Consider the following 57,475-nt stretch of genomic DNA (forward strand, 5'->3'; position numbering starts at 1 on the left):
GAGCACCGGGAAGGGCAGCATGCCTGCGCTCGGGTACCTGTACGCCAGTCGAGTCGTGAGTTCGCGGAAACCTCTCTGTAGCGTCAAGAACAGTCAGGAGGCGAAACGAAACAGACAGAAAGGGGCTGACGTGAAACCGCTGCCCCGAAGCGAGAGCCCGCTGGTCGTACGGACGGACTTCTCCAGCGAGAAACGCTGGAACCTCCTCCAGCAGGTGCTGGAGCCGGACGAGCGGCACTCGTTCACGTCCTACGTGGAGTTCGTCGACGACCCCGCGTACCGGGACGCCGCACCGGAGCGCTTCCTGGAGCTGGTGCCGGAGGGCGACCCGGGCGCCGGCTTCCTGTTCATCGCGGACCGGATCGCCCTGCTGGACGACGAGTTCCCGCTCGTCGCCCTGGGGCTGAGCCGCTGCAAGGAACGCGGCATGACCTTCCGCACCTGCGCCTACGAGGTCGACGCGATCAGCGGGAACCTCTCCATCTGCCACATGGGCTTCGACGAGTTCGCCGAGGCCGTCGACCCGGACGGCGTCTTCCGCGGCTTCTGACCGGACGCGGCGGGGGTGGGCCGCCGACGGTCACCGGTGGACCCGGTCCCGGGTGTCCGTACGCGCGGACCGCCAGCGTCCGGCCGCGCGTCCGTGAACACGGCCCGCCGAGCGGCCCCGAACGGCAGGCGCGGCCCCTGTGCGTTCTCGGAGTCCCGTGGACCGTGGCGGTGACCGTGTGGTGGCCGGCGCCGCGGCGCGGCGCGCCCGGGAGTCCGGCCCGGGCCGGTACGGCGTTCCACGGGGCGCGGCCCCGGTGCGCGCGGGCGGTACGGGGCCGCCGGACCGGGCCCGGAGCGGGGCGCCCGGCGGCCGTACGGGCGGGGATCTCGCCCGACCGGAGGATTCGCGCTTGCGGGCCGTTCCCCGGCCGCAAGGACCTCTCACCTGCGGTTTCTCCCGATCATCACCTTCTGTGACGAATTGCGTGCGGATATGCACCGATTTAACGTGAATCGTGCACGGCAGTGATCGGTCCGCCACGGATCGTGACCTCATTCATGCGTCTTTTCCGAGCCCGGTCCGCCGCCGGGCCGCACCCTCCCAGGAGGTTTCTCCACGATGGTCAAGTCCAAGCTCAGCAAGCTCACCCTCTGCGCCGTCGGTGGCGCCGTCGCACTCGCCACCGCCGCGGGCCCGGCTCTCGCCGAACCGACTCCGGCCGAGGAGCTCAGCCGGCCGAACGTCGAGGCCCCCATGAAGATGGCGGAGGAGGCTGCTCCCAGCACCCTCACGGCCGCCAGCTCCTACAAGGGTCGCGTCATCGCCCGGAGCGGCCTGAACGTCCGCAGCAAGCCGAACACCTACAGCAAGGTCATCGGCTCGCTGCCGTACGGCAAGGTCATCCACATCGACTGCAAGGTCAACAGCCAGAACATCGACGGCAACCCGCGGTGGTACAAGCTGGACCGCAAGCACCACCACCACGACGGCTGGGTCTCGGCCCGCTACGTGGTGAACATCGGTGCGGCCCCGCACTTCTGCCACCACCGCTGACGCCTCCCCGGCGCGAACGCCCCGCCCCCGGCGCCACCACGGCGCCGGGGGCGGGCGTCCGTCGTCCGGACCCCGTCGCCCGGGCGGCGGCGGGCGGCGGGCGCTGCCGGCCACCGACAGGTCAACAAGGGGCGCCCAGGGGATTGACGAGCTTGCTGACGAGTAGTCTCATAAGAGGCGATGCCGGTGTGACCGTCAGTAACCCCTGTCTGTGAGGTGGCCGTGCGATGACGACCGCGACCGACGCCGGAAGGTCCGGAGAGCCCGGAGGGCTCCGGGACGCCCTCGGCCCGCTCAAGGACCGCGAGAAGACGGCCGAGCGGCTGCTCGCCGCGTCCGCCCGGCACTCCTTCGACCCCGACAAGGAGCTGGACTGGGACGCGCCCTTCGAGGAGGGCAAGTGGTTCTGGCCGCCGGAGCTGGTCTCCCTGTACGACACCCCGCTGTGGCGGCGGATGTCCGAGGAGCAGCGCATGGACCTGGCCCGCCACGAGGCGGCCTCGCTCGCCTCGCTGGGCATCTGGTTCGAGGTCATCCTGATGCAGCTGCTGGTGCGGCACATCTACGACAAGCCGCTGACCAGCTCGCACGTGCGCTACGCCCTCACCGAGATCGAGGACGAGTGCCGCCACTCCAAGATGTTCGCCCGCTTCATACAGAAGGCGGGCGTCCGGGCGTACCCGGTCAGGCCGCTCCACCACAACCTCGGGCGGCTGCTCAAGACCGTCTCCACCACCCCCGGTTCGTTCACCGCGACGCTGCTGGGCGAGGAGATCCTCGACTGGATGCAGCGGCTGACCTTCCCCGACGAGCGGATCCAGCCGCTGGTGCGCGGGGTGACCCGCATCCATGTCGTCGAGGAGGCGCGGCACGTGCGCTACGCCCGGGAGGAGCTGCGCCGCCAGATGGTGGACTGCCCGCGCTGGGAGGCGGAGCTGACCCGGATCAGCTCCGGCGAGGCGGCCCGGGTGATGTCGGTCTCCTTCGTCAACCCGCGGGTCTACACGGACGTCGGGCTCGACCGGCGCGAGGCCCTCGCCCAGGTGCGGGCCAGCGGGCACCGCCGCGAGGTGATGCAGGCGGGCGCGAAACGGCTGACGGACTTCCTGGACGAGATCGGCGTGCTGCGCGGGGTCGGCCGGCGGCTGTGGCGGAGTTCGGGGCTGTTGGCGTAACGGGCGCCGCGCGGGCCCGGGGACGCGCCGGGCGGCGGCGGTACGCTGCCCGTATGACCGCCCCGGCATACCGCAGGCTCAGCGTGGAGGAACGGCGCGGGCAGCTCATCGACACCGCGCTCGCCCTCTTCGCGCACCGTCCGCCCGAGGAGGTCTCCCTGGACGAGGTGGCCACCGCCGCGGGCGTCTCCCGGCCGCTGGTCTACCGCTACTTCCCCGGCGGCAAGCCGCAGCTCTACGAGGAGGCGCTGGGCAGCGCGGCCGACGAACTGCGGGAGTGCTTCGCCGAGCCGCAGACCGGCCCGCTCACCCACCGGCTGTCGCGTGCGCTGGACCGCTACCTGGCCTTCGTCGACGGGCACGACGCGGGGTTCGCCGCGCTGCTGAGGGGCGGCAGCGCCGCCGAGACCGCCCGGACGGACGCGATCGTGGACGGGGTGCGGCGGGCCGCGGCCGAGCAGATCCTGCTGCACATGCGGGTGCCCGAACCGGGTCCGCGGCTGCGGCTGATGGTGCGCACCTGGCTGGCCGGAGTGGAGGCCGCCTCGCTGATCTGGCTGGACGAGGGCAAGCAGCCGCCGCTGGACGAGCTGCGCGACTGGCTGGTGGACCACTTCGTCACCCTGCTGGCCGCCACCGCCGCCCACGACCCGCAGACGGCCGAGATCACCCGCGCCGCGCTGGCGGCGGAACGGGCCGACGGGGCGGTGGGGCGGCTGGCGCGGCGCGTCGTGCCGGTGGTCGAGGACTCCCTGCACCTGCTGTGAGACTGGGGCGGTGAGAAGCGAGGAGACGCTGTTCGTCGGCGGGCCGATGGACGGGCGGACACTGCCGGTACTGCTGGGACCCACCGGACGGCCGCCCAAGCACTACGAGATCCCCGTGCCGGACCCGGCCGGCGGCGCCCCGACCGTGTACGTCTACCGGCTGGAGGCGGTCACCGGGAGCGGGCGGCTGGCGGCGCTGCCGCGCGGCTGGCGGTACGTGTACGAGCCGGAGGGGCGGCCCCGGGGCGGACCGAGGTGGCCGTGGCGGAAGCCCGGAGGGCGGAACGGCGGGCGGAGCGGGCCGGAGGGCGCCTGACCGGGTGACGCTTCCGGCACCCGGTCAGCAGACGGCGGATGACGCGCTTTTTGCGAAGAGTTCCGGCAGGAACGGCGCATTCGGGGTCAGGACCGTGCCGTTCGGCCTACCCTGCGGCCCGTGAGCACAGGGATGCCGCGCCCCCACACCGGCGCACCCCGGCGGCTCGGCCCCTACCGGCTGTACGGGGTGCTGGGCCAGGGCGGGCTGGGCCCGGTCTACCTCGGCCGGGGCGGCGCACGGCGCGGCGGGCGCGGGCGGACCGCCGCCGTACGGGCGCTCTCGCCCGTCCTGCTGCGCGACCGGCAGGTCCGGGCCCGGCTGCGGAACGTCCTGGGGACCGTCCGGTCCCGGGTGACCGGCCCGTACGTGGCGCCGCCGCTGGACTGCGAGCTGGACGGCGAACGGCCGTGGGTGGCGACCGAGTTCGTGCCCGGCCCGGCCCTGGGCCGGCTGCTCGACCTGCACGGCCCGCCGCCGGAGGCGGTCGTACGGGCGCTCGGCGCGGCCCTGGCGCACGGGCTGGCCGAGCTGCACGCCGCCGGGGTCGTCCACGGCGCGTTGCGGCCGGGTGCGGTGCTGGTCGCCGCGGACCGGCCCCGGCTGGCGGACTGCGCGCTCCTGCTGGACTCCGCCGCCGCCGACGACGGGGACGCGCTGCGGCCCGCCGACGACGTCGCCGGGCTCGGCGCGCTCCTCGCGCGGCTCGCGGGCGGGCCGCAGGCGCTCACGGGGGCGCGGCCGGAGGACGGGCGGACGGCCGCCGCGACGGCGGGCATCCCCGCGGGGCTGCTGCCGGTGCTGCTCGCCTGCCTGCACCGGCGGCCCGGGGCGCGCCCGCCGGCGAACGAGCTGGCGTCCTGGCTGGACCCGGGGGCCACCGCCCGGCGCCCGGCGGAGGAGTGGCTGCCGCACACCTGGCTGCACACGATCGACTCCTGCGCGGAGCACGCCCGCGAACTGGGCGGACGGCGGCTGTTCGGCCGCTGAGCCCGGCCCCCGCCGGGACGGAAGAACGTGCTCGTCAGCGACCGGGCAGTCGGCGTACGGCAGGGGACGTGACAACAGCCGGGTGAAGTCACCGCAGACCGTCCCGGCATCGGCGCCGTGCGGCCCGTTCTGGTCACCCGCGAAAAGGGCACTGACGTTCCGGACCGCGCGAACCGGCGGCTCACAGACCCACGACTCCTGATCGCCGGAGCGGCCGGGAGCCACCACCCGGGGCCGTACCTGTGGCGACGCTTTCGGAAGTTGTAAGCGAACCTTAAATGAGAGCGCTCTCAGTCAAAAGTCTTGACCTTTGCGGGGCTCGTTAACCACAGTGGCGCATACCGGCCCCGTCCCCACCCCACGCGGACAGCGGCCGGTCACCGGGGGCTGCTTTGTCGTGCCCCTGCCATGCCAGTCCACACCTGCCACGTCCCTCAGGAGCTCCCCACCGTGGTATCCCGCAGAAGGTTCCTCGGCCTGTCCGCAGCGGCCGTCTCCGCCCCCGTCATCGGCTACGCCGCCACCTCCCGCGGCTTCGCGTCCGGCGGCGCGAGTCCCTCGGCCGCGGCGACCCCGACCGTGCGGTTCGTCAACTCCACCGGCCAGTCCGACACGTTCGCCTACGTCCACGCCAACATGCCCGGCGGCGGACAGGGCTTCCTCAACCCCTCCACCGGGCGGCTGGACCCCATCCCGAACCCGTCCGACACCATGCACGACCTGAGCGACTTCATCGCCGCGCGCCGGATCCCGTTCGGCCAGGAGATCCCGCTCAACGACCACCTCACCGGCGGGCGGATCTACTTCTCGCTCGGCGAGAGCGTGTCCTTCTTCGCCAACCCCAACGCGGGCGGCGAGGCGGGCGCCGTGGTCCAGCCGTCCGCCGCCAACCCCGGTGACGCCTCGTACAACATCTCCTGGGACTACTGCGAGTTCACCTACATCCCCGAGGGGATCTGGGGGAACATCACCTGCGTGGACGGCGTCGGCCTGCCCATCGCCCTGACCCTGACCCCCGGCAGCGGCGAGGAGCAGCACGTCGGCGGCATCCCGGAGGGCGGCACCGCCGCCATGGCCGAGCGGCTGAAGCAGGCCGGCGGCGACTGGGGCAAGTGCGCCCTGTACGACGGGGACCGGCTGGTGCGGGTCTCCAGCCCGGCCAAGCTCCCCGGCCTGGGCACCGAGGTGTTCGCCGGCCACTACGGCGAGTACGTCGACCAGGTGTGGCACAAGTACCGCGCCGACGGCGGCGAGGACCTGCGGATCGCCCTCGGCGACGTCTGGCCGGACACCACGGTCACCGGCCGCACCCAGGGCGACAAGCTGGTCTTCGAGGGGATCACGGACGGCTCCCCGAACACCTTCGACAAGCCGGGCACCGGCGCCGCCCCCGCCGAGGCCGACATCTTCGGCTGCGACGGCACCCTGCACGGCATCAACGCCACCCAGCAGGGCCGTATCGCCGCGGTGCTGGGCGCCGCGTTCTGCCGGACCACCCTGCTGAGCAACCCCTCCCAGCCCGACGCGACCTCCGCGGACTTCTACCGGAACGACCCGGTGTACGAGTACGCGCGGCTGGTGCACGAGATGGCGGCCGACGGGCGCGCCTACGCCTTCCCGTACGACGACGTCACCCCCACCCGGGAGAGCGACAAGGCGGGCGCGGTGCACACCGGAGGGGGCGGCGACTGGTCGCTGACCGTGACGGTCAAGCGGCCCGCCTGACCGCCGCGCGGACCGCCGGGCCCGAGGCGCCCCCCGGACGGCGGTCCGCGACGAGCGGGCGGCGGCCCCGCGTGCCACGATCACCGAGTAGCCACGGACGGTGTGGTGTCGTGACTCGTGCGCTGCGGAGGTGATCCGGTGTCACACCTGCGGGGCCGCCCGGCCCGAGCGGCGGCGGTCGCGGTCCTGACGGCCGCGGCCGCCGCCGTCCTGTTCCCGGCGACGGACGCGCGCGGCGAGTCCGTCGCCGACCTGCTGCTCCGGCTGCGGGAGGCGTACCGGCAGGCCGAGACCGCCGGCACGGCCCACCGAGCGGCCGGGCGGGAGCTGGCCGAGACGCGCGCCCGGACCGTCCGGCTCCAGCGCCGGCTGGCCGACACCCGGGTGGAGCTGGACGCGGCGCGCGACACGGCCGGGCTGGTCGCCCGCCGCCAGTACCAGGGCGCCGGTGCGTTCCCGCCCGCGCTGCGGCTGCTGCTCGGCCGCGACCTGGCCGAGACGCGGGCGGTGTTCGAGCACGGGCGGCTGCTGGAGCGGATGGCCGCGCGCCAGGAGGCCGCGGCCACCCGGCTGGACGCCGCCGAGGGGGAGTTGGACCGGCAGGCGACCCTGGCCCGCCGCGCCCTGGACCGGGAGCGGGTGCTCACCGCCCGGGAGGAGCAGCGGCGACACGCCGCCGAACAGCGGCTGGCGGAGGTCCAGCGGCTGCTGGCCGGCCTCGGCGACGAGGAACTGGCCGCACTGCGGCGGGCGCAGGCGCAGGCGCGGCCGCACCCGGGCGGCGGATGAGACGGGCGCGGCCCACCCGGACACGGCGGGTGGGCCGGGACCGGCGGGGCCGCGTACGGCCCCGCCGGGATCAGACCGAGGGCTCGGCGGCCGGGGCGGACGCGGCCAGCTCCGCCAGGCAGGCCCGGGCCTTCTCCGGGTCGAAGAACCAGTTCTCCAGGTCGGACGGGTCGCTGAAGGCGTTGGCGAAGCGGTCGGCCAGCGCCTGGTACTGCCCGCACGCGCCGATCAGCTCCAGGATGTGCTCCGGCGGCGGCGCCAGCAGCGCGTTCGACCACTTGGTGACGTGCCGGGCCGCCGTCTCCCAGTAGCGGTCGAAGGTGGCCTGCATCCACTCCGCGTCGAACGGCCGGTCACCCCGCTCCAGGATCGAGTCCAGGTAGACCGCCGCGCACTTGGCTGCGGCGTTGGAGCCCTGCCCGGTGATCGGGTCGTTGGCCACCACCACGTCGGCCACGCCCAGCACCGCACCGCCCGAGGGCAGCCTGCCGACCGGCTTGCGGACGGTCGGGGCGTAGCGGCCGGCCAGGGTGGCGTTCGCGTCGGTCAGCTCCACCTTGGTGGCCCGCTCGTACTCCCAGGGGGTGAAGCGCTCCATCAGCTCCAGGGTGAGGGACAGGTGCTCGGCCGGGTCGCGCACGCCCTGGAAGACGTCCAGCGGACCGCCCGGGACGCCCTCCCAGAACAGGATGTCGCAGGCGCCGGAGAGGGTGTAACCGGGGATCATGAACAGCTCGCCGACGCCCGGCACCAGGTTGAAGCGCACCGCCAGCATGTCGGGGTGCTCCGGGCGCCGCTCCAGGCCGTGCACGTAGGAGACGGCCAGGGCGCGCTGCGGTTTGTCGTACGGGGAGCGCGCGGCGTCGCGCTCGAACATCGACACCAGCTCGCCCTTGCCCGCCGCGACCAGCACCAGGTCGTAGGTGCGGGCGAAGAAGTCCAGGTCGGAGACGGCCGCGCCGTGGATGACGAGCTGACCGCCGCGCTGGGCGAAGGTCTCCAGCCAGCCGGCCATCTTCACGCGCTGGTCGATCGACTGCGCGTAGCCGTCCAGGTGACCCACCCAGTCGATGACGCGCGAACTCTCCGGACCGACGACCGAGACGCCCAGGCCCTCGGTGCGCGGGCTCTGGTTCTCCCAGAAGTTGATCTCCAGGTCGCGTTCGTGCTGGAGCGCCTGGTCGAACATGCACTGGGTGGACATGATCCGGCCGCCGCGGATCTCGTCCGCCGTGCGGTTGGACATCACGGTGACCTCGTAGCCGTGCGACTGGAGGCCGAGCGCGAGCTGGAGGCCGGACTGGCCGGCTCCGACGATGAGTATCTTCCGCATGGCGGATCTCCCCTGGGTGCTGGATACCTGGGTGCGTGCTGGTCTGCTGCGGGGGGGGGTGGCGGTCCGGGGCCGGCGGTGCCGCCGCGCGCGGCGGGCGGTCACCGGGCGGGTGTCAGGCGGGCGTGAGGTCCAGCGCCTGGGCGACGAGCGCCAGCAGCGCGTCCACGACCGTGTCCCGTTTGCGCGCGTCCATCACCAGGACGGGGATGCCGTCCGGGACGGACAGCGCCTCGCGCACGTCCTCGGGCTCGTAGTAGGCCGTCCCCTCGAAGTGGTTGACGGCCACGACGTAGGGCAGGTCGCAGCTCTCGAAGTAGTCGAGCGCCGGGAAGCAGTCCTCCAGACGGCGGGTGTCGGCCATCACGACCGCCCCGATCGCGCCGCGCACCAGGTCGTCCCACATGAACCAGAACCGCTTCTGGCCGGGGGTGCCGAACAGGTAGAGCACCAGATCGGCGTCGAGGGTGATGCGGCCGAAGTCCATGGCGACCGTGGTGGTGGTCTTCTCCGGGGTCGCGGCGAGGTCGTCGGTGCCCTCGCTCGCCCGGGTCATCACCGCCTCGGTGGTCAGCGGCTCGATCTCGGAGACCGAGCCGACGAAGGTGGTCTTGCCCACGCCGAAGCCGCCCGCCACCACGATCTTGGTGGCGACGGGGGCGCGACCGCGCTCCTCCTGCCAGGGCTGGAACCTTTCGGCGCCCGCTGCCGGGCCCGCCGCGGAGCTGTTCATGTCGATGCTTCTGTTCGTGTGTGCGTCGGTACGTGCTTCGGCGGGTCCGGCGGTGCGTGCTCCGGCGGGGGCCCGCGTTCTTCCGGCGTCAGAGTCTGCGGAGGCCACCCAGCACCCTCTCCAGCAGCGCGCGGTCGGGGCGGTCGCTGTCGTAGCCGGTGCCGTAGACCCGGATGCGGCCCTGGTCGGCGAGGTCGCTGAGCAGGACGCGCACCACGCCCAGCGGCATCCGCAGCCGGGCGGCGATCTCGGCGACCGAGCGCATCCGGCGGCACAGCTCGACGATGGCCAGCATCTCGGGCATCACCCGGTCCCGCAGCCCGCCCGAGACCAGCTCGCGGCGCTCCTCGGGAGCCTCGATGGCGGCGACGAGGGTCTCCACCAGCAGCACGTGGCCGAAGCGGGTGCGTCCCCCGGTCAGGGAGTACGGACGCACCCGCGCGGGTTTGCGTACGGGCAGCGGAAGGATGTGGGAGGTCACTGGTCCAGCTCCATCGACGTGCGCAGTTCGGTGCGGAGTTCGGGGGTGAGGACGTGTCCGGCCCGGCCGACGAAGAGAGCCATGTGGTACGCGACGACGCTCATGTCGCAGTCGGGTTCGGCGTGGACGCCGAGCAGCGAGCCGTCGCTGATCGCCATGACGAACAGGGAGCCCTCGTCCATCGTGATCATGGTCTGCCGGACGGCGCCGGCGTCCGTCAGCTTCGCGGCGCCCTGGGTGAGGGAGGCCAGACCGGAGATGATGGTGGCCAGGTCGGCTCCGGAGGTCCGGGGCCCGCCGCGCCTGCCGCCGTCCGCGCCCCGCACCGGGGGGCGCGGCCTGCCGCCGTCGGCGGCGGGGGCGGCGGCGTCGGTCTCCGCAGTGGCCCCGTTGGCCGCGGTGGCTCCGGTGCCCTCGGTGGCGTCCGGCCGGGCCGGGTCGGAGGACAGCAGCAGCAGACCGTCGGAGGAGACCACGGCGACGGACCGTACGCCGGGGACCTCGTCCACGAGATTGGCCAGCAGCCAGCGCAGATTGCGCGCCTGGGCGCTGAGACCGCGCGCGGTGGTGGGAGCGCTCACTTCCGTGCCTCCTCGACAGTGCCGTCCGTGTCGGCCGCGTCCGTTGTGTCCGCCGTGCCCGCCGCGCCGACCGCCTCCGGCCGGTCGCCGGTGGCGGGGTGTTCGGTCTGCCCGGTCTCCTCGGCGAGCTGGGCCCGCACGTCCCGGTGCCCTTCCCGGGCGCCCTGCTGGAACCCGCCGAGCCGCCGCCGCAGTTCCTCGGCCTTCAGTCCGCCCCGGCGGGAGCGGGTGCCGGTGTCCACCGCCACCTGGCGGGGCGTCCGCTTGGGGAGGCCCTTGTCGGTGACGACGCGTCCGGCCGGCGCGTCCGGGGCGTCCTCCGGGCCGGATTCCGGCGCTGCCCCCGGCGCGGGGGCGGGTGCCTCGTCCACCGCGCGGGCGTGTTCGGCGGGCTCCCCGGCCGCGGCCGGTCCGGCGGCCCGGCCGACGGCCTCGCGCGCCGGGTCGGCCGCGGCCGCGTCGGCCTCGGCGACGTCGACGGGCCGGGCGGTGCCGGTGGCCACCCCCGTGGAGGCGGCGGGCGCGGCGGGCTCCCCGGGGAGGGCGACCCGGGGGATCCGCACCGTCTCGTCCGGCCCGGGATCCGCCGCGGGGGCGTGCTCGGCCGGCCCGGCGGCCGGCTCGGGAGCGGTCTCCCCGGGGGCGGCCGTCACACCGCCGCCGTCGGCGTCCGGTGCCGTCGGCGCGGGCCGCACCCGGGCCGCGCGGGGCGGCAGCGCGTTGCCGTTGGCCTCGGCCTCCGAGCCCGGCAGGGCGGGCGCCTGGCCCGCGGCTGTGTTTCCGGCGGTCCCGGCACGCCCGGATCTCCCGCCCGCGGCGTGGCCCGGCATCGGACGGTCCGGCAGCAGGGCGCGCGGCAGGACGACGACCGCGGCGACCCCGCCCTGCTTCTGCTCGCGCAGTTGCACCCGTATGCCGTGCCGCGCCGCGAGGTGCGCCACCACGTACAGACCCATGCCGAGCGCGCCGTTCTCCCCCGGAACCGCGGCGGGTTTCCGGGCCGGGGCGTCCGGCCCCCGCGCGCCGCACTCGCCGAGCAGGGCGTTCAGCTCGGCCATCCGCTCGGCGGTCATGCCGATGCCCTCGTCCTGGACGGAGAGCATGACCTCGCCGTTCTCCAGCATCCAGCCCGACAGCCGCACCTCGGCGTCGGGGGCCGAGAACGCGGTGGCGTTGTCCAGGAGTTCGGCGACCAGGTGGCTGATGTCGTCGGCGGCGGGGCCGGAGACCTGGGCGTGCGGGGGCAGCGCGGCCAGTTCCACCCGCTCGTAGCGCTCGATCTCGCTCACGGCGGCGCGCAGCACGTCCAGCAGCGGCACCGGCTCCACCTGGCCGGTGGTGTGCTCGGTCCCGGTCAGCAGCAGCAGGTTCTCGTTGTTGCGCCGCATCCGGGTGGCGAGGTGGTCGAGCCTGAAGAGGACGGCGAGCCGGTCCGGCTCCTTCTCCTCGTGCTCCAGGCCCTCGATGATGGCGAGCTGCCGCTCCACCAGGCCCAGGGTGCGCAGCGCGAGCTGGGCGGAGGCGCCCGGGGCGCCGCCGGCGGGCCGGTCCGCGACGGGGGCGGCGGGCGTGCCGGCCGGGCCCGTAGTGTCCGCGGTGCCGGTCGTGCCCGCTGTTCTCGCGGTGGCCGCGGCCCCGGTGGTGGCCGCGGCCTCCGGCGCCCCGGCCGCCGGGGCGTCCTGGGTGTCACGGGGCTCCTGGCCGGCCGCCGCCTCGGCACGTACCGCGCGCTCGTGCAGCGCGGCGGCGGTGGCCCGCAGCCGGTTGACGGCGCGTACGACCTCGGCGAACTCGTCGTCCCGCCCCTTGTAGGCCACCGGCTCCTGACCCACCGGGTCGGCGGCCACCCGCTCGCTGCCGCGCCGCAGGACGGCCAGCGGCCGGGTCATCGACCGGGCGGCCTGCACACTGACGCCGAGCGCGAGCAGCAGGCAGACGCCGAGCAGGGCGACGCGCAGCTCCAGCGCGGTGAGGTCGTCGTCCCGCAGCCGCTCCAGCCGCTTGACCTCGCTGACGGCCAGCGAGGCCTCCACGCCGCGCATCCGGTCCACCCGGGCGGTCAGCGCCGCCGCCACCCGGTCGGCGTTCAGCGCCCGGTCCCCGTCGCTCAGCCGGGGCCGGTCGGTGAGCCGGGCCAGCTGGCGCTCGGCCTGGGTGACGTCGGTGCCGGTGACGGTGCTGGCGTAGGTGTCGCGGGTGGCGGCGGGCGCCGTCTGGTCGAAGTCGGCGAGAGCGGCCTGCTCGCGCAGCCGGGCCAGCTGGCCCGCCTCGGCCAGCTCCCGCTCGGCGTTCCCTCCGTTCCCGGCGTCGAGCGCGGCCACCAGCAGTCCGCGGGCGCCGGCGGCCAGTTCGACGGCGCGGCCGAGGTCGGGCAGCGCGTCGGCCGCGGCGTTCTCGGCCCGGCCGGGCAGGGCCCGGGCGGTGGCGGCGGTGACGTTGCCCAGGGCCCGGATGAGCTCGGAGTACGAGTCGTACACCGCGACGGCGCCGTCCTCTCCGGACAGGGCCTGCCGGCGGATGGCGGGAAGTTCGTCGAGCAGCCGCCGGATGTCGGCGGGCGCGTCGGCGCGCAGTTCCCTGATCCGGCTGTCCACCCGGGCGCGCTCCGCCTCGGGGAGTCCCTCGCCGCCGGCGCCGTCCGCGCCGTCCGCCTCGTCCGTGCCGTCCGGACCGGCCGCGCCGTCCTCGGCGGCGAGGCGGACGGCCTCGGTGCGCTCGTCGGCCAGCGCGTGGCTCAGCGAGACCGCCCGCCGGCCCAGTTCGGCCCGGTCGACCAGACGCTGGGAGTCCGCCAGGTCCCGGGAGGCGGTGGCCACCCCGGGCGCGCCCGCGGCGAGCACCGCGACGGCGCACAGCGTGACGGAGACGAGCAGCCTGTTGCGCACCCGCGCCCGGCGCCCGGACACGGTCACCGTGTCGGCCGGGTGAGTCACCGGAGCCGCGGAGTTCGTGGCGCTCTCGTCGTTCTGCCGGCCGCGCCGGAGTCGCTTCTTCCCCACCCGCACTCGCATTCTCGTCCCGTGTCCCGGACTCGCCCGGGACACGACAGTCCATCGTGTGCGGCACGGGACCGTGCTCCTCGGCGTTCCACCGTCCCGTCCCCCTCCGGCCGCGTCCGCCCTCGGCGGCCGGCCGTTCCGGCGCTGCCGTCGAGGGCGGGAGAGGTTTCCCGTGCCGGACCACTCGGAGGAGTGAACATCACGATGGAGTTGCGGAACAACTCCGGTCCGTACAACGGTCCGGACACACACCGGACGGGGGTTGGAAATGGGGGCGCGGTTTTGGCAGGATTCGCCGCTCAGCTCTCCAATGGCGCCGCATTCCGGCGGAAGTCCGGCGAAATCCCGGCAGGGTGCCGCCGCCGGGCACCCAGTGCCGCACTCCTCCCCGCCCCTCCGGCAGACTGGCGCGCATGCGGATCGAGATGGCGAGCGAGCCGGGCAGCCCGCGCCGCCCCAACGAGGACTACGCGTCGGTAGCCCTACCTGCGGCGGGGCGGGGCGGCACGCTGGTGGTCCTGGACGGGGTGACCCCTCCGCCGGCGGACACCGGCTGCGCGCACGGCGTGCCGTGGTACGTGGCCCGTCTCGGCGGCGCACTGCTCGAACTGTCCGGTTCACGGCGGGATATGACACTGCCGGAGTGCCTGTCGGCCGCCGTCTCACGGACCGCCGAGGCCCATGGACCGGCGTGTGACCTTTCTCACTCCCGCACTCCGCAGGCAACCGTGGTGCTGGCGCGCTGGGACGAGGAGACCGTCGAGCATCTGGTGCTCTCCGACTCCGCGCTGCTGGTCGAGGACGTGGACGGCACGGTGACCCCCGTGCTCGACGCCCGGCTGGACGTCCTGCGGCGCACCGCGCGGACGCTGCCCGCGGCGGACCGGGCCGCCTATCTGGAGGGCCTGCGCAACACCGCGGACGGCTTCTTCACCGCGGCGGCCGACCCCGCGGTGACCGCCCGCGCGGTCACCGGCAGCACCCCCCGGGACCGGGTGCGGGCCCTCGCCGCGCTGAGCGACGGCGCCACCCGCTGGGCGGAGGTCTTCCGTCTCGGCGACTGGGCCGGACTGCTGGCTCTGCTCCGCGAGGAGGGGCCGGAGGCGCTGATCGCCCGGGTCCGCGCCGCCGAGACCGGCGACCGGGACGGCACGGCCTTCCCGCGCGGGAAGGCCCATGACGACGCGACGGCGGTGCTGGTGGAGTTCTGACCTGCCGGCGCCGCCCATGGCGCCCGGGGCGCGGCCCGGGCGGAACTCCGGGCACGCACCCCGGACGGACGGCACCGCCCGCCGGGCGGACTGCTCCGGCTGCAGGAGCCTCCGGGGACGGAGAACGGCCTCGCGAACGGACCGCCCACGCCTCCGGCGGTACGCCGCTCGCCGCGGGACGGGCCGTTCCGGACCGGCAGGCGGCACCCGGCCCCGATCCGGAGCGGGGCAGGGCCGGACCGGGCAGGGCGGGGCTCGTACCGGGCCGACGGCGGTCGCCGCGGCCACCTCCCCGCCCCCGCGCCCGATGGGGGCGGGAGCGGGAGCGGGGAGCCGGGCGGGACCGGTGGGGTCAGGCCGCGACCGGGAGTTCCGCCTCCGCCGGGGTCAGCGCCAGCTCCAGCACCCGGCGCACGTCGGAGACCGGCCGCACGTCCAGCTTCCGCAGCACCTCCTCCGGCACGTCGTCCAGGTCCGGCTCGTTGCGCCTGGGGATGATCACCGTGGTGATCCCCGCCCGGTGCGCCGCCAGCAGCTTCTGCTTCACCCCGCCGACCGGCAGCACCCGGCCGGTCAGCGAGACCTCGCCGGTCATCGCCACGTCCGGGCGGACCTGACGGCCCGACAGCAGCGAGGCCAGCGCGGTCGTCATGGTGATCCCCGCGCTCGGGCCGTCCTTGGGCACCGCGCCCGCCGGGACGTGCAGATGGACGCCGCGTTCCTTCAGGTCGCCGACCGGCAGCTCCAGCTCGGCGCCGCGCGAGCGCAGGTAGGACAGGGCGATGTGCGCGGACTCCTTCATCACGTCGCCCAGCTGCCCGGTCAGGGTCAGTCCGGCCCCGCCCGTCTCCGGATCGGCCAGCGACGCCTCGACGTACAGCACGTCGCCGCCGGTGCCGGTGACCGCCAGTCCGGTGGCCACGCCCGGTACGGCGGTGCGCCGCTCGGCCGGGTCCTGGGCGGACTCCGGCACGTGGTGCGGGCGGCCGATCAGCTCGCGCAGCCCGTCCGCGGCGACGGTGTACGGCAGTTCGCCCTCGCCCAGCTCGTGCCGGGTGGCGATCCCGCGCAGCAGCCGGGCGATGTGCCGCTCCAGGTCGCGTACGCCCGCCTCGCGGGTGTACTCCCCGGCCAGCCTGCGCAGCGCGTCCTCCCCGACAGTCACCTCGCCGGCGGCCAGCCCGGCGCGGTCCAGCTGCCGGGGCAGCAGGTGGTCGCGGGCGATGACGACCTTCTCGTCCTCGGTGTAGCCGTCCAGCCGCACCAGCTCCATGCGGTCCAGCAGCGGCTGCGGAATGGCCTCCAGGACGTTGGCCGTGGCCAGGAAGACCACGTCGGACAGGTCGAGTTCGACCTCCAGGTAGTGGTCCCGGAAGGTGTGGTTCTGCGCCGGGTCCAGCACCTCCAGCAGGGCGGCGGCCGGGTCGCCCCGGAAGTCGCTGCCCACCTTGTCGATCTCGTCCAGGAGGATCACCGGGTTCATCGAGCCGGCCTCCTTCACCGCCCGGACGATCCGGCCCGGCAGCGCGCCGACGTAGGTGCGCCGGTGGCCGCGGATCTCCGCCTCGTCGCGGATGCCGCCGAGCGCCACCCGTGCGAACTTCCGGCCCATCGCCTTCGCCACCGAGCGGCCCAGCGAGGTCTTGCCGACACCGGGCGGGCCGACCAGGGCGAGCACCGCGCCGCCCGCCCGGCGTCCGCCCCCGGTCCCGCCGCCCTCCCCGGCCACCGGCGCGAGGCCGCGTCCGGCGCGGCGCCTGCGGACGGCCAGGTACTCGATGATGCGGTCCTTGACCTCGGCCAGGCCGGAGTGGTCGGCGTCCAGGACGGCGCGGGCGCCGGGGATGTCGTAGGCGTCCTCGGTCCGCTCGTTCCACGGCAGTTCCAGGACGGTGTCCAGCCAGGTGCGGATCCAGCCGCTCTCGGGGCTCTGCTCGGAGGTGCGCTCCAGCCGGTCGGCCTCCTTCAGCGCGGCCTCGCGGACCCTCTCGGGGAGGTCGGCCGCCTCCACCCGGGCCCGGTAGTCGTCGCCCTCCTCGCCGGACCCGCCGCCCAGCTCGGCCAGTTCCCTGCGGACGGCCTCCAGCTGGCGGCGGAGCAGGAACTCGCGCTGCTGCTTGTCCACGCCCTCCTGGACGTCCTTGGCGATCGCCTCGGCGACCTCCTGCTCGGCGAGGTGCTCGCGCAGCCAGCCGGTCGCCAGCCTGAGCCGCTCGACCGGGTCGGCGGTCTCCAGCAGCCGCACGCGCTGCGCGACGGTGAGGAAGGGGCTGTAGCCGGAGTTGTCGGCGAGCTGCCCGGCGTCGTCGATCTGCTGGACGCGGTCGACGACCTGCCAGGCGCCGCGCTTGCGCAGCCAGCTGGTCGCCAGGGCCTTGTACTCCCTGACCAGTTCGGCGACCGCTCCGGGGGCGGTGGTCCCGGCGGCCCCGGAACCGGGGGCACCAGGCTCACCGGCCTCGTCGATCTCCGTGCCCTCCACCCACAGCGCCGCGCCGGGGCCGGTGGTGCCGGCTCCGATGCGCACCCGGTGCACGGCGCGGATCAGGGCGCCCGGATCGCCGTCGGCCAGCCGGCCCACCTGCTCCACCAGACCGAGCACGCCGATGCCCGCGTAGCCGCCGTCGACCCGCGGCACCAGCAGTACGCGCGGCTTCGGCGTTACCCCCGTTCTCCCGTCCTCCCCGGCGGCACCGGCCTCCCCGGGGGCGGACCGGGCGGCGGACTGGGCGGCCTCCACCGCGGCCCGCACCTCGGAGTCCGACAGGTCCAGCGGCACCACCATCCCGGGCAGCACCACCTCGTTGTCGAGCGGCAGCACGGGCAGGGTGAGCTTGGTGGGCGACAGAGCCATGATCTCTCCCTAGGCAGGCAAGTTGAGCTTGAACGACTCAATGCCTGTTCAATGCCCGGACGGTGGGCGGGTGTTCCCCGACCCGTGTTCGCTGTGAGCGATAGAGCGCCCGCCGTCCGTCGCGAACACCCCGCACGGCACCACCGGTGACCGGCAGGATGGCCCCGTGCTCTCCCCCGTACGAGGCCGGAGCGCCGCACCGGGCCCGAGGGGAACCGGGCCCCGGCGGCACGGCGGACGGTTCCGGACCGCCACCGAGGACCGCTCTCCGGTGGACACCTCCGGCAGGCGTTCCGGGCGGCCCCGTGTTCCGGGCGGCCCCGGCCGAACCGGACGGGCGGTACGGACGGGAAAGGGCGGAGGGACCGGAAGGGCAGGAAGGGCCGGGCGGACCGTACGGCTGCCGGGGAGGCACCGCCCGCGGCGGGCCGCGCCGCCGCGGGCCCCGTGGACGGTCCCCGCCGTCCGGGGCGCCCCGGACGCGGTCCGCCCCGCCGTCCGACCGGCGTGGCGCACCGCTCACCATTTCTTTACGCTGCTGCAAGAAACCGAGCACCGGGACGCGAGGCGTGATGGACCACAGGAACACGACGCAGACCCACGGCGGCGCCGCCGCGGCCACCCCGGGCGCCCAGCGCCGGGTCCTGGTCGTGGAGGACGACCCGACGATCACCGAGGCGGTCGCCGCCCGGCTGCGTGCCGAGGGCTTCCAGGTCAGAACGGCGGGTGACGGCCCGGCGGCGGTGGAGACGGCCGAGGTGTGGCAGCCCGACCTGCTGGTCCTGGACGTGATGCTGCCGGGTTTCGACGGTCTGGAGGTCTGCCGCCGGGTGCAGGCCCAGCGGCCGTTGCCGGTGCTGATGCTCACCGCCCGGGACGACGAGACCGACATGCTGGTCGGTCTCGGGGTCGGCGCCGACGACTACATGACCAAGCCCTTCTCCATGCGGGAGCTGGTCGCCCGGGTCCACGTACTGCTGCGCCGCGTGGAGCGGGCCACGATCGCCGCGGCCGCGCCGCGCTCGGGCACCCTGCGGCTGGGCGAGCTGGAGATCGACCACGCCCAGCGCCGGGTGCGGGTGGGCGGCAAGGACGTGCACCTCACCCCGACCGAGTTCGACCTGCTGGTCTGCCTGGCCAACTCGCCGCGCGCGGTGCTCTCCCGCGAGCAGCTCCTGGCCGAGGTGTGGGACTGGGCGGACGCCTCGGGCACCCGCACGGTGGACAGCCACATCAAGGCGCTGCGCCGCAAGATCGGCGCGGAGCGGATACGCACGGTGCACGGCGTCGGCTACGCGCTGGAGGCACCCGCGCCCGCCTCCGACTGGGCATGAGACCCGCGGACCGCCGGAACGACCAGGGGGGCCGGCGGGGCCGGGGTGGCCGGGAACGCCTGCGGTCCCTGTGGGAGCGCTGCTGGGAGGGCCTGCGCCCGCTGGACCCCAACCGCTCGGTCAAGGCCGCCCTGGGCGCCCTGGTGATCGCCACCGTGGCCATCACCACGCTGCTGACCATCATCGCGCTCCACTCCTCCATAGAGCTGCGGGTGATCGCCCTGCTCGCGGCGATCGCCTCGCTGCTGGTCACCCAGTTCGTGGCGCACGGGCTGGCCGCGCCGCTGGACGAGATGACGGACGCCGCCCGCGCCATGGCGCGCGGGGACTACACCCGGCGGGTCCGTGTCGAGCGCCGGGACGAACTGGGCGAACTCGCCGACACCTTCAACCGCATGGCCGCCGACCTGGAGGCCGCCGACCGGCACCGCAAGGAGCTGGTCGCCAACGTCTCCCACGAACTGCGCACCCCCATCGCGGCACTGCGCGCGGTGCTGGAGAACGTGGTGGACGGGGTCTCCGACGCCGACCCGGCGACCATGGACACCGCGCTCAAGCAGACCGAGCGGCTGGGGAACCTGGTGGAGCACCTGCTGGACCTGTCCCGGCTCGACAACGGCGTGGTGCCGCTGCGCACCCGGCGCTTCAAGGTGTGGCCGTACCTGTCGGGAGTGCTCAAGGAGGCCAACATGACCAAGGGCGAGGGGCACTCCCGCACCGACGTCCACCTGCACCTGGACGTCCAGCCACCCGAACTGGCCGCGTACGCCGACACCGAGCGGCTTCACCAGGTGGTCGCCAACCTGATCGACAACGCCGTCAAGCACAGCCCGCCGTACGGCCGGGTGACCGTGCGGGCGCGCTCCGGCCAGGCCCCGCTGAGCCTCCGGCTGGAGGTGCTGGACGAGGGGCCGGGCATCCCGGAGGCGGACCGCGAGCGGGTCTTCGAGCGCTTCGGCCGCTCCGCCGCGGCCAAGAGCGGCGACGGCGGCACCGGGCTGGGCCTGGCCATCGCGCGCTGGGCGGTGGACCTGCACGGCGGGCGGATCAGGGTGGCCGAGTCGCCGCGCGGCTGCCGGATCCTCGTCACCCTTCCCGGCCGCGCGTCCGACACGGAGGCGGCGTAGGGTTTTCGGCAGGGTTGCGGAGAACCGACGGGCGAGGGAGCCGGCCGCCGCGGGCCGGCTCCTCGGCCCGCTCTTGCCGAATCCGGTCGAACCGAGTGTGTTTCCCGCTGAGGAAAACACCGAAACAGGTCCCCGGATGTGACTTAGGCGACGCCAACCGCCTGCCGACTGCACCGAACGGCTCAGGGAGCGTAGCCTTTATTTCTGCTGTCCACCCATACAGGTAAGCGGAAGAGGGCGGTTGCCGCCGTGTCGCCACAGGCCCCCAAGACTTCGAGCTCCCCCAGCCCCCGGCAGGGAGGGACCCCGACCCCCGAGAAGGACGGACAGGGAACCGGACCCGCCGGCTTCGGTCCCAACGAGTGGCTCGTCGACGAGATCTACCAGCAGTACCTCCAGGACCCGAACTCGGTCGACCGGGCCTGGTGGGACTTCTTCGCCGACTACAAGCCCGGGCAGGCCGCCGCGGGAGCGGCGGCCCCCACCGCGTCGAAGCCGACCGCCGAGCCCGGGGCGCCCCAGGCGCCCGCCCGGGCCCAGCAGCAGACTCAGCCCCAGCAGCCCCGGCAGCCGCAGGCCGCGGCCCCCGTCGGGAAGGCCGCCGAGCAGCCCGCGGCGAAGGCCCCCGCGCCGCCCGCGTCGGCGAAGGCCGAGCCGAAGAAGACCGGGCAGGCCGAGAAGGCCGAGAAGACGGAGCCGAAGAAGGCCGGACCGGCGACGGCGGAGCCGGAGGCCCGGGAGGACGGACCGGAGTACGTGCCGCTGCGCGGCCCGGCCGCCGCGGTCGCCCGGAACATGAACGCCTCGCTGGAACTGCCGACGGCCACCTCGGTGCGCGCGGTCCCGGTGAAGCTGCTCGTCGACAACCGCATCGTCATCAACAACCACCTCAAGCGCGCCCGCGGCGGCAAGGTGTCCTTCACGCACCTGATCGGCTACGCCATGGTGAAGGCGCTCAAGGCGATGCCGTCGATGAACCACTCGTACACCGAGCGGGACGGCAAGCCGACGCTGGTCAAGCCCGACCACGTCAACCTCGGCCTGGCCATCGACCTGGTCAAGCCCAACGGCGACCGCCAGCTCGTGGTGGCCGGCATCAAGAAGGCCGAGACGCTCACCTTCTTCGAGTTCTGGCAGGCCTACGAGGACATCGTCCGCCGGGCCCGCGCGGGCAAGCTGACGATGGAGGACTTCAGCGGCGTCACCGCCTCGCTGACCAACCCCGGCGGCATCGGCACCGTCCACTCGGTGCCGCGGCTCATGCCCGGCCAGGGCGTGATCCTGGGCGTGGGCGCCATGGAGTACCCGGCCGAGTTCCAGGGCACCTCCCAGGACACCCTGAACAAGCTGGGCATCTCCAAGGTCATGACGCTGACCAGCACCTACGACCACCGGGTGATCCAGGGCGCCGCCTCCGGCGAGTTCCTGCGGATCATCCACCAGCTGCTGCTCGGCGAGGAGAACTTCTACGACGACATCTTCGAGGCGCTGCGCATCCCCTACGAGCCGGTCCGCTGGCTCAAGGACATCGACGTCAGCCACGACGACGACGTCACCAAGGCCGCCCGCGTCTTCGACCTGATCCACTCCTACCGGGTGCGCGGTCACGTCATGGCCGACACCGACCCGCTGGAGTACAAGCAGCGCAAGCACCCGGACCTGGACATCACCGAGCACGGGCTCACCCTGTGGGACCTGGAGCGCGAGTTCGCGGTCGGCGGCTTCGCGGGCAAGTCGGTGATGCGGCTGCGCGAGATCCTGGGCGTGCTGCGCGACTCGTACTGCCGCACCACCGGCATCGAGTACATGCACATCCAGGACCCCAAGCAGCGCAAGTGGATCCAGGACCGCGTCGAGCGCTCGCACTCCTCGCTGGAGCGCGACGAGCAGCTGCGCATCCTGCGCCGGCTCAACGCCGCCGAGGCGTTCGAGGTCTTCCTGCAGACCAAGTACGTCGGCCAGAAGCGGTTCTCGCTGGAGGGCGGCGAGTCCGTCATCCCGCTGCTGGACGCGGTGCTGGACGCCGCGGCCGAGGCCCGGCTGGACGAGGTGGTCGTCGGCATGGCCCACCGCGGCCGCCTCAACGTGCTGGCCAACATCGTCGGCAAGTCCTACGCCCAGATCTTCCGCGAGTTCGAGGGCAACCTCGACCCGAAGTCGATGCACGGCTCCGGCGACGTGAAGTACCACCTGGGCGCCGAGGGCACCTTCACCGGCCTGGACGGTGAGCAGATCAAGGTCTCGCTCACCGCCAACCCCTCCCACCTGGAGGCCGTGGACCCGGTGGTGGAGGGCGTGGCCCGCGCCAAGCAGGACATCATCGGCAAGGGCGGCACCGACTTCACCGTCCTGCCCGTCCAGCTCCACGGCGACGCGGCCTTCGCCGGGCAGGGCGTGGTGGCCGAGACGCTGAACATGTCGCAGCTGCGCGGCTACCGCACCGGCGGCACCGTGCACGTGGTCATCAACAACCAGGTCGGTTTCACCGCGCCGCCCGAGTCGGCGCGCTCCTCGATGTACGCCACCGACGTGGCGCGGATGATCGAGGCGCCGGTCTTCCACGTCAACGGCGACGACCCGGAGGCCTGCGTCCGGGTGGCGCGGCTGGCCTTCGAGTTCCGCCAGGCGTTCAACAAGGACGTGGTGATCGACCTCGTCTGCTACCGCCGCCGCGGGCACAACGAGGCCGACAACCCGAACTTCACCCAGCCGGTGATGTACAACCTGATCGACAAGAAGCGCTCGGTGCGCAAGCTCTACACCGAGTCGCTGATCGGCCGGGGCGACATCACCCTGGAGGAGGCCGAGCAGGCGCTCCAGGACTTCCAGGGACAGCTGGAGAAGGTCTTCACCGAGGTCCGCGACGCCACCGCCGCCCCGGCGCCGGCCGAGGTGCCCGCCCCGCAGGCGGAGTTCCCGGTCGCGGTGGAGACCGGGGTCAGCGCGGAGGTCCTCAAGCGGATCGCCGAGTCCCAGGTGAACATCCCCGAGCGCATCACCGTCCACCCGCGGCTGATGCCGCAGCTCCAGCGCCGCGCGGCGATGGTGGACGAGGACCGGATCGACTGGGCGATGGGCGAGACGCTGGCCATCGGCTCGCTGCTGATGGAGGGCACCCCCGTCCGGCTGGCCGGCCAGGACTCCCGCCGCGGCACCTTCGGCCAGCGGCACGCCGTCCTGGTGGACCGGGACACCGGCGAGGACTACACCCCGCTGCTGTACCTGTCCGAGGACCAGGCCCGCTTCAACGTCTACGACTCGCTGCTGAGCGAGTTCGCGGCGATGGGCTTCGAGTACGGCTACTCGCTGGCCCGTCCCGAGGCGCTGGTGATGTGGGAGGCGCAGTTCGGCGACTTCGTCAACGGCGCCCAGACGGTGGTCGACGAGTTCATCTCCTCGGCCGAGCAGAAGTGGGGCCAGACCTCCGGCGTCACGCTGCTGCTGCCGCACGGCTACGAGGGCCAGGGCCCGGACCACTCCTCGGCCCGGATCGAGCGCTTCCTCCAGCTGTGCGCGCAGAACAGCATGACGGTCGCGATGCCGACCCTGCCGTCGAACTACTTCCACCTGCTGCGCTGGCAGGTCCACAACCCGCACCACAAGCCGCTGGTCGTCTTCACTCCGAAGTCGATGCTGCGGCTGAAGGCGGCGACCTCGAAGGCGGCGGAGTTCACCGCCGGCCGCTTCCAGCCGGTGATCGGCGACACCGCGGCCGACCCGGCCCGGGTGACCAAGGTCGTCTTCTGCTCCGGCAAGGTCTACTACGACCTCGCCGCGGAGCGCGAGAAGCGGAACGCCACCGACACCGCGATCATCCGGCTGGAGCGGCTGTACCCGCTGCCCAGCAAGGAGATCCAGGCCGAGGTCGCCCGCTACGGCAACGCCTCCACGATCGTGTGGGCCCAGGAGGAGCCGGCGAACCAGGGCGCGTGGCCGTTCATCGCGCTCAACCTGGTCGACCACCTCGACCTGTTCATCGGCTCCGGCACCCCGAGCACCGAGCGGCGGCTGCGCCGGGTCTCGCGCCCGTCGTCCTCGTCGCCGGCGGTCGGCTCGGCCAAGCGCCACCAGGCCGAGCAGCGGCAGCTCGTCGAGGAGGTCTTCGACCTCTGAGCGACGCCCGGTGCCCGGCACCGACGCCGCACGCGGCGGGGCCCGCCGTACGGATTCCGTACGGCGGGCCCCGCCGCGTCTCCCGGGTGCGGGTGCGCCCGGGGCCGGGGGTGCCGGGGCGCGGGGGCTCAGCCCAGGAAGGGCTCGTAGTCCCAGTACGGCCGTCTCCGCTGCCGGGCGGAGAGCGTGTGGGGGTGCTGCGCGCCCAGGGTGCGGGTCAGCCGGTGGAGGGCTTCCTCCTCGACCCTGCTCGCCTCCTCCCGCTCTCCCAGTGAACGCAGGTCCCAGGCGAGCGCGACCATGCAGGAGAGGGTGAGCGGGTGGTCCTCGCCCATCACCCGGCGGGCACGCCCCAGGGTGTCCCTGCCGAGCTCCGCGGCCCCGTGCAGTCGGCCGGTGAAGCTCCGTCCCCCGGTGGTGTTCAGCGCGCAGCCCAGCGTCACGGGGTGGTCGTCGCCGAGCAGGGTGCGCAGTCCGATCAGCGCCTGCTCGAACAGGTTGAGCGCTCCGGACCGGTCGCCCTCGGCCTGCATGACCAGGCCGGCGTTGGACTGCATGGCGGTGGGCACCGGATGGGCCCGGCCGACCAGCGCGCGGTAGCCGTCCTCGGCCTCGCCGATCAGGTCGTGCGCCTCGGACAGGTCCCCGTGCTCCCGCAGGTAGTTCCCGTAGTCGGTGAGCAGGGCGAGGGTGTTGTAGTGGTTCCGGCCCGAGACCCGCTCGCGCTGCTCCAGCAGGGCGGCCAGCATCGCCCCGATGTCGTGCTGATCGGTGCCAGCCCGGCGCAGGCAGAGGATGTGGTTGTGCCGGGCCCACAGCGTCTGCGGATGCTGTTCCCCCAGCACCTGCACATGCAGGCGCAGCACGTGCTCCTGGCGGGCCAGCGCCTCCTGGTAGTGGCCCATCAGCCGCAGGTCCCGGGCGCAGGCGGTGCCGGAGTGCAGGGTGGTGGTGTGCCGGGCCCGCAGGACGGCCTCGCACTGGGCCAGAGTCTCCCGGTCGGCCTCGTACGCCTCGTGGTACCGGCCGCTCAGCCGCAGCGACGCACCCAGGTGGTGCCGGTTGCGGAGCGTGGTCCACTCCTGCGGGCCGAGCAGTCGGCGGGCCATGTCCACTGCCTCCCGCTGGAGTTGCAGCGCCTCCGCGTAGCGTCCCAGGAAGCGGTGGTCGGAGGCGAGGCTGTTGGTGGTGCGCATCAGCGTCACCTCGTCCGGGTGCTCCGCCGCCCGCAGCCGCTCCAGCGCCCGCCGGTCGAGCTCGTACGCCTCCTGGAAGCGTCCGTGGGCGCGCAGGATGGTGGTCTGCCAGGTCGTCAGCTCGAACATCGGCTGTGCTTCCGGGGCCAGCAGCCGGGACCAGCGTTCGCGGATGCGCTCGGCCAGTTCGATGCCTACGAGGTACTCGCCGCTGTTGAGGCAGTACAGCAGGCAGTTGAGCACCAGGCCCTGGAGCCGGGGCTCGGTGCTCTCCAGGACCCCGGCGTGGTCCAGGTGCGGCAGCAGCTCGGCGTAGCGCGGCCACTGCCTGCTGTCCGCCGGGTCGGCCGGGTCGGCCTCGGCGAGTACCCGCCGCACCACCTCGCGGTAGGCGCCGAGGTCGTCCCCGGCGGTGAGCCGGCTGACGATGCTGTGCACCATGCCGTGCATGTGGACGGACTCCTGCTGCCGGCCCGGGGCCTCGGCGGCGGAGGCGGGAAGGCTGCGCTCGCCCCTGACGAGGATGGAGTAGTCGGCCAGGGCCTCCAGGGCCCGTGACCAGCCGGGCAGATCGGTGGCGATCCATCTCAGCCGCTCCGGCAGATGGCTCGCGGGCAGGGAGCGGACCAGCCCCAGCGGGATCCGGCCGGCCGTGAAGGAGGTGCAGAGCATGAGCAGTTCCAGCGCCCTGGGATCCCGCTGGCGCAGCCTGTTGAGCACCATCGACCAGGAGGTGAGCAGGTGCCTCGGGTACTCCCCGGGCCCGGCCGCCTGGTCCAGCGGACTCAGCTCGCCCGAGCGCACCCGGCGCAGGTACTCGGGCACCCGCATGTGCGACTCGCCGAGCCAGGCGGCGGCGTGCGCGAGCTGGATCGGCATGTCCTCGAACTCGGCGGCGACCTCGTCGGCCTCCTCGGCGGAGATGTGCGGGGCCCGGCGCAGCAGATAGCCGGTGGACTCCGCCCGGCCGAAGACCGGGACCTCCAGCATGTCCATCACCTCGCGCCAGCCGTGGCTGCGTGCGGTGACCAGGACATGACCGGAGCCGCCCCGGGGAAGCAGTCTGGCGGCGTCCTCCACGTCCTCCCAGCCGTCGAAGACCAGCAGCCAGCGGCCGTGCGGCTCACCGCGGCGCAGGGCTTCCCGCACGGCGCTGATCCGCCCGGTCGGCTCCGATCCGACGCTCAGACCGAGCTCGACGGCGAGTTCGCCGAGCCGGTCGCGCTGTGTGCCCCGTCGGCCGGAGTCGACCCACCACACCACGTCGTAGTCGGAGCTGAAGCGGTGGGCGTACTCGGCGGCGATCTGCGTCTTGCCCACCCCCGAGGTGCCCACCAGCGCGCAGGCGGCCGTCCCGCGCTCCGCGTCCATCAGCCGCTGCTGCAGCTCGGAGAGGATTTCGTCCCGTCCGGTGAAGCGGTTGTTGCGGCGGGGGACCTCCCCCCAGACGGCGGGCTGGTCGTTGGGGTAGCGGGTACCGGAGGAGCCGCCCGGGACCGGCGGGGCCGCGGCGGGGGTGAGGGAGAGCCGGGCCAGCAGTCTGCGCTCGGCCTCGTACTCGCCCACGTCCCACAGGTCGGCCGGCTCCAGGACCGCGGTCGCCGGGAGCAGAGGGCGGCTGGTGAGGTTGACGGCGGCGAAGCGGTCGGCGTTGGCCGCGACGAAGCCGCGCAGCACCTCGCTCCACTCCCCCTCCTGCCGGGGCCCGAGCTGGAAGAACCACTCGCTGAGCACCAGCAGCACCCGCCCCCGGGCGAGCAGCAGGTCGCCCAGCGCGTGCTCCAGCTTCTGCTCCCGGGGAGGGTCCCAGCGGTGCACCGTGACCCGGTGCCCGTGGGCCTCCAGCCGGTTGGCGATCCAGACGGCCCACGACCGGTGCCGGCCGGGGAAGGCCACCAGGACGTGCTCGGCTCCCTGCCCCGGTGCACCGCTCTGCGCGGGGTGCCGCTGAGCGCCCATCAGTCTCCTAACGGGGAACCACCGGCCTCGGCCGGCGGGGGAATCGCTTCCCTGGCCTGTGTTGTCTTCCGTGCCTCCGGAAAGGGGTCGGTTCGGGCCGGATCCGCGCCTGCCTCTCCCCCGCCGTCGGCGCGTCCCGCCGGCCGGCGGAACACCGAATGCTACCGAAGGTGACGGCGCCGTGACAGCATCTGGCGGCTCTGGGGCGGCACGGCGCCGTGCCGCCCCAGAGCCGCCAGATGCTGTGCCATTCCTATCGCGAACTCCCTTCCCGGCGCTGTGAGTTGACCGGATTCCAGCAGGATCGGCAGTGCCTCGGCGGTCTGGGCCCGGTAGTTCTCGCACCGGCTCCGGGCCGCCGCGCGGGCGCCCGGGGACGCGCCGGGGCGCTCGGCGAGCCGGTGCCACAGGTCCGTGAGCGCCAGATGCGCGAACGTGCCCTGGAGCACGCCCCCCAGCGGGCGGGGATCGGCGCGCCAGGGCACCCGGTGCACGGCTCCGCCACCCGGCTCGTGGAACGGGACGAGGTCCGAGAGCACCGCGAGCTTGCTGTGCTGGAGCTCGTGCACCAGCACCTCCGCCATCCGCGCCGCGGTTTCCGGCAGAACCGTGAACACCGCCCAGGGCGCCGCCCGTACGGTGGCGCTCCGCACCCCCGTGTCCGTCCGGGACAGCGGCACCAGAGCGCGGAGCTGTAACGCGGTCTCCCCGGCCCGTGCCGGGTCGGCCGAGCCCAGCAGCGCCAGCGCGGCCCGCCAGCGCGCCAGCCAGGGCCGGACCGGGCGGGACGGCGGCGGCGGACAGACGCGCAGCACCGGCAGTCCCGCCGCCGCGGCCGCGGTGCGGTCCAGGCCGAGATCGTCCAGCCGGGCACGGCCGCCGGGCAGGGGGCACAGCCCGTACCAGCCCGCCCCCCGCGCCCGGTCGTACGGCGGGGCCAGTGCCACTCCGGTGCGCCGGCCCTCGGGAGTGAGCCGGAGGCCGCGCGCCCCGGCGGCGATCCGGACCCCGGCGGCGCGCGCCCGGTACGCGCCGAGGCCGGGAAGCACCAGTACGCCCCCCGGGGCGCGCAGGGTGGTCCGGAACCCGGTCCGCGCGTGCAGAGCGGCGCAGACCGCGATCGCGCCGAGCCGGTCCGGGACCTCCTCGGCGGCCGCCTCCGCGGGGGCGCTCAGCACCTCCGCCAGCATCCCGCCGACGGCGGGATGCTCCAGGGCGCTCCGGACGGCGTCGGGCGCGTGCCGGCCCGCCTGGGCCAGCAGCCGCCAGTGGCCGGCGGCCGCCTCCCGGTCGCCGGGCGGCAGGGGAAGCCGGGACAGCCTGGTGAGCAGGGACTTGAGCAGCACCAGGCGGCGGCTGTACAGCCCGGCCCGCAGCAACTCGCGGTCCCCGGCGGTCGTCCGGGTGGCGGCCATGCGGACCAGCGCCTCGGGCGGCACGGTGAAAGCCGTCGTCGTGCTCCGCATCCGTTCCCTCCCGTCACACGAGCAGATCACGAGATGGCAGATCACGGGAAGACCGGACGCGCCCGGTGCGCGCGCCCCGCGCGGGCCGGTGCGTACGGCGGACGCCCCGGGCCGGTCACCCGCGGCCGTGCGTCTCCCTCCGGGGCGCGCACGCCCAGCTCTCCGCCAGCTCCGACGGGTGGCACAGCACATGGTCGACCGCGGCGGCCAGCAGGGAGTCGTCCAGGTCCGGCAGGCCGTGGGGGCCGATCCCGCTCAGGTCGGGCAGCGGAGGCGGGCAGGCGGCCGCCCGGACCGGTGCGGCGGATGCGACCTCGCGCTGTGGCAGCACGCTCTTCTCCTCCCTGAGCCCCCCACGGAGGCGTCCACCGTCGACGCTCATTCCTTCCCCGAGCACCTCCGTACGGAAACCCGTTCGACATCGGGGGCGGATCAGTCCGCCTCGATTTCCGCCATCCGCCCGCGTACCGCCCGGAGCTCCTCCTCGGCCTCCCCGGCGGGCACCGCCCCCCGTTCCGCCAGCCGCCGCCACTCCGCCTCGGAGGCGCGGTAGTCGGCGAGCGCGGCGCCGGGGCGGCCGAGCCGCTCGTACAGGACGCCCCGGCCGTGCAGGGCGCGGGCCGCCGTGACCGGGGCGCGCGGCTGCCCGGGGGCCTGCCGGGCCTCCCGCAGCGCGGCGTCGTAGGCGGCCTCCGCCGACGAGGAGCCGCCTCCGGGGCCGGAGTCGGGGAAGTCCCGCCGGGCCCCGCCCAGCGCGAGCCACGCCTCGGCGCGCTCGGCGGGTCCGGACGCCCTGCGGGCGGCGTGCTCCAGCAGATCGCAGCCCTCGTACAGATCGGGCAGGAAACGTTCGCGCCGGTGCCGCTCGAGCAGCGCGCGGCCCAGCATCAGGTGCAGCCGGCCCTGGAGCGGCGCGTCGTCGGGGGCTCCGGTGAGCGCCTCCCGCAGCAGCCCTTCGGCGCGGTCCGGGTCCCCCGCCCGGTCCAGCAGCATCCCGCCCCACTCCAGCAGCAGTTCGCAGCGTTCCGGGCTGTCGCGGAGGGTGTGGGACTCGGCCCTGTCGTACGCCCGGCCGGCCGCCTCCCAGTCCCCGGCGTCGCGGTGGACCGCGGCCCGGGCCAGCAGACAGCGCAGCCGCAGGTCGTCGCCGTCCGCCGCGTCCGCCGCCCGGTCCGCCCGGTCCAGGAGGGCCGACAGCTCGCCGGGGGCGTGCGCCCCGCCCAGTCGCTCGGCGGCCACCAGGTCCAGGAGGGCCGCGCAGCGGCGCCGGGGAGCGGCGCCGGTGGCCTCCAGCAGTTCACAGGCCGCGCGCAGCTCCCGGGCGGCCGCGGCGGCGGCGCGGGAGCCGCCCTCCGCACGGGCCGTCTCCAGCAGCACCCGGCCGAGCCGCAGCCGCCGGACCCGCTCGGTGCGCGGCGGCTCCCCGTCCCGCCCGGCCAGGGAGCGCAGGACCTCCTCGGCCTCCCTCAGCCAGGCCGGGTCGCGTTCCGCGAGCCACAGTTCGTGGCAGACGGCGGCGCGCTCCAGCGCGGTGTCCGTACCGCCGCCGGTCAGCAGTCCGGCCGCCCGGCGCAGCAGTTCGCGGCGGCGGGCGGGACCGGTGCCCGCACCGGCCTGCGCCGCGGCGCGCAGCACCTGGCCCAGCAGGAGCCGCGCCCGCTCCCCGCCGTCGGCGGCCACCGCGGAGTCCGCCAGGGCCAGGGCCTGGCGCAGCGACTGCCGGTCGTGCTGCGACCGCCACTGGAGCAGCAGGCGCTCCGCATCGTCGAGCAGGTCGGGTACCGGCCGCACGGGCAGGTACCGGCGGACCACCCGGGCCGGGATCTCGGCGAACAGCTCGTCCCCCGGGTCCTCCGCCTCCCCGGCCTCGTCGCCGAGGAGCCGGTCGAGGTCCGGACCGGCCTCGTACCGGGCGCGGCCGGTGAGCCGGTCCACGGCGAGCGCGGGGAAGTTCCGCACCCCCCGGCCGAAGTTCCGGGTGACGTACTCCGAGACGTGCTTGAGCAGCAGCGCCGCCACGTCCTGGTCCAGCATCCCCTGCAGGCGGTCCGCCACCCCGGGCGCGAAGTCGTAGCGCGGGCCCGGCGCCCCCTCGATGTCGGGCAGGCGCTCCAGCAGGCCGCCGAGCAGGACCTCGGCCAGCTCCGCCGGTCCGGTGTGGGGCAGCATCGTCTCCTGTACCAGCCGGATGACCGGCAGCACCAGCGGCACCGGCGTCAGGTGCACCGCCAGTTCGAAGGCGCCGGGCGAGGCGGTGGCCCGGAAGGCGCGCAACCGGGCCTCGGGGGTGCGCGGACCGGACTCCGGTGGGGGTGCGGGCCGGGCCGGGTGGTCCGGCAGCACCCAGGCCGCCGCCCCGCGCGCCGTACGCCGTCCGCTGCCGCCCAGCAGCCATGCCCAGCTGCCCAGCGCCCGCGGCGTCGGCAGCAGGACGGGCACGGGGACCGCGCCCGGGGGCGGCGCGGGCCCGTAGCCGTCGGGCAGCAGGCCGAACCCCCCGCCGCCCGGCTCGCGGACCAGCGTCCCGGGCTCGGCGGGCAGCGCGGTGTGCTGCCACAGCCTCGGCGGCAGCGGCTGGACGACGGCCAGCGGGGCGCCGGTCGCCCAGCGGTACAGCAGCCGCTGGGCGGCGCCCTCGCGCCACAGCGGGCCCACGCAGTCGCTGACCACCAGGGTCAGCCGGCGCCCGGTGGTGTCGCGGTACTGGTCCGGCGGGCGCAGTCCGGCGGGCGCCGGGTCCGGTCCGGTGCCGATGCGCGGTTCGCCGTCCGGCCCCCGGTGCAGATGGCGCACCTGTACGTCGCGGAAGGCCCCGACCCGTTCGCATGCCTGGCGCAGCCGCTCCAGGAGGGGCTCCCAGACCGAGACGGTGTCGGCGGCGTCCATCAGCAGCTGGAGCTCGCACTCCCGCCGCTCGGCGGGGCGGAAGACGGGCCGGACCACTCCCCGGCGTGCTCCCTGCTCGGCGGTGGCCGCCTCGTCCAGCAGCCGCCCGGCCGCCGCGCGCGGCAGCGGCGGCCGGTAGGTCTGCAGGGGGCGCAGGGCGCGCTGGAGGCCGAGCAGCCCGGACACCGCCCCGGCGGCCGGGGCGCGCACCGGGAAGGCGTGCGCGGCCGGGCTGTCGGGGCGGACCGGCACGTGGAGCGACACCGGGCCGCTCCGCTCCGCGCCGCGCGCCGGCCGCTCGCCGTCGCCGGGCGGGGCGGGTTCCTCTCCCGGTGCCGGTGCCGGGGGCGCGGCCGGGTCCTCCTGCTGCCGGAGGCCGTCCGCCCCGTCTGCGGCAGGGGCCGAAGTGGTCCACCGGGCCAGCCACACCGCGTCGGCGAGCTCCTCCGCCGTCGGCCGCAGACCGGCCGCGCGCAGTCGCGCGGCGAGCTCCGCCAGCCGGTCCCGGGGTGTCATGCCGTCACCCCGGACGGTCCAGCGGACGCAGCAGCGCCTCGGCGAGGCGGTCACGGGTGACGCGCTCGGCCCCGGCGGCCCGCTGGGTGAGGTACAGGGCGTTGAGCAGCTGGTCGGTGGCGATCACCTGGCCCGGTTCCCGCTGCAGGAAGCGCTCGACGATCTCGGCGCCCTCCTCCAGCGCCTCCTCGCCGAGATGGGCCGCCACCATGGCGGCGAGCTGCTTCTCGCCGGGAGGTTTGAGCTCCAGCTGGATACAGCGTCGGAGCAGGGCGGCGGGGAAGTCGCGCTCGCCGTTGGAGGTGATGAGGATGAACGGGAAGACGGTGCAGCGCACCCGGCCGCCGCGGACGACCGCGGTGGCGCCGTCGTCGGTGAGCACCCGCGTCTCCGGCTCCCGCTCGGCGACGCGTTCCAGCTCCGGGAGGGCGAACTCGCCCTCCTCCAGCACGTTGAGCAGGTCGTTGGGGAGGTCGATGTCGCTCTTGTCCAGCTCGTCGACGAGCAGCACCCGCGGCAGTCCGCCGGCGGAGGGCAGCAGGGCCGTCCCCAGCGGCCCGAGGCGGATGTAGGAGCCGATCGGCGGACGCTCGGCGGGCTGTCCGGTGACGGCCCGCTCCAGCTGGACGTCCTGGAGCCGGCCGATGGCGTCGTAGTGGTAGAGCCCGTCCTGGAGGGTCGTCCTGCTCACCACCGGCCAGCGCAGCACCCGGCCCAGCCCCAGCTCGTGGGCGACGGAGTGGGCCAGGGTGGACTTCCCGACGCCCGGATTGCCGGTGACCAGCAGCGGACGGCGCAGGTAGAGGGCGGCGTTGACCGCCTCGACCTCCTCGGGGCGCGGATGAAGGTTCTCCACCAGCCGCCGCCGGACGCCCAGCCGCCGGGCGGTGTCGGCGCCGCCCTCGCCGTCCCCGGTGAAGTCCCGCCAGGGCGGCGGATCCGGCAGCCGCCGTACGCCGTCGTGCGGAAGGCCCGTTCCCCGGTAGACGCGCCAGTCACTCACTACGGGCTCCTCGCTCTGTTGGTGTCGGGGGAACCGACGGCGGTGCCTGGAGCGGCCCGCTGGGGAGTGGTGGCCTGTGGGGCGGATCGTAGAGCAGGACTATATGGCGTGCCCAGGCCGCCGTCCGGTCATTCCCTCCGCCGTCGGCGTTGCGGTTGCGCAGTGCGCGCACGTGCCCCGGAAGGCTGCCGGCACTGCCCGCGCCGCCGAGCAGTTCCGCGGCCCGCTCGTGGAACTCGGCGCAGTCGGTGTGCCCGTCGGCGTCGTACCGGCGCCACAGCGCGACCGCGTGCCCGGCGCTGAGCGCGGCGGCCATGGCCGCCGCACCGGGCGCGGCCCCGCCCCGGGCGCAGGAGACGGGTACGGCCGCCGGCGGGGCCGCGTGCAGCCGCGCGTAGCCGGCGTGCGGGCTCTCCCGGCAGGGCGCGTCATGCCCGGGGACGGGCAGTTCGGCGTGGAGCGGGACCGCCTGGAGCGGCCCGTCGGACACCCCCTTCCACCGGGTCCGCCACTCGGGGGTGACGCCCTGGGCGTGCCGCCGGCCGTCCCGCAGGACGACGATCCGGCGGCGGCCGATCGGCAGGGAACGGGGGTCGAACGGGTCCTCCGGATCGGGCTCGCACAGCCGCCACTCGTCCACCGGCTCGTCGAACAGGTCGCGCGGCAGCACGAACTCGACCGCCGCCAGGTGCTCGTGGGCGTCCCCCGCGGCGACGGCGGCGGCCAGCACGCCGCGGATGGCCTGTCCCAGCTGCGACCGGTGCACTCCGTCGTCGTCCTGGTGGACCGGCAGGACCTCGCCGCCGGGAAGGATGTGCGCGACCCGCCAGGGGTGCTTCCCGTAGTAGTCCGGCTGGATCTCCACCAGGACGTCCGCGCGGACGGCGGACGTCTCCCCGCCGGCCAGGACGGCGGGGACCTTCTCGTCCCGCACCACGTCGTTCCACAGGACGACCCGGTGGTCCTCGATCCAGCCGTACAGCTCGCCCAGGACCCGCGGGTCGGCCCCGCCCCGCCGGACCAGCAGGGTGTAGACCTTCGCGGCGTACAGCACCACCGTCTCCAGCTCCAGATCCCCGTACAGCAGTCCGGCGCCCTCGCGCCAGCCGCGCGGCGGCCGGGTCCCGGTGGAGCGGGGGCCGCGCAGGACATGGCTGAGGACCTCGTCGGCGGCCTCCTGGACCTCGCCCGCCCCGCCGGGCACCGGCAGGGCGGCGAACAGGTCGTACAGCCGGGCGCGGGACCGGCCGGTGAACCCGGAGACGGGGGCGCGCCGGTGGTCCTGGACGGTGTGGACCCGGGGCCAGGAGAAACCGGGGGAGAGCAGGCGGCGGTGGTGGTACGCGTCGTGGGCGCGCATCAGCTCGTGGAACAGCCTGCCGCCCTCCGCCCCCTCGTCGCACAGGGTGCGCAGCGCGGTGACGGGGGTGGCCTCCGCGAAGCTCCCGTTGCCCGCGCCCTTGCAGATCCCGATGACGGCGCCCCGGTTCTCGTCGACGACCGGCGCGCCGGAACAGCCGGGCACCACCACGGCGTCCCGCATCAGGAGGGGGCCGGACCCGCCGCCGAGCGCGCTCCCGCGGCTGACGAGGTACGTCTCCCCGCCGCCGGGCGCCCGCGTCCAGCCGCAGACGAGGACGTCGGCGGGGGCGAGGTCGGTGCGGTCGCTGAGCCAGAGGCAGTCGGCCTTCTCGGCGTCCGGCACCCGCACCAGCGCCAGATCGGGGGCCGGCCAGGGGCCCGGCGGCACACCGGAGCCGTCCGGCCCGGGCAGGCAGCGCACGAGTTCACCGGTGAGGAGCTCGCCGTCCGGCATCGTGACGCCGACGCCGCTCTCCCCCCACCGCACCGCACCCGCTCCCCTGCCGACGACATGAGCACACGTCAGTACCCAGCCGGGTGCGGCGACGAAGCCGCTGCCCCAGAATCTGACGCCCTGTCCGTCATACCCGCCGCCGGGTGCCCCGATGCGCACCACCGACCGCTGGACGGCTTCCTCGACGGAGATCACCGGGCGCCCGGGGCGTGCGGCGGAGCGGACCGCGCCCCGGCGCGGGACCGCGCTCCGAACGGCCCGCCGAGAACTCGCGGCACCCTGAGAACAGCACTCATACGCACCCCGTCCCCCTGCGCGAAACGTACGGGAGGGAGGCTAACGTCCGGGCCCGGCGGGCGGGAGGGGGCGCCGGAGCCGCCGGTCCCGTCACTCCCCCGCGCCGCCGCTCGCACCGCCCGTGCCACCGGCACCGCCCGGGCCGCCGTCGCCCGGCCGCCAGGTGAGGGTGACGGAGAGGGACGCCTTGGCCTCGCCGTCGGCGAGCACGGCGACGGCCCGGCCGGACCTGGCCACCAGCTCGACGCCGAAGGTGGCGGCGACCTCGTCGGGGCGGAGGGCCCGGGCCGCGTCGAGCACCGCCGTGCCCACGCCGGTGATGAGTTCGTTCAGCCGGACGACCCGGCCGGCGAGGTGGTCGACGGCTCCCACGTCCCGGAAGGCGTACTCCGGCTCGTCGTCGGGAGCGGGGAGGGCCGGGAGGTCCCCCTCCGCCGCGCCGAGGACCCCGATCCGGGCGAGGACCCTCTCCCCGCCGGGCAGTTCGATCTCCTGGACCGTGCGTTCCACCGCTCCCCCGTCCCGTCCGGCCGCCGTCGGCGGCCGGCCCGCCGAACGCCCCCGCGGCGCCCGTCAGGCTACCGGCGCGGGACCCCGCCCACCGCCGGAAACGGCGTTTCCGGTCCCGCATACGCTGAACCGGGGAGAGAGCATCCCCGACCGTCCAGGTTCCACAGGAGCACACCCATGTACTTCACCGACCGCGGCATCGAGGAGCTGGCACAGCGGCGCGGCGAGGAGGAGATCACCTTCGAGTGGCTCTCCGAGCAGCTGCGGACCTTCGTCGACCTCAACCCGGACTTCGAGGTCCCCGTCGAGCGGCTGGCGACCTGGCTGGCGCGGCTGGACGACGAGGACGACTGACACGGCCGGCGGCGGGTGGCGGTGCCGCCCGGCGCGGCGGGCCCTTGACTTCCCATCACCACGATATATCGTGTCTTCCGAGACGCGATATGTCGTCGCATGCCGAGACAGGGGAGGCCGCCGTGCCAGGCCGGTCCGAATGGTCCGTCGACGAGCCGCGCAGGCTCGACTTCGACGAGGACCTCCACACACTGCGGGTCCGCGTCCTCAACGGGACGGTCAACGTCGTCGGCACCGGCGACCCGGCCGCCCGGCTGGAGGTCGGCGCCCTCGACGGTCCCCCGCTGCGGGTCGTCCTGGAGGGCGGCGTCCTCACCGTCGCGTACGACGACCTGCCCTGGCAGGGCTTCCTCACCCTGCTCGACCGCGCGAGCCGGCGGCACCGGGCCGACGTGTCGCTCGCCGTGCCGGCCGGAATCCGGGTCGAGGTGGGGGTCGTCGGGGCCGACGCGGTGATCACCGGCGTCGAGGGCGGTACGGAGGTGCGCGCGATCACCGGCTGCGTCACCCTGGTGGGCCTGGCCGGCCCGGTGCGGGCCGACACCGTCTCCGGTCCCGTCGAGACCCAGGGGGTCACCGGCGGTCTGCGGTTCAACTCCGTCTCCGGCGATCTGACCGTCCTCGACGGGGGCGGCGCCCCGGTCCGGGCCGACTCGGTCGGCGGCGACATGGTGGTGGACCTCGGTCCGGCCCGGCGGGAACGGCCCGCGGACATCCGGCTCAACTCCGTCTCCGGCCAGATCGCCGTACGGCTGCCGCACCCGGCCGACACCGTGGTGGAGGCGGGCACCGCCGGAGGTGCCGTGTCCTGCGCCTTCGAGGAGCTGCGGGTCTCCGGGCAGTGGGGCGCCAAGCGGATCACGGGCACCCTCGGAGCGGGGGCCGGACGGCTGCGGGCCACCACCGTCTCCGGTTCGATAGCCCTGCTGCGCCGCCCGGCCGCGGACGACGGGGAGTCCGCTCCCCCCGGCGGCTCCGGTGTTCCCGCCCGGCCCCGGGGCACCGGCCCCGCGGACCAGGACTCCCTGCGTAAGGACGTGTGACCATGCCCCCCGTCTTCGCCCACGGCCGACTGCGCCTGTACCTGCTGAAGCTGCTCGACGAGGCGCCGCGCCACGGTTACGAGGTGATCCGGCTGCTGGAGGAGCGCTTCCAGGGGCTGTACGCCCCCTCCGCCGGCACGGTCTACCCCCGGCTGGCCAAGCTGGAGGCCGAGGGCCTGGTCAGCCACACCACCGAGGGCGGCCGCAAGGTCTACTCCCTCACCGACGCCGGCCGCGCCGAGCTCGCCGGCCGGCAAGGCGAGCTGACCGAGCTGGAGCGGGAGATCCGCGAGTCCCTGGCCGCCCTGGCCGCCGACATCCGGGAGGACGTCAGCGACGCGGCCGGCGATCTGCGCCGCGAGGTGCGCGAGGCCGCGGAGCGGAACCGCAGCACTCCGGCCGGGGGCGGGGAGGGCTGGGACACCGCCGGCTGGGAGAGCGCCTGGGAGAACGTGTGGGAGGCCGCACGGGGGACGGCCCGGGGCGACAAGGACGCGCTCCGGACGGTGCAGGAGGAGATGCGGCGGGCCCGGGAGCAGTGGCAGGAGCAGGCCCGGCGGGCCCGGCAGGAGGCCCAGCAGGCCCGGCACCAGGCGCGCAAGGCCCGTCAGGCGCGGGACGCGGCCCGGGAGGAGGCCCTGCGGATCGCCCGCCAGGTCCAGCAGGAGGTGCAGTCGCAGGCCCAGCGGGGTGACTGGCAGGGCGCGGTGCGCACGGGGATGTCCGAGCTGGCCCGGCATCTGGGCGGTCTGGGCGGGCCCCTGGGCGGACCGGGCGGAGGCGCCGGTCACGGCACGTCCCGGTCGCCCTCCGGGAAGGCGGAGGAAGCCGGGGCCCCGGCACCGGAGTGGGCCGAGGAGCCCGCCGACCCGCCCCGGGATCCGGCGCGCGAGCTGGAGAGGCTGCTGGACCGCTTCCGCGACGACGTGCGGGACGCGGCGCGCGACCACGGGGTGAGCCAGGAGCAGCTGGGCGAGGTCCGCCGCCGGCTGTCCGCGGCGGCGGTCCACGTCGTCGCCGTGCTCCGGGACGCCGGGCCCCCGTCCCCGGAGCGGTGACCGGGGCGTGACCGCGGGGCGGCGCGGCCCGGTCCGGTCCCGGCAGGGCCGGACGGGCCGCGCCGCCGGCGCGTCAGCGCGTCAGCGCGTCAGCGCGTCAGGACGACCTTGCCGAAGATGTCCCCCGCCGCCATCTTCTCGAAGCCCTCGCGGGCCCGCTCCAGCGGCAGCACGGAGTCGACCACCGGGCGGACGCCCTTGGCCGCGCAGAAGTTCAGCAGCCCGGCCAGCTCCTCCTTGGAGCCCATGGTGGAGCCGACGACCTTCAGTTCCAGGAAGAAGATCCGGTTCAGCTCGCCGGAGGGCGGGGTGACCCCGCTGGTCGCTCCCGAGATCACCAGTGTGCCGCCGCGCCTGAGCGACTTCACCGAGTGGGACCAGGTGGCCGCGCCCACCGTCTCGATCACCGCGTCCACCCGGTGCGGCAGCCGCGCCCCGCTCTCGAGGGCGGCCTCGGCGCCCAGTTCCTCGGCCCGCCGGCGCTTGGCCGCGTCACGGCTGGTGGCGAAGACCCGCAGCCCCGCCGCCGCGCCCAGCACGATGGCCGCCGTGGCCACCCCGCCGCCCGCGCCCTGCACCAGGACCGAGTCGCCGGGGCGCACCCCGGCGTTGGTGAAGAGCATCCGGTAGGCGGTCAGCCAGGCCGTCGGCAGGCAGGCGGCCTCCTCGAAGGAGAGCTCCTTCGGCTTGGGCAGGACGTTCCACTGCGGTACGGCCACCCGCTCGGCGAAGGTGCCCTGGTACTTCTCGGTGAGGATCGAGGGCTGCTCGCGCGGCCCGACGCCGTGCCCGGTCGCCCCGATCACCGGGTAGAGGACGACCTCGTTGCCGTCGGCGTCCACCCCGGCGGCGTCGCAGCCCAGGATCATGGGCAGCGACTCCTCGCCCAGACCGACACCGCGCAGGGACCACAGGTCGTGGTGGTTGAGGGAGGCCGCCCTGACGTCGATGGCCGTCCACCCCGGCGGAACCTCCGGTTCCGGACGTTCGCCCAGCTCCAGTCCGTTCAGTGGCTGATCGCGGTCGACGCGCGCGGCATAGGCAGCAAACATGTTCCGACCCTAGGCCGAGCGGCAGCCCGGCGAAACCGAATACCGGTGTGACACTCGCCGCTGACCAGGGCGGAAGTACTGCGGCGGTGCGGCCCGCCACCAGTACGCCGGCTCTCGGAACCAGTCGCTCCGGGAGCGCCTGCCACGGCTCACCGGCAATGGCTCAATCCGGACGTTTTGATCCCCTGACTCGGAAACCCGGCGGGCTCCGCACCGAACTCGGCGGCCGTACGGCCTTCTCCGGGCACCGCCGAGGGACCGACAGGAACGAAGGAGTACCGGATGAGGACACGTGCGCTGTGGACCGCGGGGGTAGCGCTCGCCTGCACGATCAGCATGATGGGCGGCCCCGCCCGGGCACAGACGCCGGCGCCGGCCGACACGACCCAGTTCTGCAGTCTTCCCAAGGGCGCGGCGGGCATGGCCTGCTTCTACTCCGACGGCGACCGGTTCTCGGTGGCGGACCTGCTCGCGGACGGACTGCGGGTGGGCGTCATCTGGGAACTCCACGGCGGCCCCCAGGACGGGCGGACGGGAGAGTGCCAGGACGCCGACGGAGCCGACAACGGCAACACCTGGTGCGACTACGACTTCCCGGAGGGAAGCGCCCACGCCGTGGAGTTCGTGACCGTGGCGCGCGACGGCGCGAACGGCGAGCCCCAGGCGCACGGCGACCCGATCGTCGCCTACGTCTCCGGACGCTGAACGTCTCCGCGTCGGCGGCCGCGGCCCGCCGGGGAACCGACGGGCCGCGGCCGCACGCTCACAGGACCTTCGACAGGAACGCCTTCGTCCGTTCGTGCCGCGGATCGGTCAGCACCTCGCGCGGACGACCGGCCTCGACGACCACACCGTCGTCCATGAAGACCAGCGAGTCGCCGACCTCCCGGGCGAAGCCCATCTCATGGGTGACGACGATCATCGTCATGCCGTCCTCGGCCAGACCCCGCATGACGTCGAGCACCTCGCCGACCAGTTCCGGGTCGAGCGCCGAGGTGGGCTCGTCGAACAGCATCAGCTTGGGCTCCATCGCCAGCGCCCGGGCGATGGCGACCCGCTGCTGCTGGCCGCCGGAGAGCTGGGAGGGGTAGTGGCCGGTGCGGTCGCCCAGCCCGACGCGGTCCAGCAGTTTCAGCGCCCGCTCCCGGGCCACCGCCTTGGCCTCCCCCTTGACCTGGACCGGCGCCTCCATGACGTTCTCCACCGCGGTCATGTGCGGGAAGAGGTTGAAGCGCTGGAAGACCATGCCGATGTCCCGGCGCTGGGCGGCGACCTCGCGCTCCCTGAGCTCGTAGAGCCTGTCGCCCTTCTGCCGGTAGCCGACGAGCCGGCCGTCGACCCACAGCCGGCCGGCGCTGATCTTCTCCAGGTGGTTGATGCACCGCAGGAAGGTGGACTTCCCCGAGCCGGACGGGCCGACCAGGCAGAAGACCTCGCCGGGCGCGACCTCCAGATCGATGCCCTTGAGGATGTGGGAGTGGCCGAAGGACTTGTGGACGCCCTCCGCCTTCACCATGGGGACCGCCGAGGTGGTCATATCGTCCTCCCTCCCACCTGGCTCGGCGTGCGGAACGAGGTGAGGTTGGTCCTCACCCGCTGCCACGGAGTGGGCGGCAGGCTGCGGGAGGAACCGCGCTGGAAGTGGCGCTCCAGGTAGTACTGGCCGATGCTGAAGACCGTGGTGAGGACCAGGTACCAGACGGTCGCCACCATCAGCAGTTCGATCACCGCGAGATTGCGCGAGTAGATCCTGTTCGACGCCAGGAGCAGCTCGGAGTACTGGATGATGTAGGCCAGCGACGAGGTCTTGAGCATGTTGATGAACTCGTTGCCGGTCGGCGGGATGATGACCCGCATGGCCTGCGGCAGCACGATGCGCCGCATCGTGCGGGAGCCGGTCATGCCGAGTGCGTGGGCCGCCTCGGTCTGCCCGTGGTCCACCGACTGGATGCCGGCACGGCTGATCTCGGCCATGTAGGCGGCCTCGTTCAGGCCCAGCCCCAGCAACGCCGCGAGGAACGGCGTCATGAAGTCTTCCATCTCGTCTTTGTAGAAACCGAGGTTCACGGTGTCGAAGACGAAGCTGAGGTTGTACCAGAGGAGTAGCTGCACCAGGACGGGCGTACCGCGGAAGAACCAGATGTAGGCCCAGGCGACGGACGACATCACCGGGTTCATCGACAGCCGCATCACCGCCAGGACCGTGCCGAGCACCACGCCCAGGAGCATGGCGAGCACGGTGATCCACAGAGTGTTGCGGGCACCCTCGATGATCGTGTCGTGGGTGAGGTACTGCCCCACCGTGGCCCAGCGGATCTCGGCCTCGGCGAACGCCTTCACCACCAGGCCGAGCAGGACGAGCACGACCGCGGCGCTGATCCAGCGGCCGTAGTGGCGTACCGGGATGGCCTTGACGGCCTCGGGCGGTACCGGCGGGCTCTTGGTCACCGGTACCGGCCCGTCCGGCCCGCCGGGGTCCTTGGTGAGGGACGCCGCCGGGACGGGGACCTTGCCTTCGGTGTCTTCGGGGTCGGACACGGATGCTTACCTTCGTTCGGACTGCTGCGGGACGATGCGGTCCGGACGGCTCACTCGCCGCCGTTGATGGTGGCCTCTTCGACCCCGGCCTCGACGACCTCCCACTTCTCCAGCACCTTCCGGTACTCGCCGTTGTCGATGATCGCGTCGAGGGCCGCCTTGATGGCGTCGCGCAGCTCGGTGTCCTCCTTGCTCACGGCGATGCCGTAGGGCGCGGCGTTGATCTGGTCGCCGACGACCTCGAAGTCGTCGCCGCCGCCGGAGGTCTTGGCGTTGTACGCGGCGACCGGGTAGTCGTTGATGTCCGCGACCGCGCGTCCCTGCTTGACCTGGAGCAGCGCCTCGGTGTCCTTGTCGAAGGCGAGGATCTCGATGGGCTTGTCGCACTTCTCGCTCTGCGTTTCGGCGAGCTCCTCGTTCGCCGTGCCGCGCTGGAGGGCGACGGTCCTGCCGCACAGGTCGTCCAGGGACTCGATGCCCTCGGGGTTGCCCTTCTTGACCAGGATCGCGGAGCCGGCCCGGAAGTAGTCGACGAAGTCGACGCCCTTGCCGACCTTGTTGCCCTCGTCGTCCAGGCCCTCCTGGCGCTGCTTGGTGTCGGTCATCGCCGACATGATGATGTCGTGGCGGTCCGAGTTCAGGCCGATGATCAGTCCGTCGAAGGTGCCGTTGCTGAACTCGAACTCGACGCCGAGCTGCTTCTCCAGGGCATCGGCCAGGTCGGGGTCTATGCCGGTGATCTGGTCGTTCTCGTCGTAGAACTCGACCGGCGCGTAGGCGATGTCCGAGCCGACCTTGATGACGCCCGCCTTCCGGATGTCCGCGGGCAGCTTGTCGTGCAGCGGGGCGGCGTTCGCGCTCTCGGACTTCTTGCCGCCGTCGCCGTCGCCGCCGCCGTCGGTCTGGTCCCCGCAGGCGGTGAGCAGCAGGGAGCCCGCGACCACGACGGCTCCGACCGCGGCCAGGCGCCGGCGGGCCGACGGCCTCGGAGACCCTCCCGCCGTGGACAGGGAGCGGTTGGTACGTGCGGTCATGGGTGGTCCTCCTGCGGGGTGAGTGGAGTAGCCGGTCGGCCGGACGCGCCCCGGAGGACGGTCCCGGTCCTGTGCGATGAAGCGCATCCTGCCATCCGGACACCGGGAGCCATGACGCCGACCGTGTCAAAATCGGGTAACGGGCCACCGAAGACGATCGTTTTCGGACGGCGACTCACCCACTTGCTTGCTCGTATGAGCGGAATGGCGCGCGGAACGAGAGTTCTGTCACTCTCCTCCCCTCCCCCTCGCCGTGTCTTTACCGCCCCTTTGCCGCTTTCCTGCCGCGCCGAGCGGGCCGTCGGCCGGAATACGGCCGTTCTGCCCGGAAACAGGCGTTTCGACCGGCTGCCCCCGGGGGCAGCCGGAGTGGGACACGGCGGCCGGGAGGATGCGAAAGCCACTCGTACCGGCGGGACTCATCCGGTAGAAAGTGCGGTTACACCCCTCACCCGGGGACCAGGGCGCGTGTGCGGCGCGCCCGGCGTCCGTACCCCGCCCCGACGGCGGCCCCATCCGCCGGACGGGCCGCGGACGCGGTGCCCGCCCGCTCCTCGACCAGGAAGCGGCCACCCTCGACAGAATCAGCGACAAAGGGGTTGAACACAGTGGCAGCGGAGATCGTCAATTCCGGGAGCGACCTGGACGACGGCGTCGACGCGAGCATCGATCCGGCCTTCGCCCTGCACCGCGGCGGCAAGATGGCGGTCCGGGCGACCGTGCCGGTGCGGAACGCGGACGACCTTTCCCTGGCCTACACACCGGGTGTGGCGAAGGTGTGCAGCGCCATCGCCGAACAGCCGGAGCTGGTCCACGACTACACCTGGAAGTCACAGACGGTCGCGGTCGTCACCGACGGCAGCGCGGTGCTGGGCCTGGGCGACATCGGCCCGGAGGCCTCCCTGCCGGTGATGGAGGGCAAGGCCATCCTCTTCAAGCAGTTCGGCGGCGTGGACGCGGTCCCGATCGCGCTGGACTGCCGGGAGATCGACGAGATCGTGGACACCGTCGTCCGGCTCGCGCCCTCCTTCGGCGGCATCAACCTGGAGGACATCTCCGCGCCCCGCTGCTTCGAGATCGAGCGCCGGCTCCAGGAGCGCGTGGACATCCCGGTCTTCCACGACGACCAGCACGGCACGGCCGTCGTCACCCTCGCCGCGCTGCGCAACGCCGCCCGGCTGCGCGGGGTCGCGCTCGGCGAGCTGCGCGCGGTCGTCTCGGGCGCCGGCGCGGCCGGGGTCGCCATCGCCAGGATCCTGGTGGAGGCGGGCATCGGCGATGTGACGGTCTGCGACCGCCGGGGCATCGTCTCCGCCGACCGCGCGGAACTCACCGACGTCAAGCGGGAGGTGGCCGGCTTCACCAACCGGGCCGGACTGAGCGGCTCGCTGGGGGACGCGCTGGTCGGCGCGGACGTCTTCATCGGCGTCAGCGGCGGTACGGTCCCCGAGGCCGCCGTCGCGCGGATGGCGAAGGGCGCGTTCGTCTTCGCCATGGCCAACCCCACCCCGGAGATCCACCCGGACGTGGCCCGCCGGTACGCCTCGGTGGTCGCCACCGGCCGCAGCGACTACCCGAACCAGATCAACAACGTCCTCGCCTTCCCCGGCATCTTCGCGGGCGCCCTGCAGGTGCGGGCCGCGCGGATCACCGAGGGCATGAAGCTGGCCGCCGCCGAGGCGCTGGCCGCGGTGGTGGCCGACGAGCTGAGCGAGGAGTGCGTGATCCCCTCGCCGTTCGACGAGCGGGTCGCCCCGGCGGTCACCGCCGCCGTCGCCGCGGCGGCCCGCGCCGAGGGCGTCGCCCGGCGCTGAGCGCCGGCTGCCGGGCCGTGGGGGGGGGGGCGGGGCGGCCGGCCCGCACCACCCCGCAGCCGTACGCCGCCCCGGTGCGGTGACGCCGGTCGCCCCGGCGTCACCGCACCACCGCGTCACCGCAGGGCGAGCACCATCGCGTCGGACGGGGAGGCCCACACCGTCCGCGCCTCGGCGAAGCCCGCCGCCCGCAGCGCCTCGGCGTGCCAGGCCGCGGACTGCACGTCGCCGTCGGAGTGGTCCCCCGCCCGCGGATCGCCGATGACGCGGAAACGCTCGGCGACCGGCTCCGCCAGCACCGGGTCGGCCGCGGCCATCGCCCACCAGTCCGCCCAGTCCTGGACACCCGCGGCCTTCTCGCGCTCGCGGCGGGCCCGGTGGAAGGCGTCCACCGCCTCGTTGATCCGGGGCGTGGCCCCGTCGGGCATGTGGTCGGCGTTGAGGAGGATCCCGCCCTCCCGCACCACACCCGCGAGCTGCCCGTACAGCGTCCGCAGCTCGTCGGTGCGCAGCCAGTGCAGCGCGGTGGAGGTGAGCACGGCGTCGTACGCGCGGTGCGGCAGTTCGTCCCGCCACCGCGGGTCGCGCAGGTCGGCCCGGACGAACTCCACCCGGGAGTCGGCGGCGAAGTAGCCGCGCGCGATGGTCAGCAGGGCCGGGTCGAGGTCGATTCCGGTGCCGGTGGCCTTCGGGAACCGGCGCAGGAGGCGGTCGGAGACGCTGCCCGTGCCGCACGCCAGGTCCAGCACCCTCGGCGCGGGGCCCACCAGCGCCTCGACCGAGTCGAGCATCACCCGGAACCGCTCCTCGCGGTCGGGCAGGTAGCTCTCCTGCTGCCGGTCCCAGGTGGTCTGCCAGTGCCGCCAGTCCGTGGATACGCCGGTGTCCGTCTCACTCACGGCAACCTCCTGCGCCATCGAGAAGTAATAGGCTGATTCCTTCAAGGGCTCTTACCCGGTCCCGGCATGACCCTAGGACGATCTCGTAAGGACCACAAGTGGAACTGAGCCATTACTCAGACTTCGCCGTGCGGCTGGTCAACACCGAGCAGCCCCGGCGCGGCGAGGACACGCTCACCTCGGTCGAGGCCGTACGCGCCCTCTTCGGCCCCGGACAGACCGCCGCCCGGCGCGCCACCGAGGCCGACGTGACCCGGCTGCGGAACGTCCGCACCCGGCTGCGGGCGGTCTTCACGGCGGCCTCCGAGGGCGACGAGGTCAGGGCCGTGGGCCTGCTCAACGCCCTGCTGATGGAGTTCCCCGCCAGCCCGCAGATCTCCGGTCACGACCACCTGGACGACCGGGGCCGGCCGCGCTGGCACCTGCACCTGGCCGACCACCCCGCCAACGCCACCGCCGGCTACACGGCCACCGCCTGCATGGGGCTGGCCTTCCACCTCACCGAGCTGGGCGTGGAGCGGCTGGGCATCTGCCAGGCCGACCCCTGCCGCAACGCCTATCTGGACACCTCGACCAACCGCTCGCGGCGCTACTGCTCGGACCGCTGCGCCACCCGCGCCAACGTCGCCGCCTACCGCGCCCGCAAACGCCTGGCGGGCAGTGGCCGCACCGACGAGAACACCCAGGCCAGCAACGCGCCGGGGGTCCGCTGAACCAGCCGCGGAGGCCGCAGCCGCACCCAGGCGCGCGCCACCACCAGCTCGTCGGGCACCACCCCGAATTCACGGCTGTCGTTGCGCACGGACGGGTTGTCGCCCCGCACCCACCAGCCGCCCGCACGCCGCGCCACGGCGCGCTTGACGATCAGCAGGTCGTGCTGGAAGGGATGGCGCACCACCACCACGTGACCGGGCCGCACCTCCCCCCCGTAGCGCACCACCAGCAGGTCGCCGGGGACCAGCGTCGGCTCCATCGAGGGGTTGTAGACCTCGGCCAGCCCGATCCGCAGCAGTCCGCGGCCGTCCTGTTCGTCCACCCGCTCCGGCATCCGCGGCACCTCCGGTCCTCGCCTCTACAACTGTCCCCGCACCTGTCCCCGGCCCAGTCTTCCCGGCTGCCGTTCCCGGGTTCCCCCGGGTCCGCCCATGCTTCCTCCGACTTTTGTCCCAAGCCGGTGGGGGCACACGCGAAAAGGCCTCCCGCACGGAGTAACCTCACCCGAGAGAAGACGATCACGAGGAAGGACAGCTCTATGCTCTCCCGCCTGTTCGCCCCGAAGGTGAAGGTCAGCGCGCACTGCGACCTTCCCTGCGGCGTCTACGACCCGGCCCAGGCGCGTATCGAAGCCGAGTCGGTCAAGGCCATCCAGGAGAAGTACCAGGCCAACGACGACCCGCACTACCGGGCCCGTGCGACGTACATCAAGGAGCAGCGGGCCGAGCTCGCCAAGCACCACATCTCGGTGCTGTGGAGCGACTACTTCAAGGCGCCGCACTTCGAGAAGTACCCGCAGCTCCACCAGCTGGTGAACGACGCGCTCAAGGCCGCCTCCGCGGCCAAGGGCTCCACCGACCCGGCGACGGGCCAGAAGCTGCTGGACCTCATCGCCGAGATCGACAAGATCTTCTGGGAGACCAAGAAGGCCTGATCTTGATTCATGCCTTCTGAACTGCGGTTTCCCTGATCGCCCGGTCTTGCTGTCCGCACCCGGTCCGCAGGGCGCCGAGCACGGCGTCCATCACGGACCGGGTGCGGTCCTTCTCCCCCGGTCCTCCTCCTCGGCGGGATTACGTCGTACCGCGCGTCAGGCCGATGCGGTGCCGGCCGGCACCGCCGGGCGCTCCGGCTGGTCGCGGTGGAGGATCGCCAGGAGCGCGAACCAGACCAGGATCATGATGCTCGCCGGGCGCAGGAACTCCTCGCCGAGGACGTTCCCGACGAAGGAGTAGCCGCCGAGCCAGACACCGGTGAGGACGCCGACCGCGCGAACCGGCCAGGAACGGCTGACCAGGGAACTCGCCACGATCCAGACACCGGCGAGGACATGGGCACCGAGGCGGACCGCCCAGGCCGTGTCGTCATCGACTTCGTTGATCACCAGGATGCCGGCGAGTACGTCGGTGACCACCCAGCCGTAGCCCGCGGCCCTGGCCCAGGAGGCCGCCTCCAGGCGCGACACCAGGAAGAGGATCGAGAGGTGGAAGAAGACCCCCACGTATTCTCCCCACGCCACGCCCGGGCTTATGAAGAAGCTGACCATGATCGGGAAGAACAGCACGAGCGGAAGCAGCGCCACGAAGCGCAGACTGGCGTAGTGCCGCCGAGGATCGAGCATCGGGGAAGTCCTTTCACGTGAGTTGCCCGGGCGGCCCGAACAGCACCGGAGAGACCCTGTTGACCCGTCAACAGATGATTCGAGTGGAGCCACCGCGCCGTGGCTGCGGTGGAAACGCGCCTGCGGGACGGGGCCGGGCTGCCGTCATCGCCGGAACCGCCGCGACATCCGGCACCTTCGAGCCGGAACTGAGCGTCCTGGTCCGCCTGTGCGAGTCCCGCGGGAGTCTAGGGCAGGACGATCTTGCCGCCGCCGCCTGACGGACCGGCACCGGCCCCTCCGCCCCGGCCACCGGGTCCGCCGGGACCGGTAAGCGCCCGCCACTCGTCCCGCACCGCATCCCATCGCCCCGGATAACCGCAGTTCAGATACGGTGCGCCGTCCCAGCGTCCCAGATCGCCGGAATCGCGTTGACGCGTCCGGCGGGCCCGTGACACACATGTCTCGTCGGCCCAGCGGACTCGGGGGAGCGCTGAGCCGGCCACGGCGAAGCGGCGCATGTCCGGACTCCGTCCCCACGGGGGAGTACGGGGGATCACGAATGAGACGGTGATCCGGACGGCCGCGGGCATTCCGGCGGATGCCCGCGGCCCCCGGGTGCGTCCGCTTCCCGTCGGGCCCGTCCCTGGCCCCGCCCTCCCCGATACGATGGCTCCGTCATCGGGCGGACCCGCGTCTCGGGGGAGGGCCAGGGATGGGCCACGATGGAACCTCGGAACTGGCAGCCGCGCTGCGCGATCTGAAGGGACGCACGGGACACAGCTTCGAGACGCTGGCGACGCGGACCGGGATCAGCCGTTCCGCACTGCACCGCTACTGCTCCGGCAAGTCGGTTCCAGCCGTTTTCGGGACCGTGGAGCGCTTCGCCAAACGGTGCGGGGCGGACCGGGACGAACTGGTCGAACTCCACCGGCTGTGGGTGCTGGCCACCGAGTCGTCCGGGCCCCCCTCGCCGGAGCCGCGGCCGGAACGGCGCCCGGAGCCGGTGGCGGCCCCGGTCACCACCGCGCCGCCCGCCTCGCTCCCGGCCGCTTCCCCGGCCACGGCCCCCGTCCCGTCGCGGCGGCAGCCGTCGGGACGGGCCCTCGCGGCGTTCCGGCCGTCTGTCCGGCATTGGCCGCGGTTCCTGGCCGGCGCGCTGGCCGCGGCCGTGGTCGGTGCCGTCCTGATCGCGGGGGTGCGCGGTGCCGCGGAAGCCGCGGACGACGAGCGGCTGCTGCTCTCGGACGCCTGCCCGGACACGGTCGGCCAGGGGCAGCAGGGCGAGTGCGTACGGGAGGTCCAGCGCCTGATCGCCGGGGCCGGCGGGAGAACGGCGGCCGACGGGCGTTTCGTGGGGGACACCCGGCGCGCGGTGCTGGCCTTCCAGGCGCTGGCCGGGGTGCGGCCCAACGGCGTCGTCGACCAGGCGACCAAACGGGCGCTGTACGAGGGCGGGGTGTCCCTCGCCACCTGGGACAGGGACCGGGTCACGGACCACATCCGGAAGGTCTTCACCGAGGATCCGGAGGCGGCGGTGCGGACGGCCGAGTGCCGGTCGCTGCTGGACCCGCACTATGTGCTCTCCCACCCCGACACCTCGCGCACCTGGGGCGTCTTCCAGATCTCCGAGGAGCGGCTGCGGAAGATGGGCGCCACCCCCGCGGACGCGCTGGATCCGAAGTGGAACATCGAGACGGCCCACCGGCTGTGGGGCGGGGGGGACTCCGGCCGCCGGCCGCGCTGCCTGGTCTCGCTGGAGCCGGGCCCCCGTTTCGGCGACGGCTGAATCCGGCCATCCGCCACCGCCGTGCCGCTCGGTGTTCCTACGATGTACGCGTCGTGATCAGGGCGACCACAGGTGTGGAGGTCTGGGGCAATGCGGGACGGTCGGGGCGAGGCCCGTGTCGAGGAGTTCGCCTCGGCTCTGCGCGAGTTGAAGGGACGTACCCCACACAGTTACGAGACGCTGGCCGCCCGGCTGGACATCAGCCGTTCCGCGCTGCACCGCTACTGCTCCGGAAAGGCGGTCCCCCCGGACTTCGGCACGGTGGAACTGCTGGCCCGGCAGTGCGGGGCGGGCCGGGACGAGCTGACGGAGCTGCACCGGTTGTGGACCCTGGCCTCCGAGCCTCCTTCCCCGCACCCGGAACGAGCCCCGGACCCGGAATCGGAACCGGAGCCGCAGCCGGTGTCCGGCCCCGGGGACACCGGAGCTGTCGGGTACGCCGGGGACACCGGGGACACCGGGGAGGAGCCCAACGCGGCCACGGCGGCGTCCCGGCCCCGCCGCGGGCTGTGGATCGTCGCCGCCGTCGTCGTGGCCGCCGTGATCGCCGCCACCCTGGCGTGGGCCTCGTTCGGCGACGGGAAGGACGGGGCGGCGGCGGACGACCGGCTGCTGTTCTCCGCGGAGTGCCGGGACCCGGTCCACATCGGCCAGGAGGACGAGTGCGTACGGGAGGTCCAGCAGCTGCTGTCCGACGCCGGGGCGACTATCGGGATCGACGGCATCTTCGGCCCGGAGACCCTGCGCCGGGTGGAGGCCTTCCAGGTGCGGGCGGGCCTGGCGGTGGACGGGATCGTCGGTGACGACACCAAGCGGGCGCTGTACGCGGGAAAGGTGTCGATGACCACCTGGGACGAGAAGCGGGTCACCGACCGCATCCGGAAGGTCTTCGCCGAGGACCCGGAGACGGCGGTCCGGATCGCCCGCTGCCAGTCCCGTCTCGACCCGCTGTACGTCCTCCCCAACGTCGACGGCAGCCGGAACTGGGGCGTCTTCCAGATCTCCGACGCACGGCTCCGTGATCTGCGCGGCACCCCCGCGCAGGCCCTGGACCCGGAGTGGAACATCAGGGCGGCCCACCGGCTGTGGTCCCAGAAGGAGGACTTCAGCCACTGGCCGCACTGCCTCTCCGCCATCGTCGGCGACGGCGAAGGCGACAAGGACGGCCGGGAGAAGGGCGCGGAGAAGGACGGGAAGGGCGGCCGGGACGAGGCGGAGGCCGGGCAGGACCGGGGCACCGAAGCCCCCTGACCGCGCCGCCCTCTCCCGGGTGTGTCAGGCCAGCGGCCCGCAGCGACGGTCTTCCGCTGCGGGCCGCTGGCCCGACCGTCCGGTCAGGCCGCCGGAACGAGCCGGGCGGCGAGCTGGGCACGCCCGAAGAGCAGGGCGTAGCCGGGCGGGAGCCGGTCGATGATCCGGTCCAGCAGGTCGTCGCCGGCCAGCTCGGCGACGACGCTCAGCACCGAGCTGACGTCCCAGCGGGCGGTCGCCGGGGTGGCTCCCTCGATGCGCGCCGCGACACTGTCGACGAACTGCGCACCGCTCATCGCCTTGGTGACCTGGAGCTGGTCGGTCAGCACGCGCGTGCCCTCCTGGGGCAGGCGGACGGCCAGCTCCGTGCGCTCCTGTCCGGTGAGATGGCCTCCCAGAGCCGAGAGCACGATCCGCGCGACGCGCTCGGCCTCTCTGACCGTCGGGTACTGCCCCCGCTCACGTACCTTCGCCACGAACTCGCTCCACCGCATGTTCCATCTCCCCTTCCGTACTGCTGGTACCGGTGAGGTGGTCGGTACGGCCGTCACTCACTGCTCTGCCCTGCCGGGGTCGACCGGTCATACGGCACTGAGTGCACTGCCTCGCACCCATCTGTATAACCCAAGCCAAGAAAACTTGACAACATCCGACTCACGGCAGCGCAGCCACCTCATGTCAGCCCTGATCCGGGGGAAGCACGTCAACGGGCGTCCACAGACCGGGGCGTACACCATGTGCCCCGTAAAAACGCTTTCATACGGGCCGGAAATCAACATTCGCGAAGACGCACCGGAGCGTCCGCGCCGCCCCGGGAACGCCCGCCGGGTGACGGCACGCCCGCCGGTGCCGGCCCGGCGACGTTCCCCCTCCCGCACCGCGGTAATCCGGTACAGCCGGTCCGGGACGGCGGGAGGAACCCCGGGCCCACCGGGCACGCTCCGGGCCGGAGACAGACGAAGGACGGCATCCCGTCATGGATGCGCGTCCACTTCGCACATCCCCGCATATCCGTCGAGGATCTCCTGGCCCCCGCTGCCGGCGCGGACAGCCGGAACCGCCGTCCCCGACCGCCCGCACGGTCACAACCGCAACTCCACGAACGGCCCGCGGGCAGACGGTGGCGCCCGGGGCACCGCCAGGGGCGCCGGGCGCCACCGCGGCCGGCCCGGCCACCACGGCACGGCGTGCCACCCCGGGAGCGGGAGAATGGCGGGGTGAGCAGCACAGCACCCGGACAGCCCGGACCGACCGGCCCCGCGGCCGCCCTGGCCGCCCTCGGCCCGCGGCTGCCGTCCCCCCTCACCGAGATCGCCAACGAGCGCTTCGCCCGCCACGGCGTACGACTGCTGCTCAAGCGCGACGACCTGATCCACCCGGACCTCGTCGGCAACAAGTGGCGCAAACTGGTGCCGAACCTGCACGCCGCCGTCCGCGCCGGGGAACACACCCTGCTGACCTTCGGCGGCGCGTACTCCAACCATCTGCGCGCCACCGCGGCCGCCGGGCGGCTGCTGGGCCTGGCCACGATCGGGGTGGTACGGGGCGAGGAACTGGCCGGCCGGCCGCTCAACCCCTCCCTGGCCCGCTGCGCCGCGGACGGCATGCGGCTGCACTTCGTGACGCGGGCCGCGTACCGCCGCAGGACCGACCCGGACTGGACCGCGCGGCTGCGCGAGCGCTTCGGCCCCTTCCGCCTCATACCCGAGGGCGGCAGCGACGCCGCGGCCGTACGGGGCGCCGCCGGGCTGGGCCGGGAACTGCGCGGCACGGCCGACGTGGTGGCCGTCGCCTGCGGCACGGGCGGCACGCTCGCCGGGCTCGCCGCCGGACTGGCGGACGGGCAGCGGGCCGTCGGCTTCGCCGTACTGCGCGGCGGCTTCCTCACCAGGGAGGTGGAACGGCTCCAGCACGCCGCCTTCGGCGGACGACGCGGTGACTGGCGGGTGGAGGACCGTTTCCACTGCGGCGGCTTCGCCCGCGTCACCGGCGCGCTGGAGGCGTTCGCGCGGGACTTCCGGCACCGTCACGGACTGCCGGACCTGGACCGCGTGTACGTCGCCAAGGCGCTGTACGGGCTGTCGGTGCTGGCCGGCGAGGGCGCCTTCGCGCCGGGGACGTCGGTGGCCGCGGTGGTCACCGGCTAGCCTTCGGGGGTGATTCGGACAGCAGTGCCCGCGGACGTGCCGGTGATCCACGCCATGATCCGCGAACTGGCGGCGTACGAGCGGTCGTCGGAGCAGGTACGGGCCACCGAGGAGCAGGTGCGCGACGCCCTCTTCGGCGCGGACCCGGCCGTCTTCGCGCTGATCGCCGAGGACGACGGCGGCGAACCGGTCGGCTTCGCCCTGTGGTTCCTGAACTTCTCCACCTGGACCGGCACCCACGGGGTGTACCTGGAGGACCTGTACGTCCGCCCCGCCGCGCGCGGCGCGGGCCACGGCAGGGCGCTGCTGGCCGAACTCGCCCGTGTCTGCGCCGAGCGGGGTTACGAACGGCTCCAGTGGTGGGTACTGAACTGGAACGAGCCGTCCATCGGTTTCTACGAGTCGCTCGGCGCCGAGCCGATGGACGAGTGGACGGTCTACCGGCTGAGCGGCGCGCCGCTGCGGTCCCTCGCCGCCGAGCGGGCCCCGGCCGCGGGAGGCGGCGGAAAGAGCGCGGAGCCCGGAATATCCGGGGCACCCCGGGCGTTGTGACACAGCGTAGTGGGGGCAATTGATTACCGCAGACCCCTAGCCACGGACAGTGTCCATGTGTTTACTATGGGTGACGTTCGTGGGAAGGGTGCCCTCCGCAGCCCGGGCGACAGCATGCCTCGGATCGCGATAGCGTCGCAGTCGAACGATCTGCCGCGCCGGTCCGTTACATCTGTGCCCACAGGACGCCGACCGGCGTTCGCGGCAGTCACCAGCTCGTGCCACCTTGGAGGTGAGGGTGTCCCAGATCGCAGGCGAGCCCGGGACGCAGGACTTCGTCGAGGTCCGGTTGCCCGCAGCGGGCGCCTACCTGTCGGTGCTGCGTACGGCCACCGCCGGTCTCGCGGCCCGCTTGGACTTCACCCTCGACGAAATCGAGGATCTGCGCATCGCCGTCGACGAGGCGTGCGCCATCCTGCTCCAGCAAGCCCTCCCCGGCAGCGTGCTGAGCTGCGTCTTCAGGCTCGTCGGGGACTCTCTGTGGGTGACCGTCTCGGCACCCACCACGGAAGGCCGCGCACCCGAGCGCGACACCTTCGCCTGGACGGTGCTCTCCGCACTGGCCGGCGAGGTCGACTCGGCCGTGGCCGACGATCGCACGGTCAGCATCAGTCTGCACAAGAAGCGCGGCGCCGGTCCAGGGGCGTCGTGACCGACGCACACGGGCCGGTACGGGAAAAGGGGGTCGGGGTGAACGACCTGGAGCACGAAACGCGGACGAGCCGTCACGAGAAGGCGGTCGGTCCGGTCATTCCCGAACAGCAAGCCCGGCCTCATCCAGCCGATCCCCAGCACGGGACGGAGCGGGCGGACGCCGTGGAGGACCATGTCGTGGAGGACCTCCGGGGCGGCGGGTACGACGGGCCCGAGGGCCACGGGAACGGCGCGTCCGGGCACCGGCTGCCGGAGCCGCAGGACCGCGGCGGCGCCCGGGACCTCTTCGTCCGGCTGCGCTCCCTCCCGGACGGCTCCCCCGAGCGGGCCCAGCTGCGCGACACCCTGGTGCGGATGCACCTGCCGCTGGTCGAGCACCTGGCACGGCGCTTCCGCAACCGCGGCGAGCCGCTGGACGACCTGACGCAGGTGGCCACGATCGGCCTGATCAAGTCGGTGGACCGCTTCGACCCGGAGCGCGGTGTGGAGTTCTCCACCTACGCCACCCCGACGGTCGTCGGCGAGATCAAGCGGCACTTCCGCGACAAGGGCTGGGCGGTACGGGTGCCGCGCCGGCTCCAGGAGCTGCGGCTGTCCCTGACCACCGCGACCGCGGAGCTGTCCCAGCAGCACGGGCGCGCCCCGACCGTCCACGAGCTGGCCGAGCGGCTGTCGATCTCCGAGGAGGAGGTCCTGGAGGGGCTGGAGTCGGCCAACGCCTACAGCACGCTCTCCCTGGACGTCCCCGACACCGACGACGAGTCCCCGGCCGTCGCGGACACCCTCGGGGCGGAGGACGACGCCCTGGAGGGCGTGGAGTACCGCGAGTCGCTCAAGCCGCTGCTGGAGGAGCTGCCGCCGCGCGAGAAGAAGATCCTGCTGCTCCGGTTCTTCGGCAACATGACCCAGTCGCAGATCGCGCAGGAGGTCGGGATCTCGCAGATGCACGTGTCGCGGCTGCTGGCCCGTACCCTCGCGCAGCTGCGCGACCGGCTGCTGGTCGAGGAGTAGCCCCGGCCGGCGTCCCGGGCCGGCATGGAGCCATGGGGCCTGGGTGCGCGCCGCGGATCCGCTCAGGCGTCCCGGGGCTCGCGCGGCCCGATGCCCAGTGCCTCGGTGGCCGTCGGGTTGACGACGCAGCCGAGCACGGTCAGCGCGGTCAGCGAGACGAGGGCGCCCAGAGCGAGCCACACCCCGCCGTTCTGTGCCATCTGCCAGCCCGCCGGGACGGCCATGAGCTGCACGATCACCGCCGGGCCGCGGCTCCACCGGCGCCGCAGCCACAGCCCCCGGGCCGCGGCCAGCGGCAGTACGGCCAGCGCCAGCACGGTCACGGCCCCGGTCACGGCCTGGAGGGCGTCGTCCGCGTGCCGGCCGGACAGCAGCAGGACCAGCATGGTGACGCCCAGGCCCGCGACCACCACCCCCTGCAGCGCCACCAGCGCGGCCGCGACGGTGATCCGGGCCGGCCGGGAGGTCCGGAGGACACCGGAAGTACCGGCGGGGCCTGGGGAGGATGCGTCCGTACTCACCCCGCCAGGGTAGCCGGGCGGTCCCGGGCGAGGTCCCGGCCGACCCGGATTTGGGCCGTCCCACCGGCGGCTATGTACGCTGCACCCCATGCGCGCACTCCTCGTGGTAAACCCGGCGGCCACCACCACCAGTGCGCGGACCAGGGACGTGCTCATCCACGCCCTGGCCAGCGATCTCAAGCTGGAGACCGTCACCACCGAGTACCGGGGGCACGCGCGCGACCTCGGCCGGCAGGCGGTCCAGCGCGGGGAGATCGAGCTGGTCATCGTGCTCGGCGGGGACGGCACGGTCAACGAGGTCGTCAACGGACTGCTGCACGCCGGCCCCGACCCCGACGACCTGCCCCGGCTCGCGGTCGTGCCCGGCGGCTCGACCAACGTCTTCGCCCGCGCGCTCGGACTGCCCAACGACGCCGTGGAGGCCACGGGCGCGCTGCTGGACGCGCTCCACGCGGGCGGCGAGCGCACGGTGGGCCTGGGCCTGGCGGCCGGGACGCCGGGGACGGAGGACGCGGAGGTGCCCGCCCGCTGGTTCACCTTCTGCGCGGGGTTCGGCTTCGACGCGGGCGTGGTGGGCCGGGTGGAGCAGAAGCGGGAGCGCGGCAGGCGCTCGACGCACGCGCTCTACATACGCCAGGTGGTGCGGCAGTTCCTGGGGGACCCGCACCGCCGCCGCGGAACGATTACTCTCCGGCGGCCGGACGAGAAGCCGGTCGACGGGCTGGCGCTGTCCATCGTCTGCAACACCGCGCCCTGGACCTATCTGGGCAACAAGCCGGTGTACGCGGCTCCCCGGGCGTCCTTCGACACCGCCCTCGACGTGCTGGGACTGACCCGGCTGACCCCGCCCGCGGTGACCCGCTACGGCACCCAGCTGCTGACTTCCACTCCCGAACGCGGCCCGCACGGCAGGCACGCGGTCTCACTGCACGATCTCACCGACTTCACCTTGGATTCGCAGGTTCCACTGCCGTTTCAGATGGACGGCGACCACCTGGGGCTGCGTACGAGCGTCACGTTCACAGGCGTACGCCGTGCACTGCGTGTGATTGTGTAAGTAGATGTGGTGAAAGTCCTTCCAGTCGAACGTTTAGGCCATACTCCACCCCCTGGAAGTACGGCTGTGACCTAGTCGACACCAAGGAATCAAAAAAAACTTTCCGGAAGGGGTTGTATCCGCCGCCGAGGTTTGCGAGTCTCTTCATGGCGATCGGGACGGTCGACGCCGACCCCCTTGAGAGCCCCGAATCCACCTCCCCGTTCCCCCTGGGACACGACCCGGTAAATCCGGGCGCTGACCCTTCCCTTGTGGAGGGATTCGTGAAAGCGTTCACATTCACAAGCCATTACCACCAAGCGTAGGAGATGGAGCAGCCATGGACTGGCGTCACAACGCCGTTTGCCGCGAGGAAGACCCCGAGCTCTTCTTCCCCATCGGCAACACCGGTCCTGCGCTGCTGCAGATCGAGGAAGCCAAGGCCGTCTGCCGCCGCTGCCCCGTCATGGAGCAGTGCCTGCAGTGGGCGCTGGAGTCCGGCCAGGACTCCGGCGTCTGGGGTGGCCTCAGCGAGGACGAGCGGCGCGCGATGAAGCGCCGCGCCGCCCGCAACCGGGCGCGCAAGGCCACCGCCTGACGCCCACGCCGCCACCTCTGCTGCCCCCGAACCGCAGCGCGCAGTGCCCAGTGCGCACCGCAGAGACGGTGTCGAGCCCCGGACCGC

At 73.8% G+C, this 57,475-nt stretch carries 49 protein-coding genes; 27 read left to right on the forward strand and 22 right to left on the reverse strand.

Annotated elements, in window-relative coordinates:
- Nucleotides 1–130 precede the first annotated feature (130 nt).
- From V1L54_RS05090 to V1L54_RS05125, 8 genes are all read left to right on the forward strand, one after another.
- The gene (locus V1L54_RS05090) at nt 131–550 is read left to right on the forward strand and encodes a DUF6924 domain-containing protein (RefSeq protein ID WP_330116637.1); all 420 of its coding nucleotides are present in this window, start codon (nt 131–133) and stop codon (nt 548–550) included.
- 561 nt (nt 551–1,111) lie between these two features.
- Nucleotides 1,112–1,546 (forward strand): SH3 domain-containing protein, encoded by a 435-nt coding sequence (locus tag V1L54_RS05095; protein WP_330116638.1) that lies wholly within the window; start codon nt 1,112–1,114, stop codon nt 1,544–1,546.
- A gap of 227 nt (nt 1,547–1,773) precedes the next feature.
- A complete protein-coding gene (locus V1L54_RS05100) occupies nt 1,774–2,721 on the forward strand; it encodes an AurF N-oxygenase family protein (protein WP_330116639.1) in 948 nt (315 codons plus the stop codon).
- A gap of 53 nt (nt 2,722–2,774) precedes the next feature.
- Nucleotides 2,775–3,488: a TetR/AcrR family transcriptional regulator gene (locus V1L54_RS05105; RefSeq protein ID WP_330116640.1), complete on the forward strand. Its 714-nt coding sequence runs from the start codon at nt 2,775–2,777 to the stop codon at nt 3,486–3,488.
- Nucleotides 3,489–3,498: 10 nt separating this feature from the next.
- On the forward strand, nt 3,499–3,804 hold the full coding sequence (locus V1L54_RS05110) for a DUF8847 domain-containing protein (protein WP_330116641.1): 306 nt from the start codon (nt 3,499–3,501) through the stop codon (nt 3,802–3,804).
- Nucleotides 3,805–3,924: 120 nt separating this feature from the next.
- Nucleotides 3,925–4,794, forward strand: a complete 870-nt coding sequence (locus tag V1L54_RS05115) for a protein kinase family protein (RefSeq protein WP_330116642.1) — start codon at nt 3,925–3,927, stop codon at nt 4,792–4,794.
- A 450-nt stretch (nt 4,795–5,244) separates the two neighbouring features.
- Complete coding sequence (locus V1L54_RS05120; protein WP_330116643.1) at nt 5,245–6,519, forward strand: glycoside hydrolase family 64 protein; 1,275 nt, start codon at nt 5,245–5,247, stop codon at nt 6,517–6,519.
- A gap of 138 nt (nt 6,520–6,657) precedes the next feature.
- Complete coding sequence (locus V1L54_RS05125; RefSeq protein WP_330116644.1) at nt 6,658–7,308, forward strand: coiled-coil domain-containing protein; 651 nt, start codon at nt 6,658–6,660, stop codon at nt 7,306–7,308.
- Nucleotides 7,309–7,378: 70 nt separating this feature from the next.
- Here the strand turns inward: V1L54_RS05125 and V1L54_RS05130 are convergent, their stop codons facing one another.
- From V1L54_RS05130 to V1L54_RS05150, 5 genes are all read right to left on the reverse strand, one after another.
- The gene (locus V1L54_RS05130) at nt 7,379–8,641 is read right to left on the reverse strand and encodes a styrene monooxygenase/indole monooxygenase family protein (protein ID WP_330116645.1); all 1,263 of its coding nucleotides are present in this window, start codon (nt 8,639–8,641) and stop codon (nt 7,379–7,381) included.
- A gap of 115 nt (nt 8,642–8,756) precedes the next feature.
- The gene (locus V1L54_RS05135; RefSeq protein WP_330116646.1) at nt 8,757–9,374 is read right to left on the reverse strand and encodes a GTP-binding protein; all 618 of its coding nucleotides are present in this window, start codon (nt 9,372–9,374) and stop codon (nt 8,757–8,759) included.
- Between the two features lie 88 nt (nt 9,375–9,462).
- Nucleotides 9,463–9,855 carry a DUF742 domain-containing protein gene (locus V1L54_RS05140; RefSeq protein WP_330116647.1) on the reverse strand — a complete coding sequence of 131 codons (393 nt, stop codon included), beginning with the start codon at nt 9,853–9,855 and terminating at the stop codon, nt 9,463–9,465.
- Nucleotides 9,852–10,436, reverse strand: a complete 585-nt coding sequence (locus V1L54_RS05145; protein WP_330116648.1) for a roadblock/LC7 domain-containing protein — start codon at nt 10,434–10,436, stop codon at nt 9,852–9,854. Before V1L54_RS05145 ends, V1L54_RS05140 begins: the two co-directional genes overlap by 4 nt.
- Nucleotides 10,433–13,435, reverse strand: a complete 3,003-nt coding sequence (locus V1L54_RS05150) for a sensor histidine kinase (protein WP_330116649.1) — start codon at nt 13,433–13,435, stop codon at nt 10,433–10,435. Before V1L54_RS05150 ends, V1L54_RS05145 begins: the two co-directional genes overlap by 4 nt.
- A gap of 413 nt (nt 13,436–13,848) precedes the next feature.
- Between V1L54_RS05150 and V1L54_RS05155 the strand changes: the two genes are divergently transcribed.
- Entirely contained in the window at nt 13,849–14,646 is a 798-nt protein-coding gene (locus V1L54_RS05155; RefSeq protein WP_330116650.1) for a hypothetical protein, read from the forward strand.
- Nucleotides 14,647–14,998: 352 nt separating this feature from the next.
- On the opposite strand, the gene lon is transcribed toward V1L54_RS05155, so the two are convergent.
- The gene (gene lon / locus V1L54_RS05160) at nt 14,999–17,500 is read right to left on the reverse strand and encodes an endopeptidase La (protein WP_330116651.1); all 2,502 of its coding nucleotides are present in this window, start codon (nt 17,498–17,500) and stop codon (nt 14,999–15,001) included.
- Nucleotides 17,501–18,072: 572 nt separating this feature from the next.
- Between lon and V1L54_RS05165 the strand changes: the two genes are divergently transcribed.
- From V1L54_RS05165 to V1L54_RS05175, 3 genes are all read left to right on the forward strand, one after another.
- On the forward strand, nt 18,073–18,834 hold the full coding sequence (locus V1L54_RS05165) for a response regulator transcription factor (protein ID WP_330116652.1): 762 nt from the start codon (nt 18,073–18,075) through the stop codon (nt 18,832–18,834).
- A complete protein-coding gene (locus V1L54_RS05170) occupies nt 18,831–19,961 on the forward strand; it encodes a sensor histidine kinase (RefSeq protein WP_330116653.1) in 1,131 nt (376 codons plus the stop codon). The genes V1L54_RS05165 and V1L54_RS05170 overlap by 4 nt, the downstream gene beginning before the upstream one ends.
- Nucleotides 19,962–20,210: 249 nt before the next feature.
- Nucleotides 20,211–24,074 (forward strand): multifunctional oxoglutarate decarboxylase/oxoglutarate dehydrogenase thiamine pyrophosphate-binding subunit/dihydrolipoyllysine-residue succinyltransferase subunit, encoded by a 3,864-nt coding sequence (locus V1L54_RS05175; RefSeq protein WP_330116654.1) that lies wholly within the window; start codon nt 20,211–20,213, stop codon nt 24,072–24,074.
- Nucleotides 24,075–24,202: 128 nt separating this feature from the next.
- Here V1L54_RS05175 and fxsT read toward each other — a convergent pair whose 3' ends face one another.
- From fxsT to V1L54_RS05210, 7 genes are all read right to left on the reverse strand, one after another.
- Complete coding sequence (gene fxsT, locus V1L54_RS05180) at nt 24,203–27,229, reverse strand: FxSxx-COOH system tetratricopeptide repeat protein (protein ID WP_330116655.1); 3,027 nt, start codon at nt 27,227–27,229, stop codon at nt 24,203–24,205.
- A 161-nt stretch (nt 27,230–27,390) separates the two neighbouring features.
- The gene (locus V1L54_RS05185) at nt 27,391–28,695 is read right to left on the reverse strand and encodes an aKG-HExxH-type peptide beta-hydroxylase (RefSeq protein ID WP_330116656.1); all 1,305 of its coding nucleotides are present in this window, start codon (nt 28,693–28,695) and stop codon (nt 27,391–27,393) included.
- Between the two features lie 115 nt (nt 28,696–28,810).
- Nucleotides 28,811–29,026 (reverse strand): hypothetical protein, encoded by a 216-nt coding sequence (locus V1L54_RS05190; protein ID WP_330116657.1) that lies wholly within the window; start codon nt 29,024–29,026, stop codon nt 28,811–28,813.
- A 101-nt stretch (nt 29,027–29,127) separates the two neighbouring features.
- Nucleotides 29,128–32,097 carry an SAV_2336 N-terminal domain-related protein gene (locus tag V1L54_RS05195; RefSeq protein ID WP_330116658.1) on the reverse strand — a complete coding sequence of 990 codons (2,970 nt, stop codon included), beginning with the start codon at nt 32,095–32,097 and terminating at the stop codon, nt 29,128–29,130.
- Nucleotides 32,098–32,101: 4 nt separating this feature from the next.
- Nucleotides 32,102–33,100 (reverse strand): AAA family ATPase, encoded by a 999-nt coding sequence (locus tag V1L54_RS05200; RefSeq protein WP_330116659.1) that lies wholly within the window; start codon nt 33,098–33,100, stop codon nt 32,102–32,104.
- Entirely contained in the window at nt 33,093–35,111 is a 2,019-nt protein-coding gene (locus V1L54_RS05205) for a VMAP-C domain-containing protein (protein ID WP_330116660.1), read from the reverse strand. Before V1L54_RS05205 ends, V1L54_RS05200 begins: the two co-directional genes overlap by 8 nt.
- A gap of 192 nt (nt 35,112–35,303) precedes the next feature.
- Nucleotides 35,304–35,723, reverse strand: a complete 420-nt coding sequence (locus V1L54_RS05210; RefSeq protein WP_330116661.1) for a CU044_2847 family protein — start codon at nt 35,721–35,723, stop codon at nt 35,304–35,306.
- 177 nt (nt 35,724–35,900) lie between these two features.
- On the opposite strand from V1L54_RS05210, the gene V1L54_RS05215 reads away from it, so the two are divergent.
- The 3 genes from V1L54_RS05215 (at nt 35,901) to V1L54_RS05225 (ending at nt 38,178) form a co-directional block, all read left to right on the forward strand.
- Entirely contained in the window at nt 35,901–36,077 is a 177-nt protein-coding gene (locus tag V1L54_RS05215) for a DUF6104 family protein (RefSeq protein ID WP_330116662.1), read from the forward strand.
- 89 nt (nt 36,078–36,166) lie between these two features.
- Nucleotides 36,167–37,120: a DUF4097 family beta strand repeat-containing protein gene (locus tag V1L54_RS05220; RefSeq protein WP_443076482.1), complete on the forward strand. Its 954-nt coding sequence runs from the start codon at nt 36,167–36,169 to the stop codon at nt 37,118–37,120.
- A 2-nt stretch (nt 37,121–37,122) separates the two neighbouring features.
- The gene (locus V1L54_RS05225; protein ID WP_330116739.1) at nt 37,123–38,178 is read left to right on the forward strand and encodes a PadR family transcriptional regulator; all 1,056 of its coding nucleotides are present in this window, start codon (nt 37,123–37,125) and stop codon (nt 38,176–38,178) included.
- 89 nt (nt 38,179–38,267) lie between these two features.
- On the opposite strand, the gene V1L54_RS05230 is transcribed toward V1L54_RS05225, so the two are convergent.
- Nucleotides 38,268–39,230 carry a zinc-binding dehydrogenase gene (locus V1L54_RS05230; RefSeq protein WP_330116664.1) on the reverse strand — a complete coding sequence of 321 codons (963 nt, stop codon included), beginning with the start codon at nt 39,228–39,230 and terminating at the stop codon, nt 38,268–38,270.
- A gap of 282 nt (nt 39,231–39,512) precedes the next feature.
- Between V1L54_RS05230 and V1L54_RS05235 the strand changes: the two genes are divergently transcribed.
- Nucleotides 39,513–39,935, forward strand: coding sequence for a hypothetical protein (locus V1L54_RS05235; RefSeq protein ID WP_330116665.1), 423 nt, complete (start codon nt 39,513–39,515; stop codon nt 39,933–39,935).
- 58 nt (nt 39,936–39,993) lie between these two features.
- On the opposite strand, the gene V1L54_RS05240 is transcribed toward V1L54_RS05235, so the two are convergent.
- From V1L54_RS05240 to V1L54_RS05250, 3 genes are read right to left on the reverse strand one after another with little or no spacing between them, the layout of a single operon-like run.
- A complete protein-coding gene (locus V1L54_RS05240; RefSeq protein WP_330116666.1) occupies nt 39,994–40,767 on the reverse strand; it encodes an amino acid ABC transporter ATP-binding protein in 774 nt (257 codons plus the stop codon).
- Complete coding sequence (locus V1L54_RS05245; RefSeq protein ID WP_443076483.1) at nt 40,764–41,768, reverse strand: amino acid ABC transporter permease; 1,005 nt, start codon at nt 41,766–41,768, stop codon at nt 40,764–40,766. The genes V1L54_RS05240 and V1L54_RS05245 overlap by 4 nt, the downstream gene beginning before the upstream one ends.
- 50 nt (nt 41,769–41,818) lie before the next feature.
- Nucleotides 41,819–42,802 (reverse strand): ABC transporter substrate-binding protein, encoded by a 984-nt coding sequence (locus V1L54_RS05250; protein ID WP_330116667.1) that lies wholly within the window; start codon nt 42,800–42,802, stop codon nt 41,819–41,821.
- Between the two features lie 608 nt (nt 42,803–43,410).
- Here V1L54_RS05250 and V1L54_RS05255 point away from each other — a divergent pair.
- Nucleotides 43,411–44,616, forward strand: a complete 1,206-nt coding sequence (locus V1L54_RS05255) for an NAD(P)-dependent malic enzyme (RefSeq protein ID WP_330116741.1) — start codon at nt 43,411–43,413, stop codon at nt 44,614–44,616.
- A gap of 116 nt (nt 44,617–44,732) precedes the next feature.
- Here the strand turns inward: V1L54_RS05255 and V1L54_RS05260 are convergent, their stop codons facing one another.
- On the reverse strand, nt 44,733–45,533 hold the full coding sequence (locus V1L54_RS05260) for a class I SAM-dependent methyltransferase (protein ID WP_330116668.1): 801 nt from the start codon (nt 45,531–45,533) through the stop codon (nt 44,733–44,735).
- A gap of 80 nt (nt 45,534–45,613) precedes the next feature.
- On the opposite strand from V1L54_RS05260, the gene V1L54_RS05265 reads away from it, so the two are divergent.
- Nucleotides 45,614–46,228 carry a CGNR zinc finger domain-containing protein gene (locus tag V1L54_RS05265; RefSeq protein ID WP_330116669.1) on the forward strand — a complete coding sequence of 205 codons (615 nt, stop codon included), beginning with the start codon at nt 45,614–45,616 and terminating at the stop codon, nt 46,226–46,228.
- Here the strand turns inward: V1L54_RS05265 and sodX are convergent.
- Entirely contained in the window at nt 46,147–46,563 is a 417-nt protein-coding gene (sodX, locus tag V1L54_RS05270) for a nickel-type superoxide dismutase maturation protease (RefSeq protein WP_330116670.1), read from the reverse strand. The genes V1L54_RS05265 and sodX overlap by 82 nt on opposite strands.
- A 204-nt stretch (nt 46,564–46,767) precedes the next feature.
- Here sodX and sodN point away from each other — a divergent pair, with 204 nt between their 5' ends.
- Complete coding sequence (gene sodN / locus V1L54_RS05275) at nt 46,768–47,163, forward strand: superoxide dismutase, Ni (protein ID WP_100203307.1); 396 nt, start codon at nt 46,768–46,770, stop codon at nt 47,161–47,163.
- Nucleotides 47,164–47,319: 156 nt separating this feature from the next.
- Here the strand turns inward: sodN and V1L54_RS05280 are convergent, their stop codons facing one another.
- Nucleotides 47,320–47,850 (reverse strand): hypothetical protein, encoded by a 531-nt coding sequence (locus tag V1L54_RS05280; protein WP_330116671.1) that lies wholly within the window; start codon nt 47,848–47,850, stop codon nt 47,320–47,322.
- 694 nt (nt 47,851–48,544) lie between these two features.
- Between V1L54_RS05280 and V1L54_RS05285 the strand changes: the two genes are divergently transcribed.
- Together V1L54_RS05285 and V1L54_RS05290 are read left to right on the forward strand one after the other, a co-directional pair.
- Complete coding sequence (locus tag V1L54_RS05285; RefSeq protein ID WP_330116672.1) at nt 48,545–49,618, forward strand: helix-turn-helix domain-containing protein; 1,074 nt, start codon at nt 48,545–48,547, stop codon at nt 49,616–49,618.
- A 90-nt stretch (nt 49,619–49,708) separates the two neighbouring features.
- On the forward strand, nt 49,709–50,869 hold the full coding sequence (locus tag V1L54_RS05290) for a peptidoglycan-binding protein (protein ID WP_330116673.1): 1,161 nt from the start codon (nt 49,709–49,711) through the stop codon (nt 50,867–50,869).
- Between the two features lie 83 nt (nt 50,870–50,952).
- Here the strand turns inward: V1L54_RS05290 and V1L54_RS05295 are convergent, their stop codons facing one another.
- Complete coding sequence (locus V1L54_RS05295; RefSeq protein WP_443076484.1) at nt 50,953–51,345, reverse strand: DUF2267 domain-containing protein; 393 nt, start codon at nt 51,343–51,345, stop codon at nt 50,953–50,955.
- A gap of 741 nt (nt 51,346–52,086) precedes the next feature.
- On the opposite strand from V1L54_RS05295, the gene V1L54_RS05300 reads away from it, so the two are divergent.
- From V1L54_RS05300 to V1L54_RS05315, 4 genes are all read left to right on the forward strand, one after another.
- Nucleotides 52,087–53,016, forward strand: coding sequence for a 1-aminocyclopropane-1-carboxylate deaminase/D-cysteine desulfhydrase (locus tag V1L54_RS05300; RefSeq protein ID WP_330116675.1), 930 nt, complete (start codon nt 52,087–52,089; stop codon nt 53,014–53,016).
- Nucleotides 53,017–53,025: 9 nt separating this feature from the next.
- Nucleotides 53,026–53,568: a GNAT family N-acetyltransferase gene (locus V1L54_RS05305; protein WP_330116676.1), complete on the forward strand. Its 543-nt coding sequence runs from the start codon at nt 53,026–53,028 to the stop codon at nt 53,566–53,568.
- A gap of 238 nt (nt 53,569–53,806) precedes the next feature.
- Entirely contained in the window at nt 53,807–54,220 is a 414-nt protein-coding gene (locus V1L54_RS05310; RefSeq protein WP_100203314.1) for an ATP-binding protein, read from the forward strand.
- On the forward strand, nt 54,217–55,233 hold the full coding sequence (locus V1L54_RS05315; RefSeq protein WP_443076485.1) for an RNA polymerase sigma factor SigF: 1,017 nt from the start codon (nt 54,217–54,219) through the stop codon (nt 55,231–55,233). Before V1L54_RS05310 ends, V1L54_RS05315 begins: the two co-directional genes overlap by 4 nt.
- 62 nt (nt 55,234–55,295) lie before the next feature.
- Here the strand turns inward: V1L54_RS05315 and V1L54_RS05320 are convergent, their stop codons facing one another.
- Nucleotides 55,296–55,754, reverse strand: coding sequence for a hypothetical protein (locus V1L54_RS05320; RefSeq protein ID WP_330116677.1), 459 nt, complete (start codon nt 55,752–55,754; stop codon nt 55,296–55,298).
- Between the two features lie 88 nt (nt 55,755–55,842).
- On the opposite strand from V1L54_RS05320, the gene V1L54_RS05325 reads away from it, so the two are divergent.
- Together V1L54_RS05325 and V1L54_RS05330 are read left to right on the forward strand one after the other, a co-directional pair.
- Nucleotides 55,843–56,811 (forward strand): diacylglycerol/lipid kinase family protein, encoded by a 969-nt coding sequence (locus tag V1L54_RS05325; protein ID WP_330116678.1) that lies wholly within the window; start codon nt 55,843–55,845, stop codon nt 56,809–56,811.
- 319 nt (nt 56,812–57,130) lie between these two features.
- Nucleotides 57,131–57,388 (forward strand): WhiB family transcriptional regulator, encoded by a 258-nt coding sequence (locus tag V1L54_RS05330; protein WP_028427873.1) that lies wholly within the window; start codon nt 57,131–57,133, stop codon nt 57,386–57,388.
- Nucleotides 57,389–57,475: the final 87 nt, after the last annotated feature.

The sequence above is a fragment of the Streptomyces rubellus genome (assembly GCF_036323805.1).
In the GTDB taxonomy this organism is placed as follows: Bacteria; Actinomycetota; Actinomycetes; order Streptomycetales; family Streptomycetaceae; genus Streptomyces.

Excerpts from the sequence above, each read along its gene's own strand:
- V1L54_RS05095 (WP_330116638.1), top strand. The coding sequence starts at position 1,112 with ATGGTCAAGTCCAAGCTCAGCAAGCTCACCCTCTGCGCCGTCGGTGGC.
- V1L54_RS05100 (WP_330116639.1), top strand. The coding sequence starts at position 1,774 with ATGACGACCGCGACCGACGCCGGAAGGTCCGGAGAGCCCGGAGGGCTC.
- V1L54_RS05105 (WP_330116640.1), top strand. The coding sequence starts at position 2,775 with ATGACCGCCCCGGCATACCGCAGGCTCAGCGTGGAGGAACGGCGCGGG.
- V1L54_RS05130 (WP_330116645.1), bottom strand. The coding sequence starts at position 8,641 with ATGCGGAAGATACTCATCGTCGGAGCCGGCCAGTCCGGCCTCCAGCTC.
- V1L54_RS05135 (WP_330116646.1), bottom strand. The coding sequence starts at position 9,374 with ATGAACAGCTCCGCGGCGGGCCCGGCAGCGGGCGCCGAAAGGTTCCAG.
- V1L54_RS05155 (WP_330116650.1), top strand. The coding sequence starts at position 13,849 with ATGCGGATCGAGATGGCGAGCGAGCCGGGCAGCCCGCGCCGCCCCAAC.
- lon (WP_330116651.1), bottom strand. The coding sequence starts at position 17,500 with ATGGCTCTGTCGCCCACCAAGCTCACCCTGCCCGTGCTGCCGCTCGAC.
- V1L54_RS05165 (WP_330116652.1), top strand. The coding sequence starts at position 18,073 with ATGGACCACAGGAACACGACGCAGACCCACGGCGGCGCCGCCGCGGCC.
- V1L54_RS05170 (WP_330116653.1), top strand. The coding sequence starts at position 18,831 with ATGAGACCCGCGGACCGCCGGAACGACCAGGGGGGCCGGCGGGGCCGG.
- fxsT (WP_330116655.1), bottom strand. The coding sequence starts at position 27,229 with ATGGGCGCTCAGCGGCACCCCGCGCAGAGCGGTGCACCGGGGCAGGGA.
- V1L54_RS05185 (WP_330116656.1), bottom strand. The coding sequence starts at position 28,695 with ATGCGGAGCACGACGACGGCTTTCACCGTGCCGCCCGAGGCGCTGGTC.
- V1L54_RS05195 (WP_330116658.1), bottom strand. The coding sequence starts at position 32,097 with ATGACACCCCGGGACCGGCTGGCGGAGCTCGCCGCGCGACTGCGCGCG.
- V1L54_RS05215 (WP_330116662.1), top strand. The coding sequence starts at position 35,901 with ATGTACTTCACCGACCGCGGCATCGAGGAGCTGGCACAGCGGCGCGGC.
- V1L54_RS05220 (WP_443076482.1), top strand. The coding sequence starts at position 36,167 with ATGTCGTCGCATGCCGAGACAGGGGAGGCCGCCGTGCCAGGCCGGTCC.
- V1L54_RS05225 (WP_330116739.1), top strand. The coding sequence starts at position 37,123 with ATGCCCCCCGTCTTCGCCCACGGCCGACTGCGCCTGTACCTGCTGAAG.
- V1L54_RS05230 (WP_330116664.1), bottom strand. The coding sequence starts at position 39,230 with ATGTTTGCTGCCTATGCCGCGCGCGTCGACCGCGATCAGCCACTGAAC.
- V1L54_RS05235 (WP_330116665.1), top strand. The coding sequence starts at position 39,513 with ATGAGGACACGTGCGCTGTGGACCGCGGGGGTAGCGCTCGCCTGCACG.
- V1L54_RS05240 (WP_330116666.1), bottom strand. The coding sequence starts at position 40,767 with ATGACCACCTCGGCGGTCCCCATGGTGAAGGCGGAGGGCGTCCACAAG.
- V1L54_RS05250 (WP_330116667.1), bottom strand. The coding sequence starts at position 42,802 with ATGACCGCACGTACCAACCGCTCCCTGTCCACGGCGGGAGGGTCTCCG.
- V1L54_RS05260 (WP_330116668.1), bottom strand. The coding sequence starts at position 45,533 with ATGGCGCAGGAGGTTGCCGTGAGTGAGACGGACACCGGCGTATCCACG.
- sodX (WP_330116670.1), bottom strand. The coding sequence starts at position 46,563 with ATGCCGGAGCGGGTGGACGAACAGGACGGCCGCGGACTGCTGCGGATC.
- sodN (WP_100203307.1), top strand. The coding sequence starts at position 46,768 with ATGCTCTCCCGCCTGTTCGCCCCGAAGGTGAAGGTCAGCGCGCACTGC.
- V1L54_RS05280 (WP_330116671.1), bottom strand. The coding sequence starts at position 47,850 with ATGCTCGATCCTCGGCGGCACTACGCCAGTCTGCGCTTCGTGGCGCTG.
- V1L54_RS05285 (WP_330116672.1), top strand. The coding sequence starts at position 48,545 with ATGGGCCACGATGGAACCTCGGAACTGGCAGCCGCGCTGCGCGATCTG.
- V1L54_RS05290 (WP_330116673.1), top strand. The coding sequence starts at position 49,709 with ATGCGGGACGGTCGGGGCGAGGCCCGTGTCGAGGAGTTCGCCTCGGCT.
- V1L54_RS05325 (WP_330116678.1), top strand. The coding sequence starts at position 55,843 with ATGCGCGCACTCCTCGTGGTAAACCCGGCGGCCACCACCACCAGTGCG.
- V1L54_RS05330 (WP_028427873.1), top strand. The coding sequence starts at position 57,131 with ATGGACTGGCGTCACAACGCCGTTTGCCGCGAGGAAGACCCCGAGCTC.